This is a genomic window from Actinomadura sp. NTSP31 (assembly GCF_041951385.1).
Classification (GTDB): domain Bacteria; phylum Actinomycetota; class Actinomycetes; order Streptosporangiales; family Streptosporangiaceae; genus Spirillospora; species Spirillospora napierensis.
The window spans coordinates 1-55,784 of sequence record NZ_JBGNUT010000042.1 but is presented as its reverse complement, the minus strand read 5'-3'; the positions used below and the strand labels follow the sequence as shown (position 1 = coordinate 55,784).

Below are 55,784 nucleotides of genomic sequence, written 5' to 3'. Positions count from 1 at the left end.
TGAACCTGCTGGACAACGCCGTGAAGTTCTCCCCGCCCGCCGGGACCGTCGCCGTGCGGCTCGCCGGCGGGGAGCTGACCGTCCGCGACCACGGCCCCGGCATCCCCGCCGCCGACCTCCCGCACGTGTTCGAGCGGTTCTGGCGGTCCCCGTCGGCGCGCAGCCTGCCCGGCTCCGGGCTCGGCCTGTCGATCGTCGCGCGCGTCGTCGCCGAGAGCGGCGGCCGCGTCGCCCTGGAGGCCGCCGACGGCGGCGGCACCCTCGCCCGCGTCCGCCTGCCCGGCACCGCCCAGCCCCGCGACTGACCCCGGCCGCGCCCCCTGAGTGGCGGCCGCGGCGTTTCTCATACCGCGTTAATCAACGGCTCAGGGGCTTCCCACACCGGCCACCGAACCTCGGTCACATGAGTCACCTTGTCACCGAACGGGGCACGCCCGCCGCGCCGCCCCCGCCCGTGCACGACCACGGCGGGCGGGGACGGCTGGTGGAGGTGGTCATCCCCGTCTACAACGAGGAACGCGTCCTGGCCGCCAGCGTGCAGCGCCTGTACGCCTACCTGTCCGACACCTTCCCCTACCCCTTCCGCATCACCATCGCCGACAACGCCAGCACCGACCGCACCTGGCGGGTCGCCGGGGACCTGATGGCGCGGCTGGACCGCGTCAACGCCGTCCGGCTGGAACGCAAGGGACGCGGACGGGCGCTGCGGCACGTGTGGGGCACCAGCGACGCCGACGTCGTCGCCTACATGGACGTGGACCTGTCCACCGACCTGGACGCGTTCCTGCCGCTGGTCGCGCCGCTGATCTCCGGGCACAGCGACCTGGCGATCGGGTCGCGGCTCACCCGCGGGTCCGCCGTCGTGCGCGGCCCCCGCCGCGAGGTCATCTCCCGCTGCTACAACCTGCTGCTGCGCACCACCCTCGCCGCCCGCTTCTCCGACGCCCAGTGCGGCTTCAAGGCCGCCCGCACCGAGATCGTCCAGGCGCTGCTGCCCTCGGTGGAGGACGAGGAGTGGTTCTTCGACACCGAGCTGCTGCTGCTCGCCGAACGCAACGGGCTGCGCATCCACGAGGTCCCCGTCGACTGGGTCGACGACCCCGACTCCCGCGTCGACGTCGTCCGCACCACCCGCGACGACCTGCGCGGCATGGCCCGCGTCGGCCGCCGCATGCTCACCGGCGCGTTCCGCGCCCCCGTTGGCGGACGCACCCGCCCCACCGGCGGGCAGGCCGGGGCCGCGCTCCCCGCCGGGATGGCGCGGCAGCTGCCCGCCTTCGCCGTCATCGGCGCCATCAGCACCCTCGCGCAGCTGGTCCTGTTCGTGCTGCTGCGCCTGGCGATGGGACCGCTGTGGGCCAACGCGCTGTCCCTGATCATCACCACCGTGTTCAACACCGCCGCCAACCGCCGCTTCACCTTCGGCGTCACCGGCACCCGCCGCGCCTTCCGCCAGCAACTCGAAGGCGGCCTGACGTTCCTGCTCGGCCTCGCGCTGTCCACCGGCGGGCTGGCGCTGCTGCACGCCGCCGCGCCCGGCGCGTCCCGCGCCGTCGAGGTCGCCGCGCTCATCGCCGCCAACGCCGTCGCGACCCTGGTGCGGTTCCTGCTGATGCGCGCCTGGATCTTCCACCCCCGCCGCCTCGGCCACGCCGCCTCCCCGGCGGCGCCCGCGACGGCGGCGCCCGCGACGGCGGCGCCCGCGACGGCGGCGCCCGACCCGGACGCCGGCTCCCCGCACGCCGGCGGCCCCCGAACCGACGTCACGATCTCCCAGGATGGTCGCACGCCGGCCGCCGCCGAGGAGACTGGAGGAACCCGCCGATGACCCAGACGATCACCGCGCCCGCAGGCGGCACCCCCGCCCCCGCCCGCGCCGGACGGATCCGCCGGCTGCTCCTCGGCGCCCCCGGCGACCCCCGCTGGGCCCGCCCCGCGCTGTGGGCGGTCCTGGCCGTCGCCGCCGCCCTGTACGCCTGGAACCTGACCTCCGGCGGCTACGCCAACGACTTCTACGCCGCCGCCGTCAAGAGCGGCACCCAGAGCTGGAAGGCGTTCTTCTTCGGCTCCCTGGACGCCGGCAACTACATCACCGTCGACAAGCCGCCCATGGCGCTGTGGGTGATGGAGCTGTTCGGCCGCGTCCTCGGCTTCGGCACCTGGGCACTGCTGCTCCCGCAGGTCATCGAGGGCGTCGCCGCGGTCGCCCTGCTGCATGCCACCGTCCGCCGCGCGTTCGGGCACCCCGCGGCGCTCATCGCCGCCGCCGTGCTCGCCCTCACCCCGATCACCGTCGCGATCAACCGCGACAACAACCCCGACACGCTGCTGGTTCTGCTGCTGGTCGCCGCCGCGTGGGCGTGCCAGCGCGCCGTCGAGACCGGGCGGCTGCGCCCGCTGCTGCTGTCGGCGTTCCTCGTCGGCTGCGGCTTCAACACCAAGATGCTGCAGGCCTTCCTGGTCGTCCCCGCGTTCGCGCTGGTCTACCTGATCGCCGGACGCCCGGGGATCGTGCGGCGCCTCGGGCACCTCGCCGCCGCCGGCGCCGTCCTGGCGGTGTCGTCGTCCTGGTGGATGCTGATCGTCGACGCCATCCCCGCCGGAAGCCGCCCCTACATCGGCGGCAGCACCGACGGCACCGTCTGGGACCTGGTCATCGGCTACAACGGCCTCGGCCGCGTCTTCGGCGAGAACAACGGCCCCGGCGGCGCGGGCGGCCCGGGCGGCGGGGGAGGGGGAGCCTCCTTCGGCGGCCAGGCCGGCGCCGGGCGGCTGTTCAACGACGTCGTCGGCGGCCAGATCTCCTGGCTGATCCCGTTCGCGGTGATCGCGCTGATCGCCTGCCTGGTGCTGCTGTGGAAGCGGCCCCGCACCGACCTCGCCCGTGCGGCGCTGCTGCTGTGGGGCGGGTGGCTGGCCGTCCACTACGTCATCTTCAGCTTCGCCGAAGGCACCTTCCACCCCTACTACACCACCGCCCTGGGACCGGCGATCGCCGCGCTGACCGGCGCGGGCGCCGTCCTGCTGCACGGCGCCGGGAAGGCCGGCGGCCGGCTGTCGCGGGTGTGGCCACCGGTGCTGTGCGCCGCGATCGCCGTCACCGGCGCGTGGGCGTTCACGCTGCTGAACCGCACCCCGTCCTGGCACCCGTGGCTGCGCTGGACGATCGCCGCCGCGGCCGTCCTGGCGGTCGCCGCGCTGCTGCTGGGCCGTTTCGTCCGCCGCGCCGGAACCCGCGCCGTCGTGGCCGGGACCGCCCTCGCCGCCGTCGCGGCGCTGGCCGGGCCGGGCGCCTACGCGGTGTCGGCGGCGTCGGCCCCCTCGGGCGGCTCCAACCCGCAGGCGGGGCCCTCCACCGGATCCGGACCCGGCGGAATGCGCGGCATGCCCGGCGGGTTCCGCGGCGGCTCACCCGGTGGCTTCCCCGGCGGCCAAGCGCGCGGCGGCACTCCGCCGAACGGCGTCGCCCCCGGCGGCCGGACCCCGGAACAGGGACGCAACGCACAGGGCGCAGGCCAGATGCCCTGGGCCGGCGGCGGCGGGCGCGGCTTCGGCGGCGGCCCGGGCGGGGGCGAGGTCAGCACCCAGATGATCTCCTACCTGGAGAAGAACCAGGGGAACGCCACCTGGCTGCTGGCGGTCTCCAGCTCCCGCACCGCCGACCCGATCATCCTCAGCACCGGACGCCCCGTCATGGCGATGGGCGGCTTCACCGGAAGCGACCCCGCCATGACCGTCGCCAAGCTGCAGCAGTACGTCAAGGACGGCAGGCTGCGCTACATCCTGCTCGGCGGCGGCATGGGCCCCGGAGGCGGCGGCGACGCCTCCGTCACCGCCTGGGTGCAGAAGAACGGCACCCTGGTCAAGCCCGCCGAATACGGCGGCACCTCCACGTCCGGCTCCACCGGCGCCCAGCTGTACAAGCTCGGCTGACCCTTGGGACACCCAACGATGACCTCCACGATCCAGGCCGCCCCGCCCGCCGCCCCGCGCGGGCGGGGCGGCCTCCCGCACCGCGTCCTGCACCGCCTGTGGCGCGGGCCCGCCGCCGACCCGGCCTGGGCCCGGCCCGCACTGCTCGCCCTGCTCGCCGCGACCGCCGTGCTGTACCTGTGGGGCCTCGGCGCGTCCGGCTGGGCCAACGCGTTCTACTCCGCCGCCGTCCAGGCCGGCGCGACCAGCTGGAAGGCGTTCTTCTTCGGTTCATCCGACGCCGCCGGCGCCATCACCGTCGACAAGACGCCCGGCGCGCTGTGGCCGATGGAGATCACCGCGCGGATCTTCGGGGTGAACTCCTGGAGCGTCCTGGCGCCGCAGGCGCTGATGGGCGTCGCGACCGTCGCGACCCTGTACGCGGCCGTCCGGCGGCGGTTCCCCGCCTGGGCGGGACTGCTGGCCGGCGCCGCGTTCGCCCTCACTCCCGTCGCCGCGCTGATGTTCCGGTTCAACAACCCCGACGCGCTGCTGGTGCTGCTGCTGACCGCCGGCGCCTACGCCGCCCTGCGCGCCCAGGAGAACGCGAGCACCCGCTGGCTGATGGTCGCCGCCGCGTGCGTCGGCACCGGGTTCCTGGCCAAGATGATGCAGGCGTTCCTGGTCGTCCCGGTGTTCGCGCTGGTGTACCTGCTCACCGCGCCCACCCCGCTGCGGCGGCGGCTGTGGCAGCTGCTGCTCGCCGGCGCCACGCTGGTCGCGGCCGCCGGATGGTGGGTGCTGGCCGTCGCGCTGGTGCCCGCCTCCTCCCGCCCCTACATCGGCGGATCCCAGCACAACTCGGTCCTGGAACTGGCGCTCGGCTACAACGGCCTCGGCCGTCTCAACGGCGAGGAGACCGGCGGCCTGGGCAACCTCAACCAGGACGCCGGCGCCGGCCGGATGTTCGGCGCCGCGATCGGCGGCCAGATCTCCTGGCTGCTGCCCGCCGCGCTGATCCTGCTGGCCGCCGGGCTGTGGGCCACCCGCCGCGCGCCCCGCACCGACCCGGCCCGCGCCGCGCTGCTGCTGTGGGGCGGCTGGCTGCTGCTCACCGGCGCGATCTTCAGCGAGATGCAGGGGATCTTCCACGAGTACTACACCGTCGCGCTCGCCCCCGCCATCGCCGCCCTCGTCGGCATCGGCGCCGCGCTGCTGTGGGAATGGCGCCGCACCACCGAGGGCGCCGCGTTCCTGTCGGTGTCGGTCGCGGTCACCGCCGTGTGGGCGTACGTGCTGCTGGGCCGCGCCCCCGGCTGGCACCCCTGGCTCGGCCCCGTCATCGTCGCCGGCGGGCTGCCGGCCGCCGCGGCGCTCGCCGGCGTGCGGCTGCTGCACGGACGGCTGCTGGCCGCCGTGCTGGTCCTGGCTGCCGCCGCGTCCCTCGCCGGGCCCGCCGCGTACGCGGTGGACACGGCCGGCACCCCCCACACCGGCTCCATCGTCACCGCCGGCCCCCGCACCTCCGGCGGCTTCGGGCCCGGACGGGGCGGACCGGGCGGCGGCGGACGCGGAGCCGGCCGCCCCGGCGGCGGCTGGAACCGCGGCCAGGGCCTCGCCCCGCAGCAGGGCGGGCAGCCCGGCGCAGGCGTCCCCGGACCCGGAACCGGCGGCCGGGCAACCGGGCAGGGCGCACCCCAGGGCACGGCGCCGGGCGGTCCCGGCGGCGGCGCGGGAGGCGGCCCGGGCGGGCTCCTCAACGCCGGAACGCCCAGCGCGCAGGTCACCGCCGCGCTCAAGGCGAACGCCCGGTCCTACACCTGGGCCGCCGCCGCGATCGGGTCCAACACCGCCGCCGGCTACCAGCTCGCCACCGGCGAACCGGTCATGGCGGTCGGCGGGTTCAACGGCACCGACCCGGCCCCCACCCTCGCGCGGTTCCAGAGCCTCGTCCGCCAAGGGAAGATCCACTACTTCATCGGCGGCGGCGGGACGATGATGGGCCGCGGCGGCGGCAGCGGAAGCGACGACGCCCAGAAGATCAGCGCATGGGTCGCCGCGCACTTCAAGGCCGCCACCGTCGGAGGCACCACCCTGTACGACCTGTCGGCCGGCGCGTCCGGAACCGCGTGACCCGCGCCACCGGACCCGCCGCGGTCCGTGATGTACTCGGAGAGGACACCGCGACGACCCGACGACGGGGAGTGATCACCGATGGCCGACACGCTCGACGACACCGACGTCGCCGACCGCCTGCGCGCCCTGCCCGACTGGACCAGGAACGGCGACGAGATCCGCCGGGAGGTGACGGCGCCCTCGTTCCTGGCGGGCATCGCGGTCGTGGACGACGTCGCCCGCGCCGCCGAGGACGCCGACCACCACCCCGACATCGACATCCGGTGGCGGACCGTGGCGTTCGCGCTGTCCACCCACAGCGCCGGCGGGCTGACCGGCAAGGACTTCGACCTCGCCGCGGTGATCGACCGGATCGCCGAACGGCACGGCGCGCGGTAGCGGGCGCCCGATGGCCGTGCAGGTCGCGGTGTGCGGACCCGCCGAATGCACCGAACGCGACTGGGACCGCGCCCACGAGACCGGCCGGCTGCTGGCCGCCCGCGGCGCCGTGGTGGTCTGCGGCGGGCACGGCGGCGTCATGGCCGCCGTCGCCGCCGGCGCCCGCTCCGCCGGCGGGACCGTGGTCGGGGTGCTGCCCGCCGCCGACCGGTCCGCCGCCGGCCCCGACCTGACCGTCGCGCTGCCGACCGGGCTCGGCCAGGCCCGCAACAACCTCATCGTCAACGCCGCCGACGCCGTCATCGTCGTCGGCGGGTCCTGGGGGACCCTGTCGGAGCTGGCGCTGGCGATGCGCGCCGGACGCGTCCCGGTCGTGCAGCTCGGCGGCTGGCTCGTCCACGACGAGGACGGCCGGCCCGTCGCCGGGATCGTGCACGCCACCGACCCCGCAGACGCCGTCCGCGCCACCGGCCTGTGGGACTGACCCCGCGCCCCCGGCGCCCCGGCCGCCCGGGTCAGTGGACCGAGAAACCGCCGTCCACGAAGATCGCCTGCCCGGTGACGTAGGACGACGCCGGCGAGGCCAGGAACACCGCCGCGCCCGCGAAGTCCTCGGCGACGCCGTTGCGGCCCGTCATCGTCTGCGCCGCCAGCGCCCGCACCCGCGCCGGATCGTCCTGCAGCCGCGCGTTCAGCGGCGTCAGCACGAACCCCGGCACCAGGGCGTTGGCGGTGACGCCGCGCGCCGACCACGCCTCCGCCTGCGACCGCGCCAGCGCCACCAGCCCCGCCTTCGACACCCCGTAGGCGCCGCTGGTGACGAACGCCCGGAACGCCTGCTGCGAGGCGATGTGGACCAGCCGCCCGAACCCCCGCTCGGCCATCCCCGGCCCGAACCGCTGCCCGAGCAGGAACGGCGCGTCCAGGTTCACCGCCATCGTCGCGTCCCACACCTCCTCGCCCAGCTCCTCCATCGGCGGCCGCAGGTTGATCCCGGCCGCGCTGACCACGATGTCGGGCTCGCCGAACGGCTCCACGGCGCCGCGCGCCGCCTCGGCCACCCCCGGCCGCGACCCCAGGTCCGCGCTGACCCACGCCGCCCGGCACCCGCGGGACCGCAGGTCCGCGACCGTGCCCGCCAGTTCGCGCTCGCGGCGCGCGACGACCACGACCGACGCGCCCGCCCGCGCCAGCGCCTCGGCGACGGCCCGCCCGATCCCCGAGCTGCCGCCCGTCACCACCGCCGTCCTGCCCTCCAGCGAGAACAGCCCGGCCAGGTACGACGACGTCCGATCGATCACGGAACGGCAGCCTACGGGCCCGCCACCGCCCGGCACGCCGCCGGGGTCAGGAGGTCAGCAGCTTGGCGCGCAGCGCCGCGATGGTCGCGTCACTGAGCCCGAGGCCCTTGCGGACGTAGCCGTCGAAGCCGCCGTAGGCCTGGTCGACCTCGTGGAACGCCTCATCCAGCCACGACGACTCCACCGCGTCGGGCCTGCCGAGGTAGGCGTTGCTGGCCAGGTAGTCCTGGTACACCGTCGCCTTCGGGACGCCGAGGATCGTCAGCAGCACCGCCGCGCCCCACCCGGTGCGGTCCTTGCCGGCGGTGCAGTGGAACACCGTCGCGCCCGGATCGGCGGCGATCGAGGTCAGCAGGTCGCGGTAGGCGCGGCTCGCCCCGCTGAAGTCGACCATGAACGGGTAGGCGATGGACTGCCCGAGGTTGGACGACCCGGTCAGCAACCCCATCAGGAACCCGTACAGCAGGCCGCCCAGCGCCGGGTCGGCGAAGGAGATCCCGTGCGACAGGTCCTCCACGTCGGCGACCTTGTAGGCGATCCCGGCGGGCAGCCGGTCGGGGTCGTCGGAGCGCTCCTTGGCGTTGCGCAGGTCCACGTCCAGGGTGATCCCGAGGTCCAGCAGCGTCTGCTGGTCGGCCGCCGACAGGTTCGCCAGCGAGTTGGACCGGTACACCGCGCCGCCGCGGACGTGCCGGCCGTCGGCGGTGGCGTACCCGCCGAGGTCGCGGAAGTTGGCGGCCGTGGCCAGCCGCGGCGCCGCGGCCGCCGACCGGGCCGCGGACGCGGCGGGCGCCTGCGCCGGGGCGGCGGCGAGGGCGGGCGGCGCGGTCAGCGCGCCGGCCAGCAGCGCGGTGCCGAGCAGGACTCCGGACGTGCGGGGGGTGCGCATGGCGATCCTCATCGGGCGGCGGGGGAGAGGGGGACGCCCGCCATGATGCAGCCCGGCCGGACGGCGATGAACTGGTGAGCCCTCAAAACTTCCCGGCGATCATTGTGCGGGGCGACAACGGTCGCCGCCCGGGCCGTCCCTAAGGTGGAGGCATGGCTCCTTCGATCGCCACCGCGAACCGCGTCGAACGCTCCGAACTGCTGGACTTCCTGCGGCCCCGGCACCGCGCGCTGATCGCCACGACCCGCTCCGACGGCCGTCCGCAGCTGTCGCCGGTGACCTGCGGCGTCGACACCGAGGGCCGCATCGTGGTGTCGACCTACCCCGAGCGCGTCAAGGCCCGCAACGCCCGCCGCGACGCGCGGGTGTCGCTGTGCGTGCTGTCCGACGACTGGAACGGCCCCTACGTGCAGGTCGACGGGACCGCCGAGGTCATCGACATGCCCGAGGCCGCCGACGCCCTGGTCGACTACTACCGCTGCATCGCCGGCGAGCACCCCGACTGGGACGAGTACCGCGAGGCGATGCGCCGCCAGGACAAGTCCCTCATCCGCGTCGCCATCGACCGCTGGGGCCCCATCGCGACCGGCGGCTTCCCCCCCCGCCTCGCCCCCACCGACTGACCGCCCACCGGCCCCCCGCCGCCCGCCGCCCGCCCCGAAGACCGAACCACCCTCCCTGACGCATCTGACGGACGCTGTCGGACTGATCCTGTATAAGTGGATCACCCCGCGCCGAATCCCGTCGAACGTCCGGAAACGGTGGCATGCCCGAGCCCGCGGTCCGCCCAGAACAGCCGCCCACGTCCCCGTCCCCGCCGCGCGGGTTGCTGAGCCGGTTCGCCGACCGGCGCCGGCAGAGCCGCAACCTCCCCGAACCGGTCCGGCGGCTGCCCGTCACCGAACGCGCGGCGGTGGCACGCGCCGTCCGCAAATGCGTCCCGCCCGCCGACCCGGCCCTGGACGAGCCGACTGTCGCGCTGAGCGCGTTCACGCGCCGCCAGGTCCGCCGGTACGGGTGGCTGTACCTGGGGACGCCGGTGGCGGCGCTCGTCATGAGCGCGGCCATGCTCATCGCATCCCATGACGAGCAGACGCTGGGCACCGCGGTCTTCCTGGTCGGCGCGGCGATCGTCACCCCGGCCTTGGCGGTGCGGCGGCTCGAACGCCTGGAACGGCTGGAGTCCGCGCTCCGCACCGGCGGCCGGGACGGGCCGCCCACGCCGCGCCGCCGAGTACGCGTCCCCTCGCCCGCCACCGCCGCGGTCACGGCCGGGATCATGGTGGTCGCCTCCGGGCTGTGGCTGCAATGGGACGCCCGCCTCAACCGCCCGGACTGGACGATGGACGGCCCGCACGGCTCCTTCCCGGCCCCGATCGCCGCACAGGCCCCGCAACGCCCGCAGTACGTGAAGATGACCTATCCGTTCGACGTCCTCACCTACCGCGGCATCGTGATCCGGGCGGCCCGCGACTCCCGTTCGGTGACGGTGTACGGCGTCCGCCCGCCCACCACCTACTGGCGACTCACCCGCCGCGACCACCAGCTGCTCGACGCCGACCTCGATCCGTCCACCGGACGGCTGCTGACGGTGTGGGCCCATGTCGACCACGACACCGACGACACCGAGGCGCCGATGACGGCCATGATGCTCGACGTGCGGACGGGCAAGGTCCGCTGGGAGCGTACGGTCCCCGGCGACCCGGTCGACCTGGACCGCGGCTCGTCCTTCATCGGCCGGATGGCCGCCATACCCACCTACCAGGACCTGAGCGTGCTGGACCCGGCGACCGGTCACCGGCGCTGGCGGCTGCGCGACCGGTGCGAAGAGGGAGTGGGCGGCACCATCGGAAGCACGCTGATCCTGCGCCGCCAGTGCCCGGAGACCGGGCTGCTGCTGGAAGGCTACGACGCCTCCACCGGACACCGCCGGTGGAGCAAGAGCTTCGCGAGCTGGTGGCCGGGCAGAGACCTCGCCCGCGAACTTCCCGTCAAGGTCGACGCCCTCGACCGCAACAGAATGGTGGTCTGGACACTGGAACGGGAGGCCGTCTACGACGCCGCGACCGGCGCGGAGCTCGGTGAGCACCGCCAGCCCATCGACGGCGACGGCAAGATCTTCGACACCGAGACCGGTTACGGCCCGTGCCGGCTCCACCCCGATCACGACCACCGCGACGGGATCTGCGCCACCGACCCGGTCTCCGGGCGCCGGCTCTGGAGCTTCCCCTTCCCCGGCGCCGAGGAGACGACGCAGCTCAGGTCCCCGATGGCCGTCGCCGACGGACGCGTCTACACCCTCACCAGCGACCACGGCGGAGAGATCGTCGACCACGTCGACGTCAACGACGCCCGGACCGGCGCGCTGCTGGCCCGCGTGTCCCCGGCGTTCCCCCGGCCCGATCACCTGTACGGCATCCAGGCCGCGGCCGGCGGTGCCCTGGTCCTCAACGACGCCCTCGTCGCCACCTCGACGCCGCACAAGACGGTGGTGCTCGGCGACGGATGACGGCCGTCCACGAGACGGGGCCGTGGACGGCCGCGGCGCGTCAGCTCGCGATCGCTCGCTTGGTGCGGGCGCCGAGGGAGCGGCGCAGGAACTCGGCGGTGACCGAGCCCTCCGCGCCCACCAGCGCGGCCGGGGTGCCCTCGAACACCACCCGGCCGCCGGCGCGGCCGCCGCCCGGCCCGAGGTCGATCACCCAGTCGGCGTGCTTGACCACCGCCAGGTCGTGCTCGACGACGATGACGGTGTTGCCGGCGTCCACGAGCCGGTCCAGCAGCGCCAGCAGCGCAGTGACGTCGTCGGCGTGCAGGCCGGTCGTCGGCTCGTCCAGCAGGTACAGCTGACCGGTGCGGTGCAGCCGCGCCGCCAGCTTCACCCGCTGCCGCTCCCCGCCCGACAGCGACGACAGCGGGCGCCCGAGCGGCATGTGCCCCAGGCCGACGTCGGTGAGGGCCCGCAGCCGCGCGGTGATCGTACGCTCGGCCGCGTCGTCGCCGGTGAACAGCGCCAGCGCCTGCTCGGCGGGGGTCTCCAGCACGTCGGCGATGGACCGGCCCCGCAGCGTGTGGGCCAGCACCTCGGGGCGGTAGCGGCGCCCGCCGCACGCCTCGCACCGCACGGTGACCGGGTCCATGAACGCCAGGTCGGTGCGGACGACGCCGGCGCCGTCGCAGTGCGGGCAGGCGCCCGCGGAGTTGTGGCTGAACAGCGCGACGTCGACCCCGTTGGCCCGCGCGAACAGGCGGCGCAGCGGGTCCATCGCGCCGAGGAACGTGGCGGGGCTGGAGCGCCGCGACGCGGTGATCGCCGACTGGTCCACCACCACCGCGTGCGGGTGGCGCGCCGCGAACTCCTCCATCACCAGGCTGGTCTTGCCCGACCCCGCCACGCCCGTCACCACCGTCAGCGCGCCGGCCGGGAACCGCACCGTGACGTCGTCGAGGTTGCGGGCGTTCGCGCCGGTCACCGCCAGCCATTCCGACGGCTCCCGGAACGCCGACTTGACGGGCCGGACGCTGCGCAGGGAGCGTCCCGTCGGGGTGGCGGCGCCGGCCAGCCCGGCGGCGGTCCCGGTGAACACCACCTCGCCACCGCGCGCGCCCGCGCCCGGCCCCATGTCCACGACGTGGTCGGCGGCGGCGATAACGGCTGGGTCGTGCTCGACCACCAGCACGGTGTTGCCCTTGTCGCGCAGCCGCCGCAGCAGCGCGACCAGCCGGTCCAAGTCGCGGGGGTGCAGCCCGGCGCTCGGCTCGTCGAACACGTACGTCATGCCGGTCAGGCTCGACCCCAGGTGCCGGACGACCTTCAGCCGCTGCGCCTCCCCGCCCGACAGGGTGCGGGTCTCCCGGTCCAGGCTCAGGTAGCCCAGGCCGATCTCCGCCAGCCGCCGCAGCCGCGTCACCGCCGCCCCGGCGACGGAGGCGGCGACCGGGTCGGTGATGCCCTCCAGCACCCCGATCAGGTCGCCGATCTCCAGCGCGCACAGCTCGGCGATCGTCCGCCCCGCGACCCGGGACGCGCGCGCCGCCGCGTTCAGCCGGGCACCGCCGCACTCGGGGCACGCCTCCTCGCGGACGACCCGCCGCGCCGCGTCCCGCACCGCCCCCTTGAGGGTGTCGATGTCGCGTTTGATGTAGAGGCGGTCGAACCGCTCGACGAGGCCCTCGTAGGCGTTGCTGCCCAGCGACCCCGTCCGGTTCAGCCGCTTCACCCGGAAGCCCTTGCCGTGCAGGAGCAGGTCCCACTCCTCGGCGGTGAAGTCGCGCAGCGGCTTGTCCGGGTCGAACAGGCCCGACTCGGCGTACAGCTGCCACACGAACGTGCCGACGCCGAACGGCGGGAAGTTCACCGCGCCCTCGTTAAGGGTCTTGGAGGTGTCGAGGAAGCGGTCCAGGTCGACGCGGGTGACGCGGCCGAGCCCGTCGCATTCGGGGCACATGCCGCGCGGGTCGTTGAAGGAGTACACCGACGCCTCGCCGGCACTGGGGACGCCGTGGCGGGAGAACAGCACCCGCAGCACCGGGTGGATCTCCGACGCCGTCCCGACCGTGGAGCGGGCGCCGCCGCCGATGGGCCGCTGGTCGACCACGACGGCGGGCGCCAGGTTCTCGATCGCGTCGGCGTCGGGCCGCTCGTGCTTGGGCATCCGGTCGCGGACGAACCAGCTGAACGTCTCGGCGAGCTGCCGCCGCGACTCGACCGCGACCGTCCCGAACACCAGCGACGACTTCCCCGACCCCGACACCCCCGTGAACACCACCAGGCGCCCCTTGGGGATGCGCAGCGAAACGTCCTTGAGGTTGTTCTCCCGTGCCCTGCTGATGATGATGTCGTCCCCGTACATGCCGCCCACGCTACGAAGCAAAGAGGTCAGGAACGGTCCTCATTGGTGGGCATACTGACGGCATGTCCTCGGCGCGCCTGCTGCAACTGCTGTCCCTCCTGCAGACCCGGCGCGAATGGAGCGGCCCGGAGTTGAGCGAGCGGCTCGGCGTGACGGTCCGCACCGTCCGCCGCGACGTCGAACGCCTGCGCGACCTCGGCTACCCCGTCCACGCCACGCTCGGCAAGGTCGGCGGCTACCGGCTGGAGGCCGGCACGGCGCTGCCGCCGCTGCTGCTGGACGACGAGGAGGCCGTCGCGATCGCGGTCGGGCTGCGGGGCGCCGCCGGGGGAGCGGTCGAGGGCATCGGCGAGGCGTCGGTGCGGGCGCTGGCCAAGCTGGAGCAGATCCTGCCCGCGCGGCTGCGCCGCCGCGTCGGCGCCCTGCACGCCGCCACCACCCCGCTGACCGGGCCTCCCGCCGGGCCCGCCGTGGACCCCGAGACCCTCACCGTGTTGGCCGCCGCGTGCCGCGACGGCGAGCGGATCCGCTTCGCCTACCGCGACACCGGCGGCGCCGAGACCTCCCGCCTGGCCGACCCGCACGGCCTGGTGACCGCCGGGCGCCGTTGGTACCTGGTCGCCTTCGACACCGGACGCGACGACTGGCGGACGTTCCGCGTCGACCGCGTGTCCCGCCCGCACCCGACCGGCGTCCGCCGCCCGCCCCGCGACCTGCCCGCCGGCGACGCCGCCGCGTTCGTCACCCGCTCCCTGGCCCGCTCGCGGCCGCTGCGGCAGGCGGTGCTGACCGTGCACGCCCCCGCCGAGGAGCTGATCGACCGGTTCCGCGTCACCGGCGCCGAGGTCGAACCGGTCGACGAGCGCACCTGCACGCTGCGCACCGCGCCCGACTCCCTGGAGTACACGGCGCTGCGCATCGCCTACCTCGACCTGGAGTTCGAGGTCGTCGAACCGCCGGAACTCGCCGAGCGGCTCGCCGCCGTCGGCGCCCGCCTCACCCGCGCCACCGCGCCCTCCCGCCGGGCGGCGGACGGCCCGTCCCGCACGGCGCCCGATACCAGGTCCTGAAGGTCCCCGGGGGCCCGCACTCCGTCACCCGGCGGAAACACTTCATGTGATCGATCGGCTACTATGAGTAGCAATATGGTGGGGATCATCGCCATCCAAGGAAAGGACCCGCGATGATCCAGCGCATCCCCCCAGGCACCGCCCTGGCAGGACTTTTCGCCCTCGCCATCGGCGCCGTGACGGCCCCTGCCGCCCACGCCGCCCCCGCGCCTCGTGCCCGCGCCGAATTCACCCGGGTCGGCTGCGAGGTGTCGCTGCCGGACCCGGCGTTCATCTCCTCGGACGCCAACGGCCGGTACGTCTCGGCCGAACTCGGCTACGACGACGGGGACTGGGGGATGCTGCGCGCCCGCGCCGACGCCATCGGCCCCTGGGAGCACTACACCTTCCACTGCAGCAACTCCACATGGTGGTTGCAGTCCGACGCCAACGGCCGGTACGTGTCGGCGGAGCTCGGCTACAGCGGGGGAGACGGGGGAATGCTGCGCGCCCGCGCCGACGTGGTCGGCCCCTGGGAGAAGTTCGCCCTCTACCGCGGCGCCGCCTCCGGAACCTGGGCGATCAGATCCCTGGAGAACGGTCGCTACGTCTCGGCCGAGCTGAGATACGACGACGGCGACGCGGGAATGCTGCGCGCCCGCAACGCCACGATCGGCCCATGGGAGCAGTTCGCCATCGGCGCGCCCTCGTGACCGCCTGACGGCAGGTGCGGGCCGGGCGGCCGTGTCGCGGCCGCCCGGCCCGCGTACCCGACAGAGCCCATGTACCTGACAGAAGGTGTCAGTCTCTTCTGCGATGCTCTCCATATCACCTCGTAACAGGCAGGAAGAGCACACATATGTCAGGTATCGCGGAGTTCATCGCCGTCAACATCGACTGCCCGGAACCGCCGAAGCTCGCGGCGTTCTACGCGGCGCTGACCGGCGGCGAGGTCACCTTCGACACCCCCGAGGCCGCCGCGGTCGCCCTGCCCGGCGGGCAGAACGTCTACTTCCAGGGCGACGCCGGGCACCAGCCGCCGACCTGGCCGACCGGGGAGCGCCCCCAGCAGTACCACCTCGACTTCTACGTCGACGACCTCGACAAGGCCGAGGCGCAGGTCACCGAGCTCGGCGGCGGCAGGCCCGACTTCCAGCCGGGCGGCGACCGCTGGCGGGTGCTGACCGACCCGGCCGGGCACCCGTTCTGCGTCTGCCTGCGCAGGCAGTAGCGGGTCAGGCGGGCAGGACGCGGACGGGCAGGCCGCCCCGGGGCCGCATCGCGGTGACGCTGGTCGGCGTCACCGCGGGCGACACCAGCCGCAGCCGGGTGCCGCGCAGCAGGCAGGCGAGCATCGTCTTGATCTCGACGGTCGCCAGCGTGGAGCCGATGCAGCGGTGCGGCCCGCCGCCGAACGGCAGGAACGTCGAGGCGCCGGTGGGGCGGTACAGCTCCGAGGCGGGGTCCCACCGCTCGGGCCGGAACCGCCCCGCCTGCGGCCACACCTCCGGCATCCGGTGGGTGACGTAGGGGGAGTACAGCACCATCGCGCCCGCCGGGATCCGGTGCCCGGCGTACACGAAGTCCTCGACGGGGACGCGGGCGCTCATCACCGCCGGCGGGAACAGCCGCAGCGTCTCCTGCACCACCCCGTCCAGGTAGGTGAGCTCGGGCAGGTCGGCCGCCTCCGGCGGCCGGCCTCCCAGGACATCGGCGACCTCCCGGCGCGCCCGCTCGGCCACGTCCGGATGCACCAGCAGCGCGTACACCGCCCACGCCATCGCCGCGCTGGTGGTGTCGTAGCCCGCCGAGATCAGGCTGATGACCTGGTCCTGCAGCTCCTGGCGGGTCAGGCCCGAGCCGTCCTCGTCGCGGGCGGCCATCAGCATGCCGAGCACGTCGTCGTGGTCGGCGCCCTCGCGGCGGCGGCGCTCGATCTCCTCGTCCACGCGCCGGGCGACCGCCGCGCGGGAGGCGGTGACGCGCCGCCAGTACGGGTTGGGCAGCGACCGCAGCATCATCTGCGCCACGAAGTTGCGGTCGATGCCGGCCAGCGCCACCTGCAGGCCGCGGCCGATCACCTCGGCGTCGGCGGCGAGCCGGTCGCCGAACAGCACCTCCACGGTGCTGCGGCGGATCACGCCGCGCAGCTCGGCGTAGGCGTCCAGCGTCCGGCCGGGCGTCCAGGACGCCAGCGCGGCATCGGTGTTGGCGGCGATCCGCGCGACGTACCCGTCGACACGGCGGTGGTGGAACGCCGGCTGGACCAGCCGGCGGCGCCGCCGGTGGTCGGGCCCGTCGCTGACGATCAGCGCGGTCTCCCCGTTCACCGGCACCAGCAGGTCGAACGCCTCCCGCCAGCGGAACAGCCCGGAGTTGGCGAACACGAACGCGTTGGCGTCCGGGCCGAACAGGTGCACGAACGGCCTGCGGCGCGTCCCGACGGCCACGACCGGGCCGTGCTCGGCGTACAGCCGCAGCAGGCTCGCGCACGGGTTCATCGCGAACCCGACGCCGTGCCGGGCGGTCACCGCCGGGGAGGGGGTCAAGGGTGCGGCCGGGGTCATCGTCGCGGATCCCACGCGCCCATCCTCGCACGCCCCGGCGGGCGGGCGCCCCCGCTCGTCCCGGCCGCCGGGCCGGTGCGAGGATGGGACGCGTGACCGACGAGACCGAGGCGCGGGGAACGGCGGCCTGGCACGGCAGGATCGAGCGTGTCCGAGGCACGGAGCTGCGTTCCGACACCGCCCAGACATCGGGGATGCGGCGGTTCGAGGCGATCTCCGGCGCCACCGTGGGATCGGAGCGGCTGTGGATGGGCCGCACGCACGTGCCGCCCGCGACCGGCTCCGGCGACCACCACCACGGCGAGGCCGAGACGGCGATCTACGTGGTGTCGGGGCACCCGGTGTTCGTGTTCGCCGAGGGCGAGCAGGAGGTCCGGGTCGAGACCGGGCCCGGCGACTACGTGTTCGTCCCGCCCTACGTCCCGCACCGCGAGGAGAACCCGTCCGGGGACGAGGAGGCGGTCGTGGTGATCGCGCGCAGCACCCAGGAGGGCATCGTGGTGAACCTGCCGAGCCTGTGGGCGCCGAGCCCGGAGGACGGGTGAGCGCGGTGCCCGCGGAACCCGGCGGACCCGGCGGGCGCCGGCCCAAGCCGGGGACGCAGACGGTCGACCGGGCGGTCGCGGTGCTGCGCACCTTCGAGGACGCCGGCCGGCAGACCCCCACCGAGATCGCCCACCGGCTCGGGCTGTCGGTGAGCACCGCGCACCGGATCGTGCACGCGCTGCACGCCACCGGCATGCTCGGCCGCGACCCGCAGACCGAGCGGTACTTCCTCGGCCCCACCGCCGCGATCCTCGGGCGGCTGGCGCTGGAGCGGATGGGCTCCACGCTGCTGCAGCCGGAGCTGACCGCGCTGCGCGACGGCACCGGCGAGGCGGTCAGCCTCGGCGTGCGGGCGGGCGACGAGGTCGCGGTGCTGCTGCACCTGCCCTCCACGCACCCGCTGCGCTACGACCAGCCGCCCGGCGACCGCAACCCGATCCACACCTGCGCGATGGGCAAGGCGCTGCTGGCGTTCGAGGACGACCAGGTCGCGATGCGCGAGCCGTACCGGCGGTTCACCCCCTCCACGCTCACCACGCGCACCGAACTGGCCGCCGAGCTGGCGCGGACCCGCGAGCGCGGCTACTCGGTCAACGACGAGGAGCGCCTCGCCGGGGTCCGCGCGGTGGCGGCACCGGTCCGCGACGGCGCGGGCCGCACGTTCGCGGCGGTCGCGCTGCAGGGCCCCTCGGTGCGGTTCGGCGACGACCGGATGCCGGAGCTGGCCGAGGCGGTGCTGAAGGCGGCGACGCGCCTCACCGCCCTGCACCGCCACCTGTCCTGACCGGTCACCTGTCCCGGCCGGTCACGCGGCCTGACCGCCGCCCGCGGCCCCCGCGGCGGCGAGCTCGTCCAGCAGCGCGGCGACCGCGGGCGGGCGGGGGCCGGCAGGCACCAGCGCGGCGATGCGGCGCTTGCCGAGGTCGGGCGCGGCCGGGACGGTCACGCCCGGTTCGCGGTGCAGCCCGAGCGCCAGGCCCGGCAGCGCGGTGACCGCCAGCCCGTGCGCGACGAGCCGCTGGACGGCGACGTGGTCGTCGGTGGCGAACGCGATCCGCGGCACGAACCCGGCGCGCCCGCACGCCCACCGCAGGTGGTCGCGGCAGCGCGCGCAGCCCGACGCCCACGTCTCCTCCGCCAGGTCCGCGAGCCGGACGGGCCCGGCGGCCAGCCGATGCCCGGCGGGCAGCGCGATGCGGATCGGGTCCTGGCACAGCACCGCCTCGCGGAACCGCGCGTCGGTGTCGGGCGGCAGGTACTCGTGGTTGAACACCACCGCCACGTCGACCTCGCCGGCCCGCAGCGCCGCCAGCGCCTGCGGCGGTTCGGCGTCCATCAGGGTGACGGTGACGCCGGGGGCGCGGTCGCGCAGCCCGGCGAGGGCGGCGGGCAGCAGCGCCGCCGCCGCGGTGGGGAACACCGCGATCCGCACCCGGCCGGCGCGCAGCCCGGCGACCGCGGCGATCCGCTCCTCGGCGTCGTCCATCCGGGCCAGGACGTCCTCGACGTGCTCGACCAGGATCCGGCCCGCCTCGGTGAGCCGGACGCCGCGGCCGTGCCGCACCACCAGCGGCGTGCCGACCTCGGCCTCCAGCCGCGCGATGTGGTGCGACACCGCCGGCTGGGTGTAGGCGAGCGACCGCGCGGCGGCCGTCATCGAGCCGAGCCGGGCGACCTCCCGCAGGATCCGCCCGCGATGCAGGTCCAGCATGACCGCAAGGTATCAACAGGATTGATGGGTCATCCAGAAAACCGTACTTTGTCCTATGGCGGGGTGGTGCACGACCATCAGGGCATGACCCTTTCCGTGCGGGAGGCGCAGCGGGAGTTCACCGCCGGCGTCGCCTACCTCAACACCGCCACCTACGGACTGCCGCCGCGCGCCGCCCACGAGGCGATGCTGGCGGCCGAGCGGGACCGGGCGGCCGGGCTGCTGGTGCCGGCCGACCTCGACGAGGCCGTCACCCGCTCCCGCGAGGCGTTCGCGCGGCTGCTCGGGCTGCCCGCGAGCCGCGTCGCCGCCGGCTCCCAGGCGTCCTACTTCGTCGGGCTCGTCGCGGCGTCGCTGCCCGCCGGCGCCCGCGTCCTGGTCGCCGAGGGCGACTTCACCTCGCTGCTGTTCCCGTTCCTGGCCCGCCCCGACCTGCAGGTCCGGGAGGTGCCGCTGGAGCGCATCGCCGAGCACGCCGGCGCCGGAACCGACCTGGTGGCGGTGTCGGCGGTGCAGTCGGCCGACGGGCGCATCGCCCCCATGGACGAGCTGATCGCCGCCGCGCACGCCGGCGGCGCCCGCGTCCTGCTGGACGCCACGCAGGCCGCCGGCTGGCTGCCGCTGCCCGCCGGCCGCGTCGACTGGCTGGTGTGCTCGGGCTACAAGTGGCTGCTCGGCCCGCGCGGCACCTGCTTCCTCGCCGGCACCGAGGAGGCGCTGGCCTCGCTCCCGCCGGTCGGCGCGGGCTGGTACGCCGGCGCCGACGTCTGGGACTCCATCTACGGCACGCCGCTGCGGCTGGCCTCCGACGCGCGGCGCCTGGACCTGTCGCCGGCGTGGCAGTGCTGGGCCGGGCACGCCCCCGCCCTGGAGCTGGTCGAGCGGGTCGGCGTCGCGGCGATCCACGAGCACGACGTGGCGCTGGCGCGCCGCTTCCAGGCCGCCCTCGGGCTGGAGCCCGGCGACTCGGCGATCGTGTCGGTGCCCGTCACCGCCGGCACCGCCGACCTGCTGCGCGCGGGCGGCGTGATCGCCTCGGTGCGGGCCGGGCGGCTGCGCTGCGCGTTCCACCTGTCCACCACCGAGGCCGACGTCGACAAGGCCGCCGGGCTGCTGGCCGCCCGCGTCGCCGCCTGACCGCCCCGAGGCCGGTCTCCGGCCGTCCCTTGACCGCGGCCCCCGGAAGGTCCGCAGATCTTACAAGTCTCGAACAAGGTGCCTTGACCGGCGCCTTCACGCGGGTCCGGGCCGCCGCCGCGCCCTACCGTTCGACGGCATGGACGTACTGCTGACCGGGTCGGCCGGTTTCATCGGTTCCCACATCGCCGAGGCCCTCACCGCCGCGGGCCACCGGGTCCGCGGCCTGGACCTGCGGCCCGACGGCCTCGCCCCCGCCGGCGGCGCGGCCGGCACCGCCGACGTCCGCGACGCCGCGGCCGTCGCGCGCCGGCTCAAGGGCGCGGACGCCGTCTGCCATCAGGCCGCCAAGGTCGGCCTCGGCGTGGATGTCTCCGACCTGCCCGACTACGCGTCGGTGAACGTGCACGGCACCGCGGTGCTGCTGGCCGAGATGGCCCGCGCCGGAGTCGGGACGCTGGTGCTGGCCTCCTCCATGGTCGTCTACGGGGAGGGCGCCTACACCTGCCGCGAGCACGGCCCCGTCCGCCCCGCGCCGCGCCCCGAAGAGGCACTGCGGGACGGACGGTACGAACCGGGCTGCCCCGACTGCGGCCGCCCCCTCGCGCCCGGCGCCGTCGCCGAGGACGCCGCCCTGGACCCCCGCAACGCCTACGCCGACACCAAGCTCGCCCAGGAGCACCTGGCGGCGTCGTGGGCGCGCGCGACCGGCGGGTCGGTCGCGGCGCTGCGCTACCACAACGTGTACGGGCCGCGGATGCCGCGCGACACCCCGTACGCGGGCGTCGCCGCGATCTTCCGGTCCCGGCTGATGAACGGCGAGGCGCCGCTGGTGTTCGAGGACGGCGCGCAGCGCCGCGACTTCGTGCACGTCCGCGACGTCGCCCGCGCCAACGTGCTCGCGCTGGAGCGCCTCGCCGCCGGCCCGCCCGCGCCCGGCGGCCTGCGCGCCTACAACATCGCCAGCGGCGAGCCCCGCACCATCGGCGACATGGCGGGCGCCCTGGCCGGCGTGTTCGGCGGCCCGGCGCCGCGCGTCACCGGCGGTCACCGCCTCGGCGACGTCCGCCACATCGTCGCCCGGCCCGACCGCGCCCGCCGCGAGCTCGGGTTCCGCCCGTCCGTGCCGTTCGGCGAGGGCATCGCCGAGTTCGCCCGGGACGGAGCCGGACCCGCCCGGCAGCCCGTCACCACTTCGTAAGGGTCGCCGCCCCGTCACCGAAAGTAGCGTCAGAGCCGTGATCGACGTGATTCTCCCGTGCCTCAACGAGGCCGAGGCACTGCCGTGGGTGCTGTCCCGGATGCCCGCCGGGTTCCGGCCCCTGGTGGTCGACAACGCCTCCACCGACGGGTCCGCGCGCGTGGCCGCGGACCACGGCGCCGAGGTGGTGCCGGCCCCGACCCGCGGGTTCGGCGCCGCCTGCCACCGCGGGCTGCTGGCCGCCACCGCCGAGGTCGTGTGCGTCATGGACGCCGACGCCTCGATGGACCCCGCGGAGCTGCCCCGCGTGGTCGCCGAACTCGACCGGCTCCAGGCCGGCGGACCGGCGCTGGTGCTGGGCCGGCGCCGCCCGGCGGCGCGCGGCGCCTGGCCGCCGCACGCGCGGCTCGGCAACGCCGTGCTGGCCCGGTCGCTGAACCGGCGCGCCGGCACCCGGCTGCACGACCTCGGCCCGATGCGCGCCGCGCGCCGCGCCGACCTGCTCGCCCTCGACCTGGCCGACCGCCGGTTCGGCTACCCGCTGGAGATGGTGCTGCGCGCCGCCCGCGCCGGCTGGCGGATCGGCGAGCTGGACGTGGCGTACCTGCCGCGCACCGGCCGGTCGAAGGTGACCGGGACGGTCGGCGGGACGGTCCGCGCCGTCCGCGACATGCGCCGCGTCCTGGCGGAGGTCTCCTCATGAGCGCCCCGCAGCACCGGCCGCCCGGCGACCCCGGCGGCGACCTCGGCGGCGGCGACGCCGACCTGCTCGTCATCGCCAAGCAGCCGGTGCCCGGCCGGGTGAAGACCCGGCTGACCAGCGCCTACACGCCCGCCGAGGCCGCCGCGCTCGCCGCGGCCGCCCTGCACGACACCCTCGCGGCGGTCGCCGCCACGCCCGCGCCGCGCCGCGTCCTGGCGCTCGCCGGGACGCCCGGCCCGTGGCTGCCGGGCGGGTTCACCGTGCTCGCCCAGCGCGGCGGCGGCCTGGACGAGCGGCTCGCGCACGCCTTCGCCGACGCCCACGCCGGTGCCGGAGGCGGCCGGCCGCTGGTCCTGATCGGGATGGACACCCCGCAGGTCACGCCCGCGCTGCTGGCCCGCGCCGGCCGCGCCCTGCGCGCGCACGACGCGGTGTTCGGCCCGGCGAGCGACGGCGGCTTCTGGCTGCTGGGGCTGCGCCGCCCCGACGAGCGGCTGCTGCTGGGCGTCCCGATGTCGCGGCCCGACACCGGAACGCTCCAGCTCGCCCGGCTGCGCGCCGCCGGGCTGCGGGTGGCGCGGATGCCGGAGCTGACCGACGTGGACACCCCGCCCGACGCCGCGGCGGTCGCCGCGGCGGCGCCCGGCGGCCGGTTCGCCGCCGCGGTGCGGGCCCTGGGCACCAGGGCCGTCGGGACCCGGACCGTCGAGGGGACCGTCCCGGCATGATCGGCGAACTGTACGAGGAGGCGCTGCGCGGCCGCGCGGCGGTGGAGATCGAGCACGCCGACGGCCGCCGCCGCCCGCTGCCGCTGCGGGACTGGCTGGCGCTGCGGGGCGGCGACACCGGCCTGCTGGACCGCTGCGCGGGGGCCACCCTCGACGTCGGGTCGGGGCCCGGACGGCTGACGGTGGCGCTGGGCCGGCGCGGGATCCCGGTGCTGGGCATCGACGTGGCGCCCCGCGCGGTCGCGCTGACCATCGCCGCGGGCGGCCCGGCGCTGTGCCGGGACGTGTTCGGGCGGGTGCCGGGCACGGGCCGGTGGCGCACGGTGCTGCTCGCCGACGGCAACATCGGCATCGGCGGCGACCCCGCCGCGCTGCTGCGCCGCGTCCTGGCCCTGCTGGGCCCCGGCGGGCGGGTGCTGATGGAGGTGGACCCGCCGGGCGCGGGGTCGCGGACCGAGCCGCTGCGGCTGCGCTCGGGCGGCGCCGTCGGCGAATGGTTCCCCTGGGCGCACGTGTCCGCCGACGGCGCCGCCGCGCTGGCCGCCGCGTGCGCGGCGACCGTCACCGAACTGTGGGAGGAGGCCGGCCGATGGTTCGCCGCGCTGCACCCCTGACCAGGCCCGCGTTCCGGCGGCCGGTACCGCCGGCGGTGCTGACCACCCTCCCGCGGCGCTTCACCAGCCGCCTGCACGACGAGCGCGTCGCCGCCTGGCTGGGCATCGCCCTCGGCGCCTGCTTCCTGGTGGCCTTCCTGACCGGGCTGGTCAGCCACTTCATGCAGCACCCAGCGGGCTGGATGGCCTGGCCGTCGCGTCCGGTGAACCTGTACCGGGTCACCCAGGGCCTGCACGTCATGACCGGACTGGCGGCGGTGCCGCTGCTGCTGGCCAAGCTGTGGACGGTCTACCCCAAGCTGCTGCAATGGCCGCCGGCCCGCTCCGTCCTGCACGCCACCGAGCGGCTGCTGGTGTTCGTCCTGGTCGGCGGGTCGCTGTTCCAGCTGGTCACCGGAGTGCTGAACATCAGCTACTGGTACGCGTTCGGGTTCTTCTTCACCACCGCGCACTACTGGACCGCCTACATCGTCATCGGCGCGCTGCTGATCCACATCGCCAACGAGTGGGCCAAGACGCGCCGCACGGTGATGACCCGCCCGCAGGACGGCCTCGGGCGGCGCGCGTTCCTGCTGACGGTCTTCGGGGCGAGCGGCGTGGTCGTCGCCACCACGGTCGGGGAGGCGTTCTCCCCGCTGGCGCGGCTGGCGGTCCTCGCGCCGCGCCGCCCCGGGATCGGGTCGCAGGACCTGCCGGTCAACAAGTCCGCCGCGGCGTCCGGCGTCACCGCGCTCGCCCGCGACCCCGCGTGGCGGCTGCAGGTCACCGGACGCGTCCGCCGCGAGCTGACCCTGTCGCTCGCCGAGCTGCAGGCGATGCCGATGCGCACGGCGCGGTTGCCGATCGCGTGCGTGGAGGGCTGGAGCGCCGAGGCGACCTGGGAGGGCGTGCGGCTGCGGGACCTGCTGCGCATGGCCGGCGTCGACGACGACGCCGGCGTCCGCGTCGAATCGCTGGAACGCTACGGCCTGTACCGCACCTCCCAGGTGCGGCCGCAGCACTGGCACGACCCGCTGACGCTGCTGGCGCTGCGGGTGAACGGCGAGCCCCTGGATCTCGACCACGGCTACCCGTGCCGTCTCATCGCACCGAACCGCCCCGGCGTCATGCAGACCAAGTGGGTCGGACGGCTGGTGGTCACATGAAGGCCCGCAAAGTGATGCGCATCCTGCCGTATGCGGCGGGGCTGGCGCTCATCGGCTTCGGGCTGCGCGGCATCGTCGCGGACGTCCCGGTCCGCGGCTGGGCGACCTGGTTCGTCGGGGCGGCCGTGCTGCACGACGGCGTGCTGGTCCCGGCCGTCCTGGTCGCGGGCCTGGTGACGGGCCGGATCCCCGTCGCCCACCGGCGGGTGGTGCGGGCCGCGCTGATCGTGGCGGCGTGCGTGACGGCGGTCGCGCTCCCGCTCGTCCTGGGATACGGGCGCCGCCCGGACGTCCCCTCGCAGCTGCCGCTGCCCTACGGCCGCAACCTGGCGATCGTCGTCGGCGCCATCGCCGCCGTGACGGTCGCGGTCACGGCGGCGCGCGCTGTGATCGCCCACCGCGCCGCACCGCCCCGGACCAAGAAGGAGGGGGACAGGTGACGGTCACCGACGCGCGGACGCGCCCGGACGCCGCCGGGACCGATGCCCGGCGATGGAGCCGGCCGGGATGGATCGCCGTGGCGGTGTGGGCGGCGGGGATCGCGGCGGTGTTCGCCGCCGGCTGGTACCTGCGGCGCGCCGGGCTGGAGACCGAGGACCTGCTGCCCCCGCTGCACGCGCGGGCCCGGGATCGGCCGCTGACGTGGCGGCTGGCGCCGGCCGCCGCGGCCGCGGCGGTCCTGGTGGCGGCGCTGCCGTGGGCGGCGGCGCGGCTGCGGTGGTGGACGCTGATGCCGCTGGCGTGGGCGGGCGCGGCGCTGTGGACGGTCGCGCTCGCGGTCGGCGACGGGTGGGACGCCCTCGCCCGGCCGCTGAACGCGCCGACGGAGTACCCGGCGGGACTGGCGCAGGTGCGGCCCGACCCGCTGGAGTGGCTGCGCACCTTCACCGAACGGCTCGGCGGCTACACCACGCACGTGCGGGGGCATCCGCCGCTGCCGACGCTGGCGTTGTGGGCGCTGGAGAAGGCGGGGCTGCCCGGCACCGGGTGGGCGGCGGCGTTCGTCATCGCGTCGGGGACGTCGGCGGTCGTGGCGATCGCGGTGACGCTGCGGTGCGCGGCGGGGGAGCGGGCGGCGCGGGCGTCGGTGCCGTTCCTGGTGCTGGCGCCGCTGGCGCTGTGGATCGCGACGGCGATGGACGCGTTCTTCCTGGCCGTCGGCGCATGGGGGACCGCGCTGACGGCGGTCGCGGCGCGCCGCGACCGCCGTCCCGTCCCGGCGGTCGCCGCCGCGGCCGCCGGCGGGCTGCTGCTGGGCGGCCTGCCGTACCTGTCGTACGGGCTGCTGCCGCTGTTCGCGGTGCCGCTGGCGGTGCTGCTGGTGATGCGGCCCCGCCTCCGAGTGCCGGCGGGGATCGGGGCGGGGCTGGCGGTGGTGCCGGCGGCGTTCACCCTGCTGGGTTTCTGGTGGCCCGACGGCGTCCGCGCCACCCTGGACACCTACCTGATCAGCCGCGGATCCGCGCAGCGGTCCTACGCCTACTTCCTGTTCGGCGACCTGGCGGTGCTGGGGCTGCTGACGGGCCCGGCGGTCGCCCACGCGCTGCCCCGCGCCGCGGGCACGCTGTGGCGCGCGGCGCGCACGCGGACGCTGCCCCCCGCGGCGGTGGTGGCGGTGACGGCGGGCGCGGCACTCGTGGGCGTGGCCGTCCTGGACCTGTCCGGGGTGACCAAGGGGGAGGTCGAGCGGATCTGGGTGCCGTTCGCCGCCTGGCTGGTGGCGGCCGCCGCGGTCCGCGGCGCGTCGCCGCGCGGCTGGCTGGCGGCGCAGGCGGCCACGGCCCTCACCGTCCAGGCCCTGGTCCTGTCGGCCTGGTGATCACGCCCCGGCGGCATCGCCGGGCGCGGCCGGTCCCGCCCGCGCCGCCGGCCCTCCGCTACCAGGGGACGGGGCCGTCGTCGTCGAAGAACCCGCCGGTGGGGCCGCCGTCCTCCAAGGTCGCCATCCGGATCGCGATGGCGGCGCCGTCCTCGGCGGTGCGGGTGATCGTGCGGCCCGCGCGGATGTGCTCGATGGCGAAGTCGGTGGCGCAGGGCCCGGGGGCGACGGCGTTCACCAGGATGCCGGTGTCGCGAAGCTGCTTGGCGTACTGGACGGTCAGCATGTTCAGCGCGGCCTTGGACTGCGGGTAGGACGCCACGGCGCCGAGGTTCCAGAAGTAGTGGTCGGGGTCGGTCATGTGGGTCAGCGACCCGGTGCCGCTGGAGACGTTGACGATCCGGCCGGCGGGGGAGCGGCGCAGCAGCGGCAGCAGCGCGTTGGTCACCCGCATCACGCCGAACACGTTGGTGTCGAACACCCGCCGGACGTGGTCCAGATCGGCGTCGGCCGGCCGGTCGCCGGGGCCCTCGGAGATGCCGGCGTTGTTGACCAGCACGTCCAGCCGCCCCGGGGAGGCGGCCACGGCGTCGGCGGCGGCCCGCACGCTCGCGTCGTCGGTGACGTCCAGCCGGACGAACCGGACGTCGTGCCCCGCGTCGCGCAGCTCCGCGGCGGCCTTCTCGCCGAGATCGGGGTTGCGGGCGGCCAGAAGGACGGTCATGCCGCGCGCGGCCAGCCCCGCCGCGACGGCGTGCCCGATGCCCTTGTTCGCCCCGGTGACCAGGGCGACCTTGTCGTTGACGGTTCGTTCGCTCATGCCTCCGACTCCATCACCGCACCCCCGCCGGACTCCAACACCGATCGCGCCACGACCGATACCCTGGAGGTATGGATCTGGTGGAGACGCGGGAGCTGGCCTACTTCCTGGAGGTCGCGCGGGAGCTGCACTTCGGGCGGGCCGCCGAGCGGCTCGGCATCGCGCAGCCGCCGCTGTCGCGGGCGATCGCGCGGCTGGAGCGGCGGCTCGGCGTCCGGCTGCTGGAGCGCACCAGCCGCCGGGTGACGCTGACCCCGGCCGGCGAGACGCTGCTGGCCGAGGGCGGCGCGGCGCTGGCGTCGGTGCAGGCGGCGGTGCGGCGCACCCGCCGCGCCGGGCCGTCCGGGGCGCGGCTGGTGCTGGCGATGAAGCCGGGCGGGGACGGCGGCGGGCTGCTGCCGGAGATGCTCGCCGAATACGAGCGGGAGCCGGACGCGCTGCCGGTGGAGATGGTGTTCGGGTACGGGGCGCGCCAGCGGCTGGACGACGGGACCGCCGACGCCGCGCTGCTGTACGCGCCGCGCGCCGACCTCACCGGCCTGGCCTTCGAGGAACTGATGGTGGAGCCGCAGGACGTCGTCCTGCCCCGCGCGCACCGGCTGGCCGGACGCGACAGCGTGTCGATGGCCGACCTGGCGGGCGAGGTGCTGCCGCGGCTGCCGCACCGGCCCGACGAGGGCGACGGCCCGCTGGTGACCGACGGCGGCCAGGTGATGCAACTGATCGCGCTCGGCCGGATCGTGGCGGTGCTGCCGCGCTCGTACCGGCGGCTGCTGCGCGAGGACCTGACGGCGGTGCCGGTACCCGACGCGCCGCCGACGACGCTGGTGCTGGCGTGGCCCGAGCAGTCCCGGTCGCGGGCGCTGGCGGCGTTCGTCCGCGTCACCGCCGCGGTCGCCGCCCGCCACAACGCCCGCCCGGACGCGTGCTCGCGCCCCCTTCAGGCCGTCCCCGACCTGGGCTGACGAGGGCCGCGAGAAAAATCCGGGAAAAAGTCCGGCGCGATGTCGATCCGGCGCCGGCCCGTGCGACGCGTCAGTGAAGGCACGAAACGAGCACCTCGCACGGAAGGACGCCGCCATGACCGTCACCCAGATCCTCGCCGCCCCCGCCGCCGCCCCGACCGGCACCGTCCAGCGCCGCCGCCGCGTCCTGCGCCGGGCGCTGTGGGCCGCGCAGATCCTCATCGCCGCGTTCCTGCTCCTCGCCTCGGCGATGCCGAAGTTCGCCGGGCAGGCCGACGCGGTCGAGACCTTCACCAGGATCGGCTGGGGCCAGTGGTTCCGGTACCTGACCGGGACCGTCGAGGCCGCCGGCGCGATCGGCCTGGTGGTCCCGCGGCTGGCCGGGTTCGCCGCGACCGCGCTGATCGGCCTGCTGGCCGGCGCGGTCCTCACCCACCTGCTGGTGCTGGACGCCGCGTGGGCGCTGTTCCCCGCCGCGCTGGCCGCGGTGTGCGCGGTGATCGCCTGGGACCGCCGCGCCGAGACCGCCGACCTGCTGCGCTCCCTGACCGCCCGGTCCCGCCGGTGAAGCGGGCGCCCTCCCGGTCGGGGGGGGGGGGCGGGGGCGAGGCCCGCGCGGCCCGACCGCTTCCGCCGCCGTTCGGCGGGCGCGGCGCCGGGCGCGGTGTCAGGCGTCCGGCCAGGTGATGAGGGTGCGGGCCCAGGTCAGGCCCGCGCCGAACCCGGCGAGCAGCACCAGGTCGCCGCCTTGGACGCGGCCGGTGCGCACGGCGCGGTCCAGCGCGTAGGGCAGGCTGGCGGCGCCGATGTTGCCGACGTCCTCCCCGGCGATCATCAGCTGGGCGGGGTCGAGGCCGACGCGCCCGGCCAGGGACGCCACCAGCCGCGGGTTGGGCTGGTGCGGGACCACCAGGGCGAGGTCGGCGGGTTTGACCGCGGCGTCCTCGCAGGCCTCGGCGACGAGCCGGGGGAGGATCGCGGTGATGAAGTCGCGGACGGCGCGGCCGTCCATGTGGATGGTGTGGCCGAGATCGGCCAGTGTGGCGGGGCTGGCGGGACGGCGGCCGCCGCCGGCGGGGATGAGCACGTCGCCGGCGCGGGTGCCGTCCGAGCCGAGCGTGACCGGCCCGATCCCGTAGGGGGCGGGGACGGGCCCGACGACCGCGGCGGCGGCGCCGTCGCCGAACAGCGCGGCGGTGCCGCGGTCGGCCGGGTCGAGGAACCGCGAGTACACCTCGACGCCGATGACCAGCGCGTACGGGGCGGCGCCGCGCTGGGCGGCGAGCCAGCCGAGCGCGGCCTGCAGCCCGAACACGAAGCCGCTGCAGGCGGCGGCGACGTCGAAGGCCGCGGCGGCCCTGGCGCCGATCAGGGCCTGGACGCGGCAGGCGGTGGAGGGGCCCAGCTCATCGGGGGTGGAGGTGCCCAGCACGATCAGCCCGATGTCGGCGGGCCGCAGACCGGCCGCGTCCAGCGCCTCGTGCGCGGCGGCGGCGGCGAGGTCGGAGGCGGCCTGCCCGGGGGCGGCGACGTGCCGGTTGCGGATGCCGGTGCGCCGCTCGATCCAGCCGGGCTCCAGCCCGAGGGAGCGCGACACCTCGGTGCTGGGGACCCGCCGTTCGGGCAGGTGGGAGCCGGTGCCGCGGATCGCCCACCGGGTGTGCGCGGGCTGCTGCTCGCTCCAGGTCATGCGTCGCTCCCCCCAACCGGCGGTGAGGCCGGTGGTCGTCGTCGGCCGGTCCGGCCCGGCGCCGCCGGCCGGCCGCCCGGTGATCCTCTCCGGTGCACCGACGGTTGCCAGGCGGATTCCATAAGTGAATAATCCCATTTCAGGATGTGTGTTCCATAACTCCCCGCTAAGTGGCCTTTATCCGAATAGAAAAGAGATCCTTCCTTTCAGGTAAGGAGACCCCGCGTGTCCCATCCCTCTTTCCAGCCGGACGGCCCCTTCGATCCCGCCGGGGAGCTCAAGCCCGACGACGTCTGCGCGTTCCTGTTCGCCGGGACCGGCTCGGCCGGCGTGCCGGACCTGCCCGCCCTGGCACGTTCCGGGCCCGCCGCCGCACGCGCCGCCGCCGACGTCCTGGACGCCGTCCAGGAGGGCCTGCCGGACGGCTGGCCCTCGATGCGCGCGATCCTGCTGGAGGACCCCGCCGGCTACCGCGCCGCGGCCCGCGCCCCCGGCGTCGCCCAGCTCGCCGGCTACGCCTCCTCCGTCGCCGTCGACCGGGCGCTGCGCGCCATGGGCGTGCAGCCCGGCTTCGCCGTCGGGCAGAGCTTCGGGGAGATCGCCGCGATGGTGTGCGCGGGCGTGTTCGCCATCGCCGACGGCGCCCGGATGGCCGTCGGCCTCGTCGACGTGCTGTCCCGGCGCGGCGCCGGCGGCGGCATGGCGCTGCTGGAGGCCGGCGAGGACGGCGCCCGCGCCTGCATCGGCGCCGCCGGCGCCCCCGAGGTCGTCGTCGCGTGCCTGAACGCCCCCTCGGTCACCGTCGTCTCCGGCCCCGACGCGCCGCTGGAGGCGGTACTGGACGCCGCCCGCGGCGCCGGGGTGCGCGCCGTCCGGCTCGCCGTGCCCTACCTGTCGCACCATCCCGCGATGGCCGGCGCCGACGACGAGTGGTACGCGATGATCCGCCCGTTCCCGCAGCGGCCGCTGGAGGTGCCGGTGCACTCCCCGGTGCGCGGACGCGCCTACCGCGACGACGACGACCTGCACCGGGCGCTGGCCGACTGCATCGTCAAACCCGTCCGGCTGCCGGAGACGCTGCGGGCCGTGCACGCCGCCGGCGCGACGGTGTTCGCCGAGGCGGGGGCCGGCAACGCGCTGTGCCAGTGCGCCCGCCTCAGCGTGCCGGACGCGCACACCTTCCTGGTGCCGCTGCGCGACCGGCCGCGCCGCGGCGTGCCGCGGCCCCGCACCACCGAGACCGCGCCCGACGTGACGGGCCCCGGCGTCCCCGGCGACGGGTCGCCGGTCGGCAAGTCCGCGCCCGGCGTCGCCCCCGACCCGCAGGCCTGAACCCGCGAGCCCGCCTTCCCGGCCCCGACCACTCCGTCCCGACAGGAGAGCAGATGGGCATGTCCATGGGCACCTCCCCCGATGGCGACCTCGCCGGTTTCGTGCGCGGCGCGTCCCCCGGCCCCAAGCTCCGCGAACGGCTCGCCGACGCCGTCCCCGAGGAGTTCTTCACCTACCCCGGCGACCTGACCGCCCGCGACCACCAGGCCCTCACCTACGCGCGGCTGCGGCGCGCCGGGCTCGCCGCGCCGCCCGGGTCCGAACTGCTGGACGACCCGCCGGCGCTGTGCGCGCTGCTGGAACGCGCCGCGATCGCCGACCCCGCGCTGTTCCACGTGATGATGCTGCACTACACCCTCGCGCTCGGCCCGATCCTGCGGTTCGGCCCCGGGAAGGACCAGCCGGGGACCGCGCGCGAGTCGCTGGAGTCGATGGACTCGTTCGGGGCACTGCTGATGACCGAGGTCGGCCGCAGCAACAGCCACCTGTCGCCGCGCACCGTCGCCGTCCACGACCCCGCCACCGGCGGGTTCGTGCTGCGCACCCCCGACGTGCAGGCCGCCAAGTTCCCCACCAGCACCGCCCACCCCGACGTCCCCAAGACCGCCTGCGTCTACGCCACCCTGGTGCACGGCGGCGAGGAACGCGGGGTGTTCGTGTTCGCGGTGCCGGTGCGCGGCCCCGACGGCGCCGCGCCGCCCGGCGTGCGGATCGTCCCGGCGCCCGAGACGACCGGGCTGCAGGTCGACTACGCGGCCGTGCTGCTGGAGGACCTGCACGTCCCCTACGAGGCGTGGCTGCGCGACGGCGCCCGCATCGACGCCGACGGCTCCTTCCACGACCCGGCCGGGTCGCCGGCGGCGCGGCTGACCCGCTCGATGGGGATCGCGCCCGCGGTGTGGCGGGCGGTGATCTCGGCGTCGGCGGCGATCACCCGCGCGTCCGCCGGGATGCTGCTGGCGCACTCGGCGGGCCGCTCCACCCTCGGCCGGCTCGCGCCGCGCCGCCCGCTGACCGACTACCGCAACCAGCAGGAGGCGGTGCTGGGCGCGCTGGCGTCGGCGTACGCGCTGACCGCCGTCGCCTCCCACGTCAAGACCCGCCGCACCTCCGCCGACGCCCCGGCCGGCGGGCCGCAGACCGCGTGGGCGCCCTGGTCGGCGGTCGACCGGGACCTTGCGCTGCTGAAGGCGGCGGCCACCGTCGCCGCGCAGGAGACGGTGTCGACGTGCCGGGTGCACTCGGGCGCGCCCGGGTTCGCGGCCGTCGAGCGCCTCAACGCCTACCGGGGCCTCAGCCACGCCTACATGAACGCCGGCGGCGACAACGAGCTGATCCTGTACGACACGGCGCGGGCGATGGCCGACCTGGACCGCTACACCCCGCCCGGGGCGGTGCCCGGCCCGCCCGACGACGGCGACCTGGACTCCCCGCGGGTGTGGCTGTTCCTGGCGCGCGAGGCCGAGCGGCGGATGCGCGACCGGCTCGCCGAACGGGTCCGGGCCGCCGCCGACGCGGGCGCCGACCCGTTCACCGCCTGGAACGACAACCTGGTGCTGGCCGCGCGGACCGCGACCGCCTGCGCCGACCGCCTCACGCTGGAGATCTGCGACGCCGCCCGGGAGTCCGGGCCGCCGGCGCTGGGTCCCGTCCTGCGGCTGCACGCCCTGAACTGGATGGACCGCCGCGCCGCCGGGCTGCTGGACGAGGGCGTGGTGCCGCCCGGCTGGCTGGAGGAGGTGCACGCGGCGCGGCGGCGGACCTGCGACGAGCTGGCGCCGCGCGCTGCGGAGCTGGCGGCGGCGTTCGAGCTGCCCCCGGTGATCACCGCGCCGGCGGCGTTCCTGACCGGCGGGTGACCCGCCCGGCACGCCACGCCGGGAATGGGGGAATCAGCCGGGGGAACCGGCGGGGACTGGCTACCGTTCTGCTTAGACAGGCCGCGGGTGACCGTCATCCGCCCGGTCCGATACGGAGGTAGGCACAGTGGGAGTCAGTCTGAGCAAGGGCGGCAACGTCTCGTTGACCAAGGAGGCTCCCGGACTGACCGCGGTCGTGGTGGGTCTGGGCTGGGACGTGCGGACGACGACCGGAACCGACTTCGACCTGGACGCCAGCGCGCTGCTGTGCTCGGCGGAGAACAAGGTGCTGTCGGACCAGCACTTCGTGTTCTTCAACAACCTCAAGAGCCCCGACGGGTCGGTGGAGCACACCGGCGACAACCTGACCGGCGAGGGGGAGGGCGACGACGAGCAGATCAAGGTGGACCTGCAGAACGTCCCGGCCGAGGTGTCCAAGATCGTGTTCCCGGTGTCGATCTACGACGCCGACGGCCGGCAGCAGAGCTTCGGCCAGGTCCGCAACGCCTTCATCCGGGTGGTGAACCAGGCCGGCGGCGGCGAGATCGCCCGCTACGACCTGTCCGAGGACGCCTCGACCGAGACCGCGATGGTGTTCGGCGAGCTGTACCGCAGCGGCGCGGAGTGGAAGTTCCGCGCGGTCGGCCAGGGGTACGCGTCGGGGCTGGCGGGCATCGCCGCCGACTTCGGCGTGAACGTCTGACCGGCGGGCCCGCGCGCGGGCTCTGTGCCGGAGGCCTGGAAGGGGCGGGACGCCTGCGTCCCGCCCCTTCGGCGTCCCCGGAACCTGCGCCAGGGGGCCGGTGTCCGCGGTCGGCGTCGGGGAGTCAGTGTCCGGCGGGGACGACGGCGAGGGCCTCGACCTCGATGAGCAGGTCGTCGCGGACCAGCCCGGACACCTGGATCAGGGACGCGGCGGGGTCGACGCCGGCGGGCAGCATCTCGGTGCGGACGGCCCGCACGACGCCGACCTGGCTCGCGTCCCGCAGGAAGTAGCCGAGCCGGACCACGTGCTCCCAGCGGGCGCCGGCGGCGGCCAGCGCGGCCTGCAGGTTGGTGAACACCTGCCGGGTCTGGGCCGCGAGGTCGCCGGGGCCGACGAGGTTCCCGGCGGCGTCCAGGGCGATCTGGCCGCTGAGCACCAGGAGGCGTCCGGGGACGTCCACGGACACGACGTGGCTGTAGCCGGGGCCGGGCGCCAGGTCCGGCGCGTTGATCTGGCGGATCGTGTTGCCCGCCGGTCGCTGTTCGCTCACGCGATCACGTTACCGGCGCGCCGGGGGGCGGGTTCCCCGCGCTCGCCCGGTCGAGCCGTCCTCCGCCCCGGGGGGCGTGGCCGTTGCCGGTGCGGCCGGTCGCATGCCGCTCATCTCGATCTCGTCTCCCTCAGTCGAGTCGGCTCGCGTCGATCGAGGTCAGGCGCTCGGCGGCGTCGGGGTCCGCTTCGCTGATGCGGTTCAGCAGGTGGTTCAGCCGGGCGTGCAGAGCGTCGAAGTCCTCCGGACCGGTCAGTTCGGCCCACCGCTGTTCGATGCGGTCTCCCGCGCCGGCCGCCACCGGCTGGACCGCTCTTCCCCGCTCGGTGAGGACGACCAGCCGGGACCTGCCGTCGCGGGGATTGGGGCGGCGCTCCAGGTAGCCGGCCCGCTCCAACTGGTCGACCGACTGCGCCATGGTCTGTTTGCGCACACCGGCGCGGACGGCCAGGTCGCGGACCGCGATGCCCTCCGGCGGGACGAACGGGAACACCTTCGCGTCCCCGGACCGGATGTCGCCGAAGCCCGCCTCGGCCAGGGCCGCCTCGATGCCGAGGGTGTACTCGCGGTGGAGCAGGCGCAGGAGCAGCGACAGCCGCGATCGCCGTGAAGAGAGGTCTCCCTCCATATTGACAGGCTCCTGTCTACTTTCTATGTTGGTCAGGTACCTGTCTAGTATGCCATCCTCCCAGGGAGAGCGCCATGCCCACCGCACCCGTCCTGGACTCGACGATCTTCTACCGGGAGGCCGGCCGGGGACCGGTCCCGACGGTCTTCCTGCACGGCAACCCCACGTCGTCGTATCTGTGGCGGCACATCCTGCCCGCCGTCGGAGCGTCCGGCCGGTGCCTGGCACCCGACCTGATCGGCATGGGCGAGTCCGGCAAGCCCGACATCGCCTACGGCTTCGACGACCACGCGCGGTACCTCGACGCCTGGTTCGACGCCCTCGACCTCGACCGGGTCGTGCTGGTCGGCCACGACTGGGGCGGCGCCCTGGCCTTCGACTGGGCCGCCCGCCACCCCGGGCGGGTGCGCGGCATCGCGTTCACCGAGACGATCGTGAAACCGATGTCCTGGGAGGAGTTCCCCGCCGGTGCCCGCCCGCTGTTCGCATCGATGCGGACGCCCGGGACCGGCGAGGCGATGGTGCTGGACCAGAACGCCTTCATCGAGCAGGCGCTGCCGCGCACCGTCCCCGGGCTGAGCGAGGAGGACCTGGCGGTCTACGCCCGGCCCTACCCCACCCGGCGCAGCAGGGTCCCGCTGCTGCGGTGGCCGCGGTCGATGCCGCTGGACGGCGAGCCCGCCGACGTCGTCGCCAGGATCGACGCCTACGACCGGTGGCTGGCCGACAGCGCGGACGTGCCCAAACTCCTGCTCGCCTTCGAACCCGGCGAGAGCACGATGATCAGCGCGCAGATCATCGACTGGTGCGCCGCCCACATCTCCGCGCTGGAGATCGAGACGCACGGAAAGGCCGGCCACCACACCCCCGAGGACCAGCCCGAGGCCATCGCCGCCTCGCTCGTCGCCTGGCTCGACAAGCACGGCCTACTCGCCGGCGGGAAGGGCCGGACATGATGCGCGCGATCCGGCAGCATGCGTTCGGCGGCCCTGAGGAACTGCGGCTGGAGGAGGTCCCCGACCCCCGCCCGGCCGCTGACCAGGTGCGGATCAGGGTCGAGTCGGCAGGCGTCCACCTGCTGGACACCGTCATCCGCCAGGGGAAGGGCGGGCCGCGGGTCGCGTCCCGGCTGCCCATGACACCGGGCCGCGAGGTCGCCGGAACGATCGACGAGGCCGGTGCGGACGCCGGCACCGGCCTCCTCGGCCGCCGCGTCGTGGCCGATCTCGGCCCGGCCGGTGGCGGATACGCCGAACTGGCGCTGGCGCCCGCGGCGGCCGTCCACGTCCTGCCGGACGACGCCGACGCCGACCGCGCCGTGGCGATGGTCGGCACCGGCCGGACGACCATGGCGATCCTCGAACTCGCCGCGCCCGCCGCCGGCGACGTCGTCCTGGTCACCGCGGCCGCCGGCGGGATCGGGACCCTGCTGGTCCAGGCGTGCCGCGCGGCCGGCGCAACGGTCGTCGGCGTCGCAGGCGGCCCCGGGAAGGTGGCGCTCGCCCGCCGGATCGGCGCCGACCACGCCATCGACTACACCCTTCCCGACTGGCCCGACGCGGTAGGCCGGGCACTGGAGGGCAGGCCGGTGACGCTCGTCCTCGACGGCGTCGGCGGCCGGATCGGCCGCAGCGCCCTGGAACTGCTCGGCGTCACCGGGCGCCTGGTGATGTTCGGCTCGTCCTCGGGCTCCCTGACCGAACTGTCGACCGCCGACCTGTTCGGCCGGGGCATCAGCGTCGCCTCCGCCGTCGGCGCACGCATCCTCCAACGCCCGGGCGGCACCCGGACGCTGGAACGCGACGCCCTCGAAGCGCTCGACGAGGGGCGTCTCGTCCCGGTGATCGGTCAGAGGTTCGCCCTCGCGGACGCGGCCGCCGCCCACACCGCCCTGCAATCGCGCGCGAGCACCGGGAAGACGGTCCTGCGGCCGTGACCGGCCATATCCCCTCGGGAAGAGGCATCGTGCATCACCACATCGTGCGTTCGGCCACCGCGGCCGGTCTGGCGACCGGCCTGCTGGCCGCCGTCCCCGCCGCGGCCGGCGCGGCCGAGTCCCCGGCCCGCTGCCGGGACGTCACCGTCCCCGTCTCGCTCAGCCAGGGGCAGGCAGCCCAGTATCGGATCTGGGGCCGGCTCTGCACCCCCGCCGAACGGCCGGCCGGCACGGTGCAGGTGCTGGTATCCGGCCTGAACTACAGCCACGTGTACTGGGACTTCCCGTTCCAGCCCGGTCACTACTCCTACGCCCGCCACGCGAACTCCGCCGGCTATGCGACGTTCGACCTCGACCGCATCGGCATCGGACGCAGTTCGCACCCGGCCGGCTCCGAGGTGACCCTGGAGTCCAACGCCCACACGGTCCATCAGGTGGTCGCCGCGCTGCGCGGCGGTGCGATCGCCGGGCGCCGCTTCGCGACCGTGATGCTCGTCGGCCACTCCTACGGCTCGGAAATCGCCAAACTGGAGGCCGCGACCTACCGCGATGTGGACGCGCTCGTCCTGACCGGCAGCGCGCACGCCATCTCGCCGACGACCGAGCGGCTCCTCGCGCAACTCGGCCAGCCCGTCGACCAGGTACCGCGCCTGGCCGCCGAGGTACCGGCCGGTGACAGCGGCTACGTGACGGTGCAGGACGTCCAGCGTCCCGAGTTCATGTACAACGCGGCCGACGCCGACCCGCGCGTCATCGCGCGCGACATCGCGACGAAGGAGACCAACACCTTCGGGGAGCTCATGACCATCGGCGACGCCGACGCGCCGGGCGTGACCGGGCGGATCACCGTTCCCGTCCTCGTCGGCGACGGGGCCGGCGACAGGCTCGCCTGCGCGCCCGACGCCACCGACTGCTCCTCGGCGGCGACCCTCGCCGCGGCCGAGCGGCCCTTCTACCCGCACGCCCGCCTGGACGCCGTCGTCGTCCCGCACGCCGGTCACGCGATCAACCTGCACCGCAACGCGGCCCTGGCCTACCGCAGCATCATCGCCTGGACCAAGCGCGTCCTCGCCGCCCGAGTGCCGGCCATGCAGGATCCTCCCGGGAACCCACGGTGAAAGGGGGACGGCCCCTGCCGGCGGGGGACTGTTACCTGGTCGTGACCGATGATTTGCGGGGCGGGTGTCGATTCGGCCGGTCGCCGTTCGGCAGAGGGGGTGAGCGCACCGAGGGGTGCCGAACTCCGAGTCCAGGGAGCCTGAGATGACCGCCGTAACCGCCACCGATGACGTCCCCGCCATCGTCCGGGTCCCGTTGCGCGGGCTGCTGCGGACGAACCTGGTCGCCACGGTCCTGGCCGCGGCGGCGACCGAGGCGTTCACCGCCCTCGTCCGGGTCGCGGGCGTGCACCTGGCGGTCGGCGACCCCGGCGGCGGCGCCTCCAGCGTCGTACCGCTCGACCCCGGGGCGTGCGCCATCGCCCTGGTGATGGTCATGGTCTTCGGCTTCGGCCTCGCCGCCCTGATCAACCGGCGCTCGTCCCGCCCGGCCCGCGCCTACACCCTCGCGGCGAGCGCGCTCGCGCTCGTCTCCCTGGCCGCTCCGCTGACCGCCGCGGCCACCTCGACCGGGACGAGGCTGACGCTCGTCGCCGCCCACCTCATCGCGGCCGCCGTCATCGTCCCCCTGGTCGGCCGCCGCCTCAAGGGCGACCGATCGCCCTCGTCACGATAAGAATGACCGCCCACCCAAAAGGAGATCCGACCATGCGATACATGCTGATGCACTACGAGACCGAGGCGATGGAGAAGGGCGTCAAGCCGACACCCGAACAGCAGGCCGCGATCGGTGCGCACATGCAGGAGTCGGCGATGGCGGGGGTCCTGCTCGGCGGCGAGGGCGTCCACCCGAGCTCCTCCGGTGCCCGGCTCGAGATCGAGGACGGGGACGTACGGGTCATCGACGGTCCGTTCGCCGAGGCCAAGGAGCTGATCGGCGGCTTCGCCATCCTGGAGGTCGACTCGCTCGCCGAGGCGGTCGAGCACGCCCGCAAGTTCGCGTTGATCGTCGGTGTGGAGCGGATCGACGTCCGCCGCGTCGTCGAGTTCTCCGACCTGCAGTAGCACCGGGACAGGACTCGACCGTCATGGACACCGGAGACCTCGACGCCACGCTGGCGGCGCTGTGGCGCGTCGAGTCCCCCCGCCTGGTCGCGCGGCTCGTCAGGCTCACCGGCGATCTCGACGCCGCCGAGGAGCTCGCCCAGGACGCCTTCGTCGCCGCCATCGAGAAGTGGCGGCGCGAAGGCGTCCCGGGCAACCCGGCAGGCTGGCTGAACACGACCGCCAGGTTCCTCGCCGTCGACCGGCTCCGGCGACGCGACACCCGCCGGGACAAGTACCACCTCCTCGCCGCCGCGGCGCCGCGGGCCACCGAGGTCGACCTCGACCGGATCGCCGACGGCGACCTGGCCGACGACCTGCTCGGGCTGGTGTTCATGGCCTGCCACCCGATCCTGTCGCCGGACGCCCGGTCGGCGCTCACCCTCAAGGTGGTCTGCGGCCTCACCACCGGCGAGGTCGCCCGGGCCTTCCTCACGCCCGAGCCGACGATCGCCCAGCGCGTCGTCCGCGCCAAACGCACCCTCGCGGCGGCCCGCATCCGCTTCGACCTTCCCGGACCCGACGAGCGCCCGGCCCGCCTCGACGCCGTACGCGAGGTCGTCTACCTGGTGTTCAACGAGGGGTACTCGGCGACCAGCGGCGACAGCTGGGTGCGGCCCGAACTGTGCTCGGAGGCACTGCGCCTGGGCCGGATGCTGGCCGGCCTGACCCCGGACGACACCGAGACCCTCGGCCTCCTGGCGCTGATCGAACTGCAGGCCTCGCGCCTGGCCGCCCGCGTCGGCCCGCACGGCGAACCCGTGCTCCTCATGGACCAGGACCGCACCCGCTGGGACCAGCTGCTGATCCGCCGCGGACTGGCCCTCATCGAGCGGATCGACCGCCTGCGCGGCACCGCGGGGCCCTACGCGCTCCAGGCCGCGATCGCCGCCTGCCACGCCCGCGCCGGCCGCGCCGACGACACCGACTGGCCGCGCATCGCGGCCCTCTACGACGGGCTCGCGCAGATCACCCCGTCACCGGTCGTCGAACTGAACCGCGCCGTCGCGATCGGCCGGGCCTTCGGGCCGCAGGCCGGGCTCGACGTCCTGCGCCCGCTGTTGGACCACCCCGCGATGCGCGACTACCACCTCCTGCCCGCCGTCGCCGGCGACCTGTGCTGCAACGCGGGAGACCACGACCAGGCGCGGCGCCACTTCCTGCGCGCCGCGAGCCTGACCGCCAACACCCGGCAGCGCGCGACCATGCAGCAGCACGCCTCCCGATGCGCCGCCCACGCCGGCCGCGGATGAGCCGCTGCCGGAACGCGCGGCCGGTCAGCCGAGCAGTTCGCTGCGCAGCCGGGTCTTGAGGATCTTCCCGCCGGGGTTGCGGGGCAGCCCCTCCCCGCGGAACCAGAAGTGGACGGGGACCTTGAACGCGGCGATCCGCCCGCGCAGGAACCCCTGGATCTCCTCGGGCGTCGGCGCGGTGCCGGGGCGGGGGACCACGACGGCGCCGACCTCCTCGCCGAGCACGTCGTGGGGGACGCCGATGACGGCGCAGTCGGCGACGGCGGGATGCTCGTAGAGGGCGGCCTCGACCTCGGCGCAGTAGATGTTCTCGCCGCCGCGGATCAGCATGTCCTTGGCGCGGTCGACGATGTAGACGAACCCGTCGGCGTCGACGCGGGCCAGGTCGCCGCTGTGGAACCAGCCGCCGACGAACGCCTGCTCCGTCGCCTCCGGCTTGTTCCAGTACCCCTTGATGACGTTGGGGCCGGCGATGAGCAGCTCGCCGACCTCGCCGGCGGGCAGGTCCTCGCCGGTGGCGGGGTCGACGACCCTGACGTCGCAGACCGCGACGGGCGGGCCGACGCTGTCGGGGTGCTCCAGGTAGTTCACGCCGCCGTTGTAGGTGGTGACCGAGGAGGTCTCGGTGAGGCCGTAGCCGTTGCCGGGGACCCGCTCGGGCAGCCGCTCCTTGATCTTGTCGACGAGCGCGGGCGCGGCGGGCGCGCCGCCGTAGCTGACGCCGGTGAGGCTGGAGGTGTCGTACTTGTCGAAGTCGGGGGAGGTCAGCACCTGCCACGCCATGGTCGGCACCCCGCCGAACCCGGTGACGCGCTCCCGCTCGATCAGCTCCAGCGCCTGGCGCACGTCCCACTTGTACATCAGCACGACGGTGCCGCCCTGCATGGCGCTGGACACCAGCACCGAGTGGCAGCCGGTGGCGTGGAAGAACGGGACGCTCAGCAGGGTGACGCGGGGCTGCGGCCTGGTGAGCTGCTCGACGCTCCCGCCGGCGCGCACGCCGGCCGACAGCAGCCCGTAGGCGAGGCTGACGGGGTTGGTGGTGATGTTGCGGTGGGTGCCGAGGGCGCCCTTGGAGCGTCCGGTGGTGCCGGAGGTGTAGAAGATCGTGGCGTCGTCCTCGGGGCCGATCGCCACGTCCGGCAGGTCCTCGCCGCCGCCGGCCGGCGCCCGCTCCAGGGCGGCCTCGAACGACTCGGCGCCCGCGGGCGGCGCGCCGCCGGGGCGGGCGACCAGCACGGCGACGTCCAGGCCCGGCAGGACGGCGGCGAGGCGTTCGGCGCGCTCGGCGTCGGCGATGAGGACCTTGGCGCCGCTGTCGCGCAGCCCGTACTCCAGCTCGTCGGCGCTCCACCAGGCGTTGAGCGGGACGACGACCGCGCCGGCGACGGCGGCGCCGAAGAACGCCACCGACCATTCGGGGTAGTTGCGCATCGCGATCGCGACCCGGTCGCCCTTGGCGATCCCGTAGGCCCCGGCCAGCAGCCGCCCGAACGCCGCGGCGCGCCGGTAGTGCTCGGCGAAGCTCAGCCGGTCGTCCTCGTAGACCAGGAACGGGGCGTCGCCGTGCCCGCGGGAGAGTTCCAGGATCTCGCGCAGGGTGGTCGGGGCGTTCTTCCAGACGCGGGTCCGCACGCCGCGGACGTCGACCTCGTCCATCTCGAACAGCTGCCCGGGGGCCGTCATCTCGGCCCTGACCTCGGCGATGCTCCTCAGCTCGGGGCTGTTCACCTCACGGCTCTGCACGCGCGCCTCCCGCGGACCACAGCGGCGCGCCGCCGCGCGGCCCGGACACCGAACACGGTTCGGCACGCCGTGGGGCAAACCTATGATTTGTCTCACGCGCCGGTCAACGGCCCGCGGCCCCGCGGCCTCCGCCGGGCGGGGCGTCCGCCGTCTTGGCGCGGACCGTTCCACTCGAAGATCTCCACCTGCGACAATGGGGACATGAGCGAGCGCAAGCCGATCGAGTACTGGCTGTCGGACATGGACGGCGTGCTGGTGCACGAGGGCCACCCCGTCCCCGGCGCCGACGAGTTCATCCGCAGGCTCGCCGCCTCCGGCAAGCCGTTCCTCGTGCTGACCAACAACTCGATCTACACCCGCCGCGACCTGTCGGCGCGGCTGGCCGCGCTCGGGCTGCAGGTCCCGGCCGAGTTCATCTGGACCTCGGCGCTGGCCACCGCCCGGTTCCTGGCCGACCAGCGGCCCGAGGGGTCGGCGTACGTGATCGGGGAGGCGGGGCTGACCACGGCGCTGCACGAGGCCGACTACGTCCTCACCGACATCAGCCCCGACTACGTGGTGCTGGGGGAGACCCGCACCTACAGCTTCTCCCAGATCACCAAGGCGATCCGGCTGATCGAGGGCGGCGCCCGGTTCGTGGCGACCAACCCCGACCCGGTCGGCCCGTCCCAGGAGGGCTCGCTGCCCGCCTGCGGCGCCGTCGCCGCCATGATCACCCGGGCGACGGGGGTGGAGCCGTACTTCGTCGGCAAGCCGAACCCGCTGATGATGCGGACCGCGCTGAACGTCGTCGGCGGGCACAGCGAGCAGACCGCGATGGTCGGGGACCGGATGGACACCGACATCGTCGCGGGCGTGGAGGCGGGCCTGGAGACGATCCTGGTGCTCACGGGGGTGACCCGCAAGGACGAGGTGGGCCGCTTCCCGTTCCGCCCGCACCGGGTGGTGCCCTCCATCGCCGACCTGATCGACCTGATCGACGCCTGACCGCCGCCCGCCCCTGGTGCTGACCGGGGTTCGACGGGGTTCGACCGGGCCCCGTCCGCCGCTCGCCCGCCCGGCCCCGATACGATCAACGCAAGATCAACGACATGTGCCGGGGTCGTGTCCGCGCAGGTCGGGGGCCTGACGGGACGTGGCGGGAGGCGGGCCGCGCGCGCCCGCCGGCCGCCGCCGCGGCGGGCCGCTCCGGTGCCCTCGCCGAGAGCGGAGCACCGTGCACGATCTCCAGGACGATCCCGCCGCGTCACGTCCGCCGCGTCCGGTGAAGGGGCGGCGGCGCGGACGCCGCCGGACGGGCCTGGCCGCGGCCGCCGGCGCCGTCGTGCTGCTGGGCGCGGGCGCCGTCGCCGCCTGGTCGGCGATGGGCCACGATCACGGCGGGGCCCGCCCGCAAACGGCCCGTACGTCATCGGCGCCGTCCCCGCCGCCGTCGCCGTCGAGGCGGCCCGCCGGGAAGACGGGCACGACCGTGGTGCGGGGGCCGGTGGTGAACGGCCGCCGCCAGCCGGTCCGGGTGCGGGTCCCCGAGTCGGCGAGCGGACGCTACGCGGTGGTGCCGGGCAGGGCCGCGCCGCCGCCGGGGTCGCGGGGCACCCTCGTGCGGTACACGGTGGAGGTGGAGCGGGGCCTGCCGATCAGCGGCGCGGACTTCGCGGCGGAGGTGCAGCGGGTGCTGAACGACCCGCGCAGCTGGGGGCACGGCGGCGCGATGCGCTTCGAGCGGGTCGCCCGCGGGCCGGTGCGGTTCCGGGTGGCGCTGTCGAGCCCGGCGATGACCGACCGGATGTGCGCGCCGCTGGTCACCGGCGGGGAGCTGTCGTGCCGGCACGGGGACCGCTCGGTCGTCAACGCCCTGCGCTACGGCCAGGGCGCCGCGTCCTACGGCCGCGACCTGGCCTCCTACCGCGAGTACGTGATCAACCACGAGGTCGGGCACGCGCTCGGCCACGGCCACCGGCAGTGCCCGGGCAAGGGCCGTCCCGCGCCGGTGATGGTGCAGCAGACCAAGTCGCTGTACGGGTGCGCGCCCAACCCGTGGCCGTTCCCCAAGGGCTGACACCGGCCGCCGGCGGGGGTGCGGCGCCTAGACTCGGGCCGACATGCGCATGATCAAAGGCGGGGGCTCCCGCGAGCTGGAGATCCGCCGGTCCCGGTTCGTGTGCACGCTGGCGCGCGCGGCCGGCGAGGCCGAGGCGGTGGAGTTCCTGGCCCGGCACCGCCGCGCGCACCGCGACGCCACCCACAACTGCTCGGCGTACGTGGTGGGCGAGCACGGTGAGATCACCAAGAGCAGCGACGACGGGGAGCCGGCCGGGACGGCGGGGATCCCGATGCTGGAGGTGCTGGTGCGGCGGCGCCTGACCGGCACGGTCGCGGTGGTCACCCGCTACTTCGGCGGGGTGAAGCTGGGCGCGGGCGGGCTGGTGCGCGCCTACGGGCAGGCGGTGTCGGAGGCGATCGACGCGGTCGGGGTGGTGGAGCTGCGGCCGGTGCTGGCGGTGACGGTCCGGGTGGAGCACGCGCTGGCGGGGCGGTTCCTGGGGGATCTGCACGGCCGCGGCGTCCAGCCGTCCGACGTGCGGTACGGGGCGGCGGTGGAGGCGGACGTGGCGGTGCCGGTGGAGGAGGTGGCGGCGTTCGAGGCGTGGGCGGCGCAGGTCACCGCGGGCCGCGCCGCCGTGGTCCGCGGCGCGCCCGGCCACGTGGAGGTCCCGGTCTGACCCGGGTGCGCGTGGCCGAACTCGCGCCGGCCGCCGCGGACCCGCTGGTGAGGCGTTCATCCAGGTCACATCGGGTGGCGTAACAGTGGCGTAATGTGGGTGCGGCATCGTGGGACGAGCGGGCCGCGCCGGGCGCGGGCCGGTGGGAAGGGGGACCGCATGGACGGGACGCCGCGGGCGGACCGGGGCGAGTGGGTGTCGTCGCGGCCGCGGGCCGAGCGCGCCCGCCAGGCCGCCGACGTGCTGCGCCAGCAGATCACCGGCGGCGCGTTCCCCGGCGGGACGCTCCCCGACGAGCGGGAGCTGGGCGAGCGGCTCGGCGCGTCCCGCAACGCCGTCCGCGAGGCGCTGGCGCTGCTGCGCGCGGAGGGCCTGGTCACCCGGCGGCCGGGGGTGGGCACCACGGTGGTGGCGGCCAAGCACGGGCACGGGCTGGACCGGCTCGCCGGGCTGGCCGAGGCGCTGACCGGGCACGGCACGGTCACCAACGAGGTCCGCGAGATCGGCCGGGTCCCGGTGCCGCCGCCGGCGGTGGCGGCCCGGCTGGGGCTGGCGCCCGGCGCCGGCGCGGTCCGGATCGAGCGGCTGCGGCGGCTGGAGGGCGAGCCGCTGTCGCTGGACACCACCTACCTTCCCGGCGACATCGGCGAGGGCCTGCTGAGCCGGCCCGATCTCGCGCGGGAGCTGGCCGGGCGGGACCTGTTCGGGCTGGTGGAGGAGGTCGCCGGGCAGCCGCTGGGCCGGGCCGAGGTGCAGGTGCACGCGGTGGCGGCCGCGGCGGGCACGGCGGCGCTGCTCGGCGTCCCGGCGGGCGCGGCGATCTTCTCGATCGACCGGCTGGCGCATCTGGCCGACGGGCGGCCGGTCGACAGCGAGGCGGTGCACATCCGCGCGGACCGGCTGACGCTGCGCGCCACCCTGTACCGCGCCCCCGCCCCGCCCGGCGCCTGAACCGTCCCCTGGCCGTCTGCCGGGGTTGGCGGGCAGAGGCGCCCGCCCGTGGCCGTGCCGTTGCCGTGTGCGATGTGGGAGGGAGGGGCCGTGGGCGGTCTCGGGATGCCGGTGCTGGCGGGGCTGGCGCTGTTCGGGCTGGTCGCCGGGGTCGGGATCACGGCGGTCGGGCCGGGCGGGGTGCTGGTGACGGTCGGGCTGTTCGCGCTGACCGGGCTGCCGCCGGCGCAGGTGGCGGGGACGGCGATCGTCACGCATGTGGCGACCGGGGCGCTGGCGACCGCCGCCTACACCCGTTCGGGGCAACTGCGCGAGCGCGGCACGCGCCGGACCGCGGCGGTGCTGGCGGCCGCCGCGGTGGCGGGGACGCCGCTGGGGGTGCTGGTCAACAGCGTGGTGCCGGGGCGGGCGTTCGGGATCCTGCTGGGGGCGTTCGTGGCGCTGGTGGCGGCGCTGGTGTGGCGCCGCACCGGCGGCCCCGCCCCCGGCGCGTCCGCCGGCGCCGGTGGTGGCGGCGGGCCGGGGATGCCGCAGGTCGCGGCGGTCGGGTTCGCGGTGGCGGTGGCGAGCGGGGTGTTCGGGATCGGCGGGCCGATGCTGAGCGTGCCGCTGCTGATGGTCCTGGGCACGCCGGTGCTGTCGGCGCTGGCGGCGGCGCAGGCGCAGTCGGTGGTGATCGCGGCGGTGGGGACGGCGGGGTACGCGGCGGCGGGCGCGGTGGACTGGCCGCTGGCGGCGCTGACGGGCGTGCCGGAGCTGGCGGGGGTGCTGCTGGGCTGGATCATCGCCCGCACCGTGCCGGCGGGGGCGCTGACGAGCGCGCTGATCGTCAGCCTGTTCGCGCTCGCCCCCTACCTGGCCCTGCACGGCTGACCGCCGCGGCGGCCGGGCGGGGCTGGGCGCGCAGGCGGCGGAGCATGCGGGCGTCGGTGAACCCGGCGGCGCGGGCGGCGGCGTCGGCGGTGGCGCCCTGCCCGATGAGGTGCTCGGCGTGCTCGAGGCGCAGTTCCTGCTGGTAGCGCAGCGGGGTGAGGCCGGTCGCGGCGGTGAAGCGGCGGGTGAGGGTGCGTTCGCTGACGCCGGCGGCGGCGGCGAGGCCGGCCAGCGGCAGCGGCGCGGTGTAGCGGGCGTCGATGAGGTCCTGGGCGCGGTGGACGGTGTCGCTGAGGTGCGCGCGGTGCCGCAGCATCGCGCTGGCCTGCGGTTCGTCGCCGTTGCGGCGGGCGTAGACGACCATGGAGCGGGCGACGCGCGCGGCGGTGCCGGGGCCGTGCCGGGCGGCGACCAGGTGCAGGGCGAGGTCGATGCCGCTGGCGATGCCGGCGGAGGTGACGACGCGGTCGTCGGTGACGTACAGCACGTCGGGGACGACGGTGGCGCGGGGGTGGCGGCGGGCCAGGTCGTCCTGGATCTCGTGGTGGGTGGTGCAGCGGCGGCCGTCCAGCAGCCCGGCGTGGCCGAGGGCGAACGCGCCGGCGCAGACGCTGGCGACCAGGCCGCCGCGGGCGTGGTGGGCGGCGAGCCGGCGGGCGGTGGCGGCGCCGATGGGCGGGGTGTGGGGGGCTCCGGTGCGCCATCGCCAGCCCGGGACGACGACGATGTCACCGGGTCCGAGGTCGGGCCAGGCGGTGGCGGCCTGCACGGTGAGGCCCTGGGCGCTGGCGACCGCGTCCTGCTCGGCGACGTAGGCGAGCCGGTACCGGGGCGGCGCGACGCCGCGCGGGCCGCCCGCGTGCGCGGCTTGGTGCGTGCCTTGGTGCGCGTCGGTGAGCAGGTCGCCGGCGGCCCAGAACACCTGTGCGGGCCCGGCGAGGTCGAGCAGGTGGACACCGGGGACGAGCAGGAAGACGATCTGGGGCACGATCCGGTCAGCGTACCGGGAGCCCGGCGGTGCCTGCGGCCGGGATGGTGCCGGCGGGCGGGGCGAGGTCGTCGAGCGCGGCGATGGCGGCGAAGCGGCCGGCGAGGGCGTACTCGGTGCGGGCGATGATGTCGGCGGTGGTGAGAGTGGCGGGGTCGGCGAGGATCTCGGCGAGGGGGCGGCCGGGCGGGGCGTCGCGGTGGGCGATGGGGAAGGTGGCGGTGGCGTCGGTGACGAAGGTGACCTGGTAGCCGAGGTCGGCGGCCAGCCGCGCGGTGGTCTCGCAGCACTGCTCGGTCTGGATGCCGCAGACGACGACCTCGCCGACGCCGCCGGCGGTGAGCAGCTGCCGCAGGTTGGTGGTGGTGAAGGCGTTGCGGGAGGTCTTGGTCAGGACCGGTTCGCCGTCGCGGGGATCGAGGCCGTCCATCAGGCGGACGTGGCCGAGGGCGGGGTCGAAGGCGGTGCCGGTGCCGGGTTCGGCGTGCAGGATCCACACCACCAGATCGCCGGCGGCGCGCGCGGCGGCGGCCAGGCGCGCGGCGCGGGCGGCGATGTCGGGCGCCGACACCGCCCGCCAGTTGGGGCGGACCCGGAAGGACTCCTGGACGTCGATGACGAGAAGGGCTCGGTTCATGGCTCTGAGTCTGGCGGCGGGCCTAAGGCGGCGGACAGGCATGATCACGGCGGGATGCGGAACGATCCGGTCAGGAAATCCGGGGCCGCGGCGGGAGGGACCGCGTTCTTCGGGCATTTCGGGGATGACGCGCAGACGCGGACGAGGGGGGATCCGGATGGGGGGAGACGGTCCGGGGGAGGTCCCGGAGCCCGGCGTCCCCGCCACGGCGGAGGCCGCCGGCGCGATGGCGTGCGTGCCGGGGGTCAGCGTCGGGGTGGAGGAGGAGTTCCTGCTGGTGGACCCGGTGTCGGGGGAGTGCGTCCCGGCGGCGGGCCCGGTGCTGGCGGGGGCGGGCGTGCACCGCTTCCGGCACGCCGGGGGCTCCTTCCAGCCCGAGCTGCTGTCCTCGCAGGTGGAGGCGACCACCGGGGTCTGCCGGGAGCTGGAGGGCCTGGGCGCGCAGCTGCGGTACGGGCGGGCGCGGCTGGCGGAGGCGGCGCGGGCCGTGGGGGCGCGGCTGGCGGCGTCAGGGACGCCGGTGCTGTGCCGGGCTGCGCCGCCGCCCGCGCGGGGCGAGCGGTTCGCGCGGATCCTGCGCGCCTACGGGGACGTGGTCGAGGACTACCAGGCGTGCGGCTGCCACGTCCACGTCGGGGTCGCGGGGCGGGACACGGCGGTTGCGGTGGTGAACCATCTGCGGCCCTGGCTGCCGGTACTGCTGGCGCTGTCGGCGAACTCGCCGTTCGACCATGTCCGCGCGCACGCCGGCGACCATCCGCGCCGCTGCGGCGGGTACGGCACCGGGGCGGGGTTCGCCAGCCGGCGGCTGGTGTCGATGGCGCGGTTCCCGGGCGCGGGGATCCCGCCGTGGTCGGCGTCGGCGGCCGAGCACGACCGGCGCGTGGCGGCGCTGGTGGAGGCGGGGGTGCTGGTGGACGAGGCGATGACGTTCTGGCTGGCGCGGCCGTCGCCGCGGTGGCCGACGGTGGAGGTGCGGGTGGCGGACGCGGCGGCGACGGCGGGGGAGGCGGTGCTGCAGGCGGCGCTGGTGCGGGGCCTGGTCGCCACCGCGCTGGCGGACCTGGCGGCGGGACGGGAGGCGCCGCCGGTGGACGCCCAGGTGTGCACGGCCGCACTGTGGGCGGCCGGCCGCAACGCGATGGCGGGCCCGGCGGTGGACGCGCTGACCGGCCGCGCGGCGCCGCCGTGGCGGCTGGTGGACGACCTGGTCGCGCGGATCGCCCCCGCGCTGGAGGACACCGGAGATCTGAAGAGGGTGTTCACGCTGGTGGAGCGGGTGCGGCGGGCGGGAACCGGCGCCGACCGGCAGCGCCGCGCGGCCGCCGGGACGGGCGGGGCGCGCGGCGTGGTGGACATGCTCGTCGGCCAGACCTGCGCCGACCTGCCGCCGGTCGCGGACGAGCCGGACGCGGGCGGCGACGAGCCCGGGGTGCCGGTCGTGGAGCGCGGCGGCGGCTAGCCGCCGAGGCTGTCGAGGGCGGTGTCGAGGCGCTGGGCGAGGCGTTCGAGCTGCTCGTCGTTGGCGCCGGTGTCGAGTTCGGCGATGACGGCGTCCCGCGTGGTGATCACCAGCGCGTCGTCGGCCTCGTCGCGTCCGGCGGGGGTGGTCGGCACGACGGCGGCCCGCCCGCCGACGACGACGAGCGCGGCGTCGCGGTCGGTGGAGGCCAGCAGCTCGTGCAGATGGGCTGGTGTGATCGTCGGCATTCGTGACTCCTGCGAGGTGATCGGGCTGGCGGTGGTCGGCTGCGGGCCGGGGCGGTGTGTGCGGCGGGTCAGGGTTTGCGGCCGACGCCGGTGGCGACCTCGTGGACGCGGGCCGGGCCGCCGGCGTCGGGCGACATCGGCGGGGTGTCGCGTCCGGCGCCGGTGCGCAGGCCCTCCAGGAACGCGGCCATCGCGTCGCGGGAGGTGTGCCGGGGCGTCCAGCCGAGCTCGCCGCGGGCCCGCGCGGTGTCCATGATCGGCACCTGCAGGGCCAGGTCGAACAGGCCGGGCGAGGCCGGGACCAGATGCAGGTTCCACGCGGCGGCCAGCGCGGCGCGCACGGCGCGGGCGGGGACGCGGACGGTCCGGGCGCCGAGCAGGCCGGCGAGCTCGCCCGGGTCGATGACGGGGTCGGCGGCGATGTTGAAGGCGCCGCGGGCGTCGCCGAGCGCGGCGAGCGCGAACGCCTGCCCGGCGTCGGCGGAGTGCAGGGCCTGGAAGCGCAGACCGGGCAGGTCGGGCACGACCGGGACCAGACCGGGGCGGGCGAGCCGCCCGGGCAGCAGCGGACCGGCGAACAGGCGGCGCTGCTGGGCGGCGCTCTGGCGTTCGAAGATGAACCCGGGCCGGATCCGCACGACGCGGGTTTCGGGGTTGCGGGCCTCGAAGACGTCCAGGAGCCGTTCGACGTAGGCCTTCTCGCGGCTGTAGGCGGCGCCGGGCCACCCGTGGGTGGGCCAGGACTCGTCGACGGCGCGGTCCTTGGGGCCGGGGGAGTAGGCGCCGACCGAGGACGCCACCACCAGGGCCGGGACCCCGGCGGCCGCGACCGCGTCCAGCACCCGGGTGGTGCCGACGACGTTGGAGTCCCAGGTGACGGCGGGCCGGTGCGTGGGCTGGAACAGCCACGCCAGGTGGATCACCGCGTCGGCGCCGCGCAGCAGGGGGACCAGGTCGGAGTCGGTGACGTCGGCCTCGGCCCATTCGACCCGGCCGCCCCCGGCGGCCTGGTCGCCGTGCGGGCCCGGTCCCCGGCGCGACACCCCCACGATGGAGGTGACGCGGGAGTCGGCGGCGAGCGCCTCGACGGTGCTGGTGCCGATGTTCCCGGTGGCTCCGGTCACGACGACCCGCATGGTGTCTCCCCCTCAGTCGTCCCAGCAGGTGGACGGCCCATTCCCGCCACAGGCCGCTCTACACGCGCCCATCAGGTGCGCGGCCCGGGCGCGCCGGGGGACCGGGTCACCCCGCGGGCGACTCCGGCGGCCCGTCCGGACGGCAGTGCCGGCACGGCCGGTACCCCGCCGCCCGGGCGGCGGCCAGGTCCCGGAAACCGCGCCGGTGCGACGGCGCGATCCGGCGGGCGTCGGCGCAGGTCGGGAAGCACACGATCCCCGTGGTGTCGCTGCCGACCAGCCGCACCCCGCGCCGCGCCAGCCCCTCGACCTCGTCGACGTCGACGTCCTCGGCGCGCAGCAGCCGCTCCTTGGCCGCCGCCCCGAACACGTACTCGCCCAGCGACCCGTCCGACCGCGTCACCCGGTGGCAGGGGATCAGCAGCGGCACCGGGTTGCGGCCCAGCGCCGACCCGACCGCCCGCACCGCCTTCGGGCGCCCCGCCAGCCGCGCCACCCACGCGTACGGGCGGGTCTGCCCGCGCGGGATCGCCGCCGCGGCCCGCAGCACCGCCGCCTCGAACGCGCTCAGCCCCCGCAGGTCCAGCGGCAGATCACCGAGCCGCCCCGACCGCAACGCCGGCACCAGCCCGGCGGGCGGCGCGTCGGCGGCCAGCAGCGGCCGCGCGAACCGCTGCCGGAACGCCCCGGCGAACTCCCGCTCGTCCATCCCCGCCCGCACGAACGCCACACCCCGGTCGGTGAACGCCACCCGCAGGTCCTCCAGCGGGCCGTCCACCCGGACGCGGCGCGCGGCGATCCGGTCCAGCAGCGCGGGCGGCGCGTCGGCGGCCAGCCCGGCAAGTCCCGCCAGCACCCGGTCGGTGGGCTCCATCGCCGACAGCGCGTCGGACGTGGAATCGGTACCGCTCATCGGACCCCTCCTCGCTCCCGGTCATCGTCCACCGGCCCGCCGCGCCGCGCCGCCCGGCCCCGCGGATCCGCCTGCCCGCGCATGTCCGCCTCGGCGTGCAGCCGGCGCAGCCGGGCCAGGCCCCGCGACACATGCGACTTCACCGTGCCCTCCGGCACCCCCATCACCTCCGCGATCTCCGCCACCGGCAGGTCGGTGACGTGCCGCAGCACCACCGCGGCGCGCTGCGCGGCGGGCAGCTCGGCCAGCAGCCCCGCCAGTTCCCGCCCCGTCTCATGCCGCGCCGCCGCGTCCTCCACGCCCTCGGCCGGATCGGGCGGGTCCGGTGCGTCCTCCAGCGGGCCCGGCGGCGGCTTGCGCGCCGCCGTCCGCAGCCCGTTGCGCCACACGTTCGTCAGGATCGTCAGCAGCCACGCCCGCGGCCGCAGGTCCGCGATCCGCTCCGGCCCGTACCCGCACAGCGCCCGGTAGGCGCGCAGGAACGCCTCGGCGGCCAGGTCCTCGGCCTCCGCCCACCGCCCGCACAACCGCAGCGCCGTGGAGAACACCGCGCCCCGGTACGCCTCGTACATCGCGGCGAACCCGGCGTCCAGGTCGCCCGACAGCGCCGCGACGACGTGCGCGCACGCCGGATCGATCCCGCGCCCGCCGTCCCCGCGATCGCCGCCGTCCGCGGCGGTGGAAGGGGCGCCGGGCCGGATCACAACCTCCTCGGTAACCGTCACATCCCTATCAACACCGCCGCGCCCCGCCCCGTTGCGGTCCGTCGCCACGCCTCCACGCCCCTCGCGGCGCTGTCAGCCGAGCCAGCCGGGACGGATCATCCCCGACTCGTAGGCCAGCACCACCAGCTGCGCCCGGTCCCGCGCCCCCAGCTTGGCCAGAATGCGGCTGACGTGCGTCTTGGCCGTCGCCGGCGACAGCACCAGCCGCTCGGCGATCTCCTCGTTCGACAGGCCCTGCGCCACCAGCTCCAGCACCTCCCGCTCGCGCGCCGTCAGCGCGTCCAGCTTCACCGCGGGCGGCGGCGCGGTGATCCGGGAGGCGAACTCGGCGATCAGCCGCCGCGTCACCGCCGGCGCCAGCAGCGCGTCGCCCCGCGCCACCACCCGCACCCCGTGGATCAGCTCCGGCGGCTCGGTGTCCTTCACCAGGAACCCGCTCGCCCCCGCCTTGATCGCCCCGTACACGTACTCGTCCAGGTCGAACGTCGTCAGGATCACCACCTTGACGCCGTCCAGGGCCGGGTCGGACACGATCCGCCGGGTCGCCTCCAGCCCGTCCAGCACCGGCATCCGCACGTCCATCAGCACCACGTCCGGGCGCAGCTCGCGCGCCAGCCGCACCGCCCGCTCGCCGTCCCCGGCCTCGGCGAGGATCTCGATGTCGTCCTCGCCCTCCAGGATCGACCGGAACCCGGCCCGCACCAGCGTCTGGTCGTCGGCCAGCACCACCCCGATCACGAGTCCTCCCGCATCGCCCGCCCCGGCTTCGCGTCCGCCACCTGTTCTCCTCCGCCCGTCACCGCCCGCGCGACACCCGCCCCACGGTAGCGGCCCCTGACTTTCGGCAGTATCACCCCAGATCACCGGCTTGTACCGTGGGCCGGGTGAACGACCCGGCCACCACCACCGTCCCGCCGCGCCCGGGGGAGCGCCCCGCCACCGGACCCGGCGGTCCCACCGAACCGGACAGCCGCGCCGTCCGCTCGCTTCGCGCCGGATACGGGCGGCTGCGCGCCGCCGTACACCGGCCCCGCCGCTCCCTGCTGATCAAAGACGTCGTGCTGGGGACGGTCCTGGCGCTGCCCGTCGCGTTCAGCCTGCTCTCCCCAGCCGAGCCGGCGAGCCCCGCCTGGTGGCTGCAGATCGCCGGGCTCGGCGCCCTGGCCGCCGCCGTCGCCGTCTCCCGCACCTGGCCGGCCACCGCGCTCATCACCGCCACCACCCTCACCGCCCTGCACGGCAACTTCGCCTTCGCCGTCCCCGTCATGTCCTACCTGGCCGGACTGCGCAGCGCCCGCGCCCGCACGGTGCTGTGGGGCTTCACCACCGTGTTCGCCGCCGGCACCCTGCTCAACATCGTCCGCGGCATCGACGTCACCAGCTGGTTCCCGCTGACGATCTGGCTGGTCCTGCTCGGCGTACTGCCCTGGCTCGCCGGACGCTACTGGCGGCAGTACCGCGAACTCCTGCACGCCGGCTGGGAACGCGCCGACCGCCTCGAACGCGAGCAGCACCTCACCGCCGAACGCGAACGCCTGCGCGAACGCGCCCGCATCGCCCAGGACATGCACGACACCCTCGGCCACGAACTCGCCCTCATCGCCGTCCGCGCCGGCGCCCTCCAGGTCGCCTCCGGCCTGAACGACCGGCACCGCGCCGCCGCAGCCGAACTGCGCGCCGGCGCCGCCGACGCCACCGAGCACCTCCGCGAGATCATCGGCGTCCTGCGCGACGACACCACCCGCCGCACCGGCCCGGGGGAGAGCACCACCTCCGGCCCCGGCCCGGACGGCGTCGACGCCCGAGACGTCGACGCCGCTACCGGTGACGCCCCCGTCCGGCCCGCCCACGAAAGCGTCCACGACCTCGTCGAACGCGCCCGCGCCTCCGGCGTCCCCGTCCACCTGGACACCGGCGCCCCCCGCACCGGCTCCGACCCCGCGCCCCTCCCGCCGATGATCGCGCTCGCCGCGCACCGCATCGTCCAGGAAGCCATCACCAACGCCGCCAAACACGCCCCCGGCGCACCCATCACCGTCACCCTCACCCGCCGCCCTCATCGCCGCCCTCGGCGCCGTCATGCTCGGCTACTACGCCTACGCCACCCTCAACTCCGTCCTGCGCCCCGCCGACTACGCCGCCCTTCGCCTCGGCGACACCCGCGCCGACATCGGGCACGTCATCCCGCCCATGCAGGCCACCGAAGCCGGCGACGTCCGCGCCCGCGTCCCCGAACCGCCCGCCGCCGACTGCCGCTACTACCGGCCCACCGCCAACCTGCTCGGCACCGGCCACCTGTACCGCCTGTGCTTCCGCGACGGCCGCCTCATCGCCAAGAACTCCTACAGCACCGCCGACCCCGACCCCGCGAAAGGCCACGAGTGATCCGCGTCCTGCTCGCCGACGACGAGGCCATGATCCGCGCGGGCGTCCGCGCCATCCTGTCCGCCGACCCCGGCATCGACGTCGTCGCCGAGGCCGGCGACGGCCGCGAGGCCGTCGACCTCACCCTCGCCCACCACCCCGACGTCGCGCTCCTCGACATCCGCATGCCCCGCATGGACGGCCTCGCCGCCGCCGACGAACTGCGCCGCGTCGCCCCCGCCACCGCCGTCGCCGTCCTCACCACCTTCGGCGAGGACGACTACATCGCCCGCGCCCTGTCCGGCGGCGCCAGCGGCTTCCTCCTCAAATCCGGCGACCCCCACGAACTCATCGCCGGCGTCCGCGCCGTCGCCGCCGGCGCCGCGTTCCTGTCGCCCAAGGTCGCCCACCGCGTCATCACCGAACTG

Annotated in this window: 56 protein-coding genes and 1 pseudogene (1 of these 57 running past the window's edge); 40 read left to right on the top strand and 17 right to left on the bottom strand. The window is 75.8% G+C overall.

Annotation, left to right across the window (positions count from 1 at the left end; genetic code table 11):
- The 6 genes from ACA514_RS43690 to ACA514_RS43665 form a co-directional block, all read left to right on the top strand.
- Positions 1–305: the 3' portion of an ATP-binding protein gene (locus ACA514_RS43690; protein WP_375047374.1), read on the top strand. 1,156 nt of this gene lie to the left of the window's left edge; the window shows 305 of its 1,461 coding nt (coding positions 1,157–1,461); its start codon lies off the left edge, out of view; it ends in the stop codon at positions 303–305.
- A gap of 98 nt (positions 306–403) precedes the next feature.
- Positions 404–1,828, top strand: coding sequence for a glycosyltransferase (locus ACA514_RS43685; protein WP_375047373.1), 1,425 nt, complete (start codon positions 404–406; stop codon positions 1,826–1,828).
- Entirely contained in the window at positions 1,825–3,933 is a 2,109-nt protein-coding gene (locus ACA514_RS43680) for a glycosyltransferase family 39 protein (RefSeq protein ID WP_375047372.1), read from the top strand. Before ACA514_RS43685 ends, ACA514_RS43680 begins: the two co-directional genes overlap by 4 nt.
- 18 nt (positions 3,934–3,951) lie before the next feature.
- Entirely contained in the window at positions 3,952–6,045 is a 2,094-nt protein-coding gene (locus tag ACA514_RS43675) for an ArnT family glycosyltransferase (protein ID WP_375047371.1), read from the top strand.
- A gap of 81 nt (positions 6,046–6,126) precedes the next feature.
- Positions 6,127–6,426: a 4a-hydroxytetrahydrobiopterin dehydratase gene (locus ACA514_RS43670; RefSeq protein WP_375047370.1), complete on the top strand. Its 300-nt coding sequence runs from the start codon at positions 6,127–6,129 to the stop codon at positions 6,424–6,426.
- Between the two features lie 10 nt (positions 6,427–6,436).
- On the top strand, positions 6,437–6,910 hold the full coding sequence (locus ACA514_RS43665) for a TIGR00725 family protein (RefSeq protein WP_375047369.1): 474 nt from the start codon (positions 6,437–6,439) through the stop codon (positions 6,908–6,910).
- Positions 6,911–6,941: 31 nt separating this feature from the next.
- On the opposite strand, the gene ACA514_RS43660 is transcribed toward ACA514_RS43665, so the two are convergent.
- Together ACA514_RS43660 and ACA514_RS43655 are read right to left on the bottom strand one after the other, a co-directional pair.
- Entirely contained in the window at positions 6,942–7,727 is a 786-nt protein-coding gene (locus tag ACA514_RS43660) for an SDR family NAD(P)-dependent oxidoreductase (protein ID WP_375047368.1), read from the bottom strand.
- Between the two features lie 46 nt (positions 7,728–7,773).
- A complete protein-coding gene (locus ACA514_RS43655; protein ID WP_375047367.1) occupies positions 7,774–8,616 on the bottom strand; it encodes a tyrosine-protein phosphatase in 843 nt (280 codons plus the stop codon).
- Positions 8,617–8,768: 152 nt separating this feature from the next.
- On the opposite strand from ACA514_RS43655, the gene ACA514_RS43650 reads away from it, so the two are divergent.
- Together ACA514_RS43650 and ACA514_RS43645 are read left to right on the top strand one after the other, a co-directional pair.
- Positions 8,769–9,239, top strand: a complete 471-nt coding sequence (locus ACA514_RS43650; RefSeq protein ID WP_375047366.1) for a PPOX class F420-dependent oxidoreductase — start codon at positions 8,769–8,771, stop codon at positions 9,237–9,239.
- Positions 9,240–9,382: 143 nt separating this feature from the next.
- A complete protein-coding gene (locus ACA514_RS43645; RefSeq protein WP_375047365.1) occupies positions 9,383–11,125 on the top strand; it encodes a hypothetical protein in 1,743 nt (580 codons plus the stop codon).
- Between the two features lie 40 nt (positions 11,126–11,165).
- On the opposite strand, the gene ACA514_RS43640 is transcribed toward ACA514_RS43645, so the two are convergent.
- Positions 11,166–13,469, bottom strand: coding sequence for an ATP-binding cassette domain-containing protein (locus ACA514_RS43640; RefSeq protein WP_375047364.1), 2,304 nt, complete (start codon positions 13,467–13,469; stop codon positions 11,166–11,168).
- A gap of 62 nt (positions 13,470–13,531) precedes the next feature.
- Here ACA514_RS43640 and ACA514_RS43635 point away from each other — a divergent pair, with 62 nt between their 5' ends.
- The 3 genes from ACA514_RS43635 (at position 13,532) to ACA514_RS43625 (ending at position 15,749) form a co-directional block, all read left to right on the top strand.
- Complete coding sequence (locus tag ACA514_RS43635; RefSeq protein ID WP_375047363.1) at positions 13,532–14,539, top strand: helix-turn-helix transcriptional regulator; 1,008 nt, start codon at positions 13,532–13,534, stop codon at positions 14,537–14,539.
- 113 nt (positions 14,540–14,652) lie between these two features.
- Positions 14,653–15,231: a hypothetical protein gene (locus ACA514_RS43630; protein ID WP_375047362.1), complete on the top strand. Its 579-nt coding sequence runs from the start codon at positions 14,653–14,655 to the stop codon at positions 15,229–15,231.
- Between the two features lie 146 nt (positions 15,232–15,377).
- Positions 15,378–15,749, top strand: coding sequence for a VOC family protein (locus ACA514_RS43625; RefSeq protein ID WP_375047361.1), 372 nt, complete (start codon positions 15,378–15,380; stop codon positions 15,747–15,749).
- A 4-nt stretch (positions 15,750–15,753) separates the two neighbouring features.
- On the opposite strand, the gene ACA514_RS43620 is transcribed toward ACA514_RS43625, so the two are convergent.
- The gene (locus tag ACA514_RS43620; RefSeq protein ID WP_375047360.1) at positions 15,754–17,100 is read right to left on the bottom strand and encodes a cytochrome P450; all 1,347 of its coding nucleotides are present in this window, start codon (positions 17,098–17,100) and stop codon (positions 15,754–15,756) included.
- 77 nt (positions 17,101–17,177) lie between these two features.
- Here ACA514_RS43620 and ACA514_RS43615 point away from each other — a divergent pair, with 77 nt between their 5' ends.
- Positions 17,178–17,630 carry a cupin domain-containing protein gene (locus ACA514_RS43615; protein ID WP_375047359.1) on the top strand — a complete coding sequence of 151 codons (453 nt, stop codon included), beginning with the start codon at positions 17,178–17,180 and terminating at the stop codon, positions 17,628–17,630.
- Positions 17,627–18,415, top strand: coding sequence for an IclR family transcriptional regulator (locus ACA514_RS43610; protein WP_375047358.1), 789 nt, complete (start codon positions 17,627–17,629; stop codon positions 18,413–18,415). The genes ACA514_RS43615 and ACA514_RS43610 overlap by 4 nt, the downstream gene beginning before the upstream one ends.
- A gap of 21 nt (positions 18,416–18,436) precedes the next feature.
- Here ACA514_RS43610 and ACA514_RS43605 read toward each other — a convergent pair whose 3' ends face one another.
- Entirely contained in the window at positions 18,437–19,342 is a 906-nt protein-coding gene (locus tag ACA514_RS43605) for a LysR family transcriptional regulator (RefSeq protein ID WP_375047357.1), read from the bottom strand.
- 84 nt (positions 19,343–19,426) lie between these two features.
- On the opposite strand from ACA514_RS43605, the gene ACA514_RS43600 reads away from it, so the two are divergent.
- The 8 genes from ACA514_RS43600 (at position 19,427) to ACA514_RS43565 (ending at position 26,689) form a co-directional block, all read left to right on the top strand.
- The gene (locus tag ACA514_RS43600; protein ID WP_375047356.1) at positions 19,427–20,479 is read left to right on the top strand and encodes an aminotransferase class V-fold PLP-dependent enzyme; all 1,053 of its coding nucleotides are present in this window, start codon (positions 19,427–19,429) and stop codon (positions 20,477–20,479) included.
- 139 nt (positions 20,480–20,618) lie between these two features.
- Positions 20,619–21,680, top strand: a complete 1,062-nt coding sequence (locus ACA514_RS43595) for an NAD-dependent epimerase/dehydratase family protein (protein WP_375047355.1) — start codon at positions 20,619–20,621, stop codon at positions 21,678–21,680.
- Between the two features lie 37 nt (positions 21,681–21,717).
- A complete protein-coding gene (locus ACA514_RS43590; protein WP_375047354.1) occupies positions 21,718–22,383 on the top strand; it encodes a glycosyltransferase family 2 protein in 666 nt (221 codons plus the stop codon).
- The gene (locus ACA514_RS43585; protein ID WP_375047353.1) at positions 22,380–23,111 is read left to right on the top strand and encodes a TIGR04282 family arsenosugar biosynthesis glycosyltransferase; all 732 of its coding nucleotides are present in this window, start codon (positions 22,380–22,382) and stop codon (positions 23,109–23,111) included. The genes ACA514_RS43590 and ACA514_RS43585 overlap by 4 nt, the downstream gene beginning before the upstream one ends.
- Positions 23,108–23,725 carry an SAM-dependent methyltransferase gene (locus tag ACA514_RS43580; protein ID WP_375047352.1) on the top strand — a complete coding sequence of 206 codons (618 nt, stop codon included), beginning with the start codon at positions 23,108–23,110 and terminating at the stop codon, positions 23,723–23,725. Before ACA514_RS43585 ends, ACA514_RS43580 begins: the two co-directional genes overlap by 4 nt.
- Entirely contained in the window at positions 23,701–24,870 is a 1,170-nt protein-coding gene (locus ACA514_RS43575; RefSeq protein WP_375047351.1) for a molybdopterin-dependent oxidoreductase, read from the top strand. Before ACA514_RS43580 ends, ACA514_RS43575 begins: the two co-directional genes overlap by 25 nt.
- Positions 24,867–25,310: a hypothetical protein gene (locus tag ACA514_RS43570; RefSeq protein WP_375047350.1), complete on the top strand. Its 444-nt coding sequence runs from the start codon at positions 24,867–24,869 to the stop codon at positions 25,308–25,310. Before ACA514_RS43575 ends, ACA514_RS43570 begins: the two co-directional genes overlap by 4 nt.
- On the top strand, positions 25,307–26,689 hold the full coding sequence (locus ACA514_RS43565; protein ID WP_375047349.1) for a hypothetical protein: 1,383 nt from the start codon (positions 25,307–25,309) through the stop codon (positions 26,687–26,689). The genes ACA514_RS43570 and ACA514_RS43565 overlap by 4 nt, the downstream gene beginning before the upstream one ends.
- A gap of 58 nt (positions 26,690–26,747) precedes the next feature.
- Here ACA514_RS43565 and ACA514_RS43560 read toward each other — a convergent pair whose 3' ends face one another.
- Positions 26,748–27,509, bottom strand: coding sequence for an SDR family oxidoreductase (locus ACA514_RS43560; protein ID WP_375047348.1), 762 nt, complete (start codon positions 27,507–27,509; stop codon positions 26,748–26,750).
- Positions 27,510–27,580: 71 nt separating this feature from the next.
- On the opposite strand from ACA514_RS43560, the gene ACA514_RS43555 reads away from it, so the two are divergent.
- Both ACA514_RS43555 and ACA514_RS43550 read left to right on the top strand, forming a co-directional pair.
- Positions 27,581–28,474 (top strand): LysR family transcriptional regulator, encoded by an 894-nt coding sequence (locus ACA514_RS43555; RefSeq protein ID WP_375047347.1) that lies wholly within the window; start codon positions 27,581–27,583, stop codon positions 28,472–28,474.
- A 115-nt stretch (positions 28,475–28,589) separates the two neighbouring features.
- Complete coding sequence (locus ACA514_RS43550; protein WP_375047346.1) at positions 28,590–29,042, top strand: DoxX family protein; 453 nt, start codon at positions 28,590–28,592, stop codon at positions 29,040–29,042.
- Between the two features lie 99 nt (positions 29,043–29,141).
- Here the strand turns inward: ACA514_RS43550 and ACA514_RS43545 are convergent, their stop codons facing one another.
- Positions 29,142–30,164, bottom strand: coding sequence for a 3-oxoacyl-ACP synthase III family protein (locus ACA514_RS43545; protein ID WP_375047345.1), 1,023 nt, complete (start codon positions 30,162–30,164; stop codon positions 29,142–29,144).
- A 225-nt stretch (positions 30,165–30,389) separates the two neighbouring features.
- Here ACA514_RS43545 and ACA514_RS43540 point away from each other — a divergent pair, with 225 nt between their 5' ends.
- From ACA514_RS43540 to ACA514_RS43530, 3 genes are all read left to right on the top strand, one after another.
- Positions 30,390–31,496: an ACP S-malonyltransferase gene (locus ACA514_RS43540; protein WP_375047344.1), complete on the top strand. Its 1,107-nt coding sequence runs from the start codon at positions 30,390–30,392 to the stop codon at positions 31,494–31,496.
- 53 nt (positions 31,497–31,549) lie between these two features.
- Complete coding sequence (locus ACA514_RS43535) at positions 31,550–33,355, top strand: acyl-CoA dehydrogenase (RefSeq protein WP_375047343.1); 1,806 nt, start codon at positions 31,550–31,552, stop codon at positions 33,353–33,355.
- 127 nt (positions 33,356–33,482) lie between these two features.
- Positions 33,483–34,058, top strand: coding sequence for a TerD family protein (locus tag ACA514_RS43530; protein WP_375047342.1), 576 nt, complete (start codon positions 33,483–33,485; stop codon positions 34,056–34,058).
- A gap of 124 nt (positions 34,059–34,182) precedes the next feature.
- Here ACA514_RS43530 and ACA514_RS43525 read toward each other — a convergent pair whose 3' ends face one another.
- Both ACA514_RS43525 and ACA514_RS43520 read right to left on the bottom strand, forming a co-directional pair.
- Positions 34,183–34,611, bottom strand: a complete 429-nt coding sequence (locus ACA514_RS43525; RefSeq protein ID WP_375047341.1) for a RidA family protein — start codon at positions 34,609–34,611, stop codon at positions 34,183–34,185.
- Positions 34,612–34,741: 130 nt separating this feature from the next.
- Positions 34,742–35,239 (bottom strand): MarR family winged helix-turn-helix transcriptional regulator, encoded by a 498-nt coding sequence (locus ACA514_RS43520; RefSeq protein ID WP_375047340.1) that lies wholly within the window; start codon positions 35,237–35,239, stop codon positions 34,742–34,744.
- A 74-nt stretch (positions 35,240–35,313) separates the two neighbouring features.
- Between ACA514_RS43520 and ACA514_RS43515 the strand changes: the two genes are divergently transcribed.
- The 6 genes from ACA514_RS43515 (at position 35,314) to ACA514_RS43490 (ending at position 40,590) form a co-directional block, all read left to right on the top strand.
- Positions 35,314–36,195 (top strand): haloalkane dehalogenase, encoded by an 882-nt coding sequence (locus ACA514_RS43515; protein WP_375047339.1) that lies wholly within the window; start codon positions 35,314–35,316, stop codon positions 36,193–36,195.
- Positions 36,192–37,175 (top strand): zinc-binding dehydrogenase, encoded by a 984-nt coding sequence (locus ACA514_RS43510; protein ID WP_375047338.1) that lies wholly within the window; start codon positions 36,192–36,194, stop codon positions 37,173–37,175. Before ACA514_RS43515 ends, ACA514_RS43510 begins: the two co-directional genes overlap by 4 nt.
- A gap of 44 nt (positions 37,176–37,219) precedes the next feature.
- Entirely contained in the window at positions 37,220–38,293 is a 1,074-nt protein-coding gene (locus ACA514_RS43505; protein WP_375047337.1) for an alpha/beta hydrolase, read from the top strand.
- A gap of 145 nt (positions 38,294–38,438) precedes the next feature.
- Positions 38,439–38,909, top strand: coding sequence for a DUF6069 family protein (locus tag ACA514_RS43500; RefSeq protein WP_375047336.1), 471 nt, complete (start codon positions 38,439–38,441; stop codon positions 38,907–38,909).
- A gap of 32 nt (positions 38,910–38,941) precedes the next feature.
- On the top strand, positions 38,942–39,298 hold the full coding sequence (locus tag ACA514_RS43495) for a YciI family protein (RefSeq protein WP_375047335.1): 357 nt from the start codon (positions 38,942–38,944) through the stop codon (positions 39,296–39,298).
- 23 nt (positions 39,299–39,321) lie between these two features.
- Positions 39,322–40,590: an RNA polymerase sigma factor gene (locus tag ACA514_RS43490; protein WP_375047334.1), complete on the top strand. Its 1,269-nt coding sequence runs from the start codon at positions 39,322–39,324 to the stop codon at positions 40,588–40,590.
- A gap of 24 nt (positions 40,591–40,614) precedes the next feature.
- Here ACA514_RS43490 and ACA514_RS43485 read toward each other — a convergent pair whose 3' ends face one another.
- Positions 40,615–42,336 carry a class I adenylate-forming enzyme family protein gene (locus tag ACA514_RS43485; protein WP_375047333.1) on the bottom strand — a complete coding sequence of 574 codons (1,722 nt, stop codon included), beginning with the start codon at positions 42,334–42,336 and terminating at the stop codon, positions 40,615–40,617.
- A 201-nt stretch (positions 42,337–42,537) separates the two neighbouring features.
- Here ACA514_RS43485 and ACA514_RS43480 point away from each other — a divergent pair, with 201 nt between their 5' ends.
- From ACA514_RS43480 to ACA514_RS43460, 5 genes are all read left to right on the top strand, one after another.
- Positions 42,538–43,323, top strand: a complete 786-nt coding sequence (locus tag ACA514_RS43480; protein ID WP_375047332.1) for an HAD-IIA family hydrolase — start codon at positions 42,538–42,540, stop codon at positions 43,321–43,323.
- A gap of 229 nt (positions 43,324–43,552) precedes the next feature.
- Positions 43,553–44,395 carry a DUF3152 domain-containing protein gene (locus tag ACA514_RS43475; RefSeq protein ID WP_375047331.1) on the top strand — a complete coding sequence of 281 codons (843 nt, stop codon included), beginning with the start codon at positions 43,553–43,555 and terminating at the stop codon, positions 44,393–44,395.
- Between the two features lie 43 nt (positions 44,396–44,438).
- Positions 44,439–45,059, top strand: coding sequence for a YigZ family protein (locus ACA514_RS43470; protein WP_375047330.1), 621 nt, complete (start codon positions 44,439–44,441; stop codon positions 45,057–45,059).
- A gap of 159 nt (positions 45,060–45,218) precedes the next feature.
- Positions 45,219–46,010 carry a GntR family transcriptional regulator gene (locus ACA514_RS43465; RefSeq protein WP_375047329.1) on the top strand — a complete coding sequence of 264 codons (792 nt, stop codon included), beginning with the start codon at positions 45,219–45,221 and terminating at the stop codon, positions 46,008–46,010.
- A 90-nt stretch (positions 46,011–46,100) separates the two neighbouring features.
- On the top strand, positions 46,101–46,883 hold the full coding sequence (locus ACA514_RS43460) for a sulfite exporter TauE/SafE family protein (RefSeq protein WP_375047328.1): 783 nt from the start codon (positions 46,101–46,103) through the stop codon (positions 46,881–46,883).
- Here ACA514_RS43460 and ACA514_RS43455 read toward each other — a convergent pair.
- Both ACA514_RS43455 and ACA514_RS43450 read right to left on the bottom strand, forming a co-directional pair.
- Positions 46,840–47,871 carry a GlxA family transcriptional regulator gene (locus ACA514_RS43455; RefSeq protein WP_375047327.1) on the bottom strand — a complete coding sequence of 344 codons (1,032 nt, stop codon included), beginning with the start codon at positions 47,869–47,871 and terminating at the stop codon, positions 46,840–46,842. The two genes, ACA514_RS43460 and ACA514_RS43455, sit on opposite strands and share 44 nt — an antisense overlap.
- Before the next feature lie 7 nt (positions 47,872–47,878).
- Positions 47,879–48,508: an isochorismatase family protein gene (locus ACA514_RS43450; RefSeq protein WP_375047326.1), complete on the bottom strand. Its 630-nt coding sequence runs from the start codon at positions 48,506–48,508 to the stop codon at positions 47,879–47,881.
- 157 nt (positions 48,509–48,665) lie between these two features.
- Between ACA514_RS43450 and ACA514_RS43445 the strand changes: the two genes are divergently transcribed.
- Entirely contained in the window at positions 48,666–49,970 is a 1,305-nt protein-coding gene (locus ACA514_RS43445; protein WP_375047325.1) for a glutamate--cysteine ligase, read from the top strand.
- Here the strand turns inward: ACA514_RS43445 and ACA514_RS43440 are convergent.
- From ACA514_RS43440 to ACA514_RS43420, 5 genes are all read right to left on the bottom strand, one after another.
- Complete coding sequence (locus ACA514_RS43440) at positions 49,967–50,218, bottom strand: hypothetical protein (RefSeq protein ID WP_375047324.1); 252 nt, start codon at positions 50,216–50,218, stop codon at positions 49,967–49,969. The genes ACA514_RS43445 and ACA514_RS43440 overlap by 4 nt on opposite strands.
- Positions 50,219–50,286: 68 nt before the next feature.
- Positions 50,287–51,354: an NAD-dependent epimerase/dehydratase family protein gene (locus ACA514_RS43435; protein ID WP_375047323.1), complete on the bottom strand. Its 1,068-nt coding sequence runs from the start codon at positions 51,352–51,354 to the stop codon at positions 50,287–50,289.
- A 106-nt stretch (positions 51,355–51,460) separates the two neighbouring features.
- A complete protein-coding gene (locus ACA514_RS43430; RefSeq protein ID WP_375047322.1) occupies positions 51,461–52,267 on the bottom strand; it encodes a methylated-DNA--[protein]-cysteine S-methyltransferase in 807 nt (268 codons plus the stop codon).
- The gene (locus tag ACA514_RS43425; protein WP_375047321.1) at positions 52,264–52,971 is read right to left on the bottom strand and encodes an RNA polymerase sigma factor; all 708 of its coding nucleotides are present in this window, start codon (positions 52,969–52,971) and stop codon (positions 52,264–52,266) included. Before ACA514_RS43425 ends, ACA514_RS43430 begins: the two co-directional genes overlap by 4 nt.
- 93 nt (positions 52,972–53,064) lie before the next feature.
- Positions 53,065–53,730: a response regulator gene (locus ACA514_RS43420; protein WP_375047320.1), complete on the bottom strand. Its 666-nt coding sequence runs from the start codon at positions 53,728–53,730 to the stop codon at positions 53,065–53,067.
- A gap of 527 nt (positions 53,731–54,257) precedes the next feature.
- Here ACA514_RS43420 and ACA514_RS43415 point away from each other — a divergent pair.
- Both ACA514_RS43415 and ACA514_RS43410 read left to right on the top strand, forming a co-directional pair.
- Positions 54,258–54,716: pseudogene (locus tag ACA514_RS43415) on the top strand (histidine kinase); the annotation flags it as partial.
- A 657-nt stretch (positions 54,717–55,373) separates the two neighbouring features.
- A partial coding sequence (locus tag ACA514_RS43410; protein WP_375047390.1) for a response regulator transcription factor occupies positions 55,374–55,784 on the top strand: 411 nt, incomplete at its 3' end.

Coding starts and splice junctions, on each gene's coding strand:
- ACA514_RS43515 (WP_375047339.1), top strand. CDS start 35,314: ATGCCCACCGCACCCGTCCTGGACTCGACGATCTTCTACCGGGAGGCC.
- ACA514_RS43560 (WP_375047348.1), bottom strand. CDS start 27,509: ATGAGCGAACGAACCGTCAACGACAAGGTCGCCCTGGTCACCGGGGCG.
- ACA514_RS43670 (WP_375047370.1), top strand. CDS start 6,127: ATGGCCGACACGCTCGACGACACCGACGTCGCCGACCGCCTGCGCGCC.
- ACA514_RS43555 (WP_375047347.1), top strand. CDS start 27,581: ATGGATCTGGTGGAGACGCGGGAGCTGGCCTACTTCCTGGAGGTCGCG.
- ACA514_RS43520 (WP_375047340.1), bottom strand. CDS start 35,239: ATGGAGGGAGACCTCTCTTCACGGCGATCGCGGCTGTCGCTGCTCCTG.
- ACA514_RS43680 (WP_375047372.1), top strand. CDS start 1,825: ATGACCCAGACGATCACCGCGCCCGCAGGCGGCACCCCCGCCCCCGCC.
- ACA514_RS43640 (WP_375047364.1), bottom strand. CDS start 13,469: ATGTACGGGGACGACATCATCATCAGCAGGGCACGGGAGAACAACCTC.
- ACA514_RS43655 (WP_375047367.1), bottom strand. CDS start 8,616: ATGCGCACCCCCCGCACGTCCGGAGTCCTGCTCGGCACCGCGCTGCTG.
- ACA514_RS43480 (WP_375047332.1), top strand. CDS start 42,538: ATGAGCGAGCGCAAGCCGATCGAGTACTGGCTGTCGGACATGGACGGC.
- ACA514_RS43570 (WP_375047350.1), top strand. CDS start 24,867: ATGAAGGCCCGCAAAGTGATGCGCATCCTGCCGTATGCGGCGGGGCTG.
- ACA514_RS43595 (WP_375047355.1), top strand. CDS start 20,619: ATGGACGTACTGCTGACCGGGTCGGCCGGTTTCATCGGTTCCCACATC.
- ACA514_RS43625 (WP_375047361.1), top strand. CDS start 15,378: ATGTCAGGTATCGCGGAGTTCATCGCCGTCAACATCGACTGCCCGGAA.
- ACA514_RS43585 (WP_375047353.1), top strand. CDS start 22,380: ATGAGCGCCCCGCAGCACCGGCCGCCCGGCGACCCCGGCGGCGACCTC.
- ACA514_RS43440 (WP_375047324.1), bottom strand. CDS start 50,218: ATGCCGACGATCACACCAGCCCATCTGCACGAGCTGCTGGCCTCCACC.
- ACA514_RS43470 (WP_375047330.1), top strand. CDS start 44,439: ATGCGCATGATCAAAGGCGGGGGCTCCCGCGAGCTGGAGATCCGCCGG.
- ACA514_RS43450 (WP_375047326.1), bottom strand. CDS start 48,508: ATGAACCGAGCCCTTCTCGTCATCGACGTCCAGGAGTCCTTCCGGGTC.
- ACA514_RS43535 (WP_375047343.1), top strand. CDS start 31,550: ATGGGCATGTCCATGGGCACCTCCCCCGATGGCGACCTCGCCGGTTTC.
- ACA514_RS43645 (WP_375047365.1), top strand. CDS start 9,383: ATGCCCGAGCCCGCGGTCCGCCCAGAACAGCCGCCCACGTCCCCGTCC.
- ACA514_RS43635 (WP_375047363.1), top strand. CDS start 13,532: ATGTCCTCGGCGCGCCTGCTGCAACTGCTGTCCCTCCTGCAGACCCGG.
- ACA514_RS43435 (WP_375047323.1), bottom strand. CDS start 51,354: ATGCGGGTCGTCGTGACCGGAGCCACCGGGAACATCGGCACCAGCACC.
- ACA514_RS43630 (WP_375047362.1), top strand. CDS start 14,653: ATGATCCAGCGCATCCCCCCAGGCACCGCCCTGGCAGGACTTTTCGCC.
- ACA514_RS43600 (WP_375047356.1), top strand. CDS start 19,427: ATGACCCTTTCCGTGCGGGAGGCGCAGCGGGAGTTCACCGCCGGCGTC.
- ACA514_RS43665 (WP_375047369.1), top strand. CDS start 6,437: ATGGCCGTGCAGGTCGCGGTGTGCGGACCCGCCGAATGCACCGAACGC.
- ACA514_RS43675 (WP_375047371.1), top strand. CDS start 3,952: ATGACCTCCACGATCCAGGCCGCCCCGCCCGCCGCCCCGCGCGGGCGG.
- ACA514_RS43550 (WP_375047346.1), top strand. CDS start 28,590: ATGACCGTCACCCAGATCCTCGCCGCCCCCGCCGCCGCCCCGACCGGC.
- ACA514_RS43510 (WP_375047338.1), top strand. CDS start 36,192: ATGATGCGCGCGATCCGGCAGCATGCGTTCGGCGGCCCTGAGGAACTG.
- ACA514_RS43500 (WP_375047336.1), top strand. CDS start 38,439: ATGACCGCCGTAACCGCCACCGATGACGTCCCCGCCATCGTCCGGGTC.
- ACA514_RS43430 (WP_375047322.1), bottom strand. CDS start 52,267: ATGAGCGGTACCGATTCCACGTCCGACGCGCTGTCGGCGATGGAGCCC.
- ACA514_RS43545 (WP_375047345.1), bottom strand. CDS start 30,164: ATGACCTGGAGCGAGCAGCAGCCCGCGCACACCCGGTGGGCGATCCGC.
- ACA514_RS43495 (WP_375047335.1), top strand. CDS start 38,942: ATGCGATACATGCTGATGCACTACGAGACCGAGGCGATGGAGAAGGGC.
- ACA514_RS43490 (WP_375047334.1), top strand. CDS start 39,322: ATGGACACCGGAGACCTCGACGCCACGCTGGCGGCGCTGTGGCGCGTC.
- ACA514_RS43445 (WP_375047325.1), top strand. CDS start 48,666: ATGGGGGGAGACGGTCCGGGGGAGGTCCCGGAGCCCGGCGTCCCCGCC.
- ACA514_RS43650 (WP_375047366.1), top strand. CDS start 8,769: ATGGCTCCTTCGATCGCCACCGCGAACCGCGTCGAACGCTCCGAACTG.
- ACA514_RS43605 (WP_375047357.1), bottom strand. CDS start 19,342: ATGCTGGACCTGCATCGCGGGCGGATCCTGCGGGAGGTCGCCCGGCTC.
- ACA514_RS43465 (WP_375047329.1), top strand. CDS start 45,219: ATGGACGGGACGCCGCGGGCGGACCGGGGCGAGTGGGTGTCGTCGCGG.
- ACA514_RS43685 (WP_375047373.1), top strand. CDS start 404: ATGAGTCACCTTGTCACCGAACGGGGCACGCCCGCCGCGCCGCCCCCG.
- ACA514_RS43575 (WP_375047351.1), top strand. CDS start 23,701: ATGGTTCGCCGCGCTGCACCCCTGACCAGGCCCGCGTTCCGGCGGCCG.
- ACA514_RS43580 (WP_375047352.1), top strand. CDS start 23,108: ATGATCGGCGAACTGTACGAGGAGGCGCTGCGCGGCCGCGCGGCGGTG.